Origin of the sequence: Pseudomonas lactucae (assembly GCF_016937615.1) — a bacterium.
GTDB classification, from domain to species: domain Bacteria; phylum Pseudomonadota; class Gammaproteobacteria; order Pseudomonadales; family Pseudomonadaceae; genus Aquipseudomonas; species Aquipseudomonas lactucae.
This window is the reverse complement of record NZ_JAFHKI010000046.1, coordinates 1-42528: the sequence shown is the minus strand read 5'-3', so window position 1 is coordinate 42528 and position 42528 is coordinate 1. Positions and strand designations below refer to the sequence as shown.

Below are 42528 nucleotides of genomic sequence, written 5' to 3'. Positions count from 1 at the left end.
CCCGATAGCAGTGTGTCAGCTAGCAAATTTTTGACTGATCCACCGCTATCGGGGGCAAGCCCCCTCCCACATTTTGATCTTCATTTATTTTGAGATGTTCACAAGGCCGGGCTTCAAGCCGAACACCTCGACCCCTTGAGCCGTCGATTGGCCTGTCGTCACTTTCACCCGCTCCACCGGCTTATCCATCGCCTCGCGATACTCCACCGTCATGTCCGCCTGGATCGCTTGGCTCGGCACGACGATCGCCTGTGCATTGTTGTAGGTGACGATGGTCAGCCGCGCGCTCATTCCCAAGCGCACTCGCTGCAACTGCTGGGGCGTAAGCTTGGGAATCGACAGGGTCACCGGAAACTGCGCGCTGCCCTGGCTGTCGCTGGCCACCGCCAACCCACTGACCACACTGACCGAACCGGTCAGCCGTTCGCCATCAAAACCATCCCCCATGACTTCCACCGCCTGGCCCTGATGCAACTGGTTGATGTCCAGTTCCGAGACTTTGGCGACGATTTTCAACCGTTCGATATTCGCCAGGCCAAACAGCACCTGGCCCTGGCTGACCTTGCCGCCGGCCTGGATGGGGGCGTTGTTGTCGTTGCCGCCCTGAGAGGAATGATTACCGGGCGCGGGCACCACGATGCCGGAGAATGGCGCCTTGATTTCCTGGCCTTCGAGCAACCTGCGCAGAGCCTCGTATTTCACCGTGGCGTTGGTCAGTTCCATGTCGGCGATCTGGCGGTATTCACCCTTGCCTTGGTCGAGGGCCTGTTGCAGTTCACTGCGTGCCGCCACCAAGTCCAACTGTTGCTGTTGGGCCTGTTGCTTGAGGTCGTCCAGTTCATTGCGCGGGATGATGCCGCGCTTGAACAGGTTGTCGCTTTCGGTGAGCTTGCGCTGGGTGTTGCCGGCGCTCATTTCGGCGGTGCGCAGGCTGCGGCGTGCGCGGCTGACGGCGGGGCTGCTGTCCCAGTCCTGCATCTCTTGCACGGCGCGCCGTGCCTTGAGCTGGGCGGAGAGGGCGTCGCGCAGTTGCACTTCAAGAGTGGCGGGGTCCATGCGCAGCAGCACCTGGCCGGCTTCGACCCGTTGCCCTTGCTCGACCAGGTTGGCCTGCACATTGCCGTCGAAGGGGGCGGTGAGGGTGAGGGTGGTGTCGGGCTCGATCTTGCCCACCAGGCCGATCTGGTGCACCAGCGCATCGGGTTGCACCGCCAGCCATTGCTCGGCTGTTGCTGCCGGGCCTTCAGCGGGGCTGCGCAGGGCCAGCCCGGCGCCGGCCACCAGCAGGATCAACACAGCGCCCAGCAGGCGTTTTCGATTAGTAGTCATTGAGGGCGATTTCCCAACTTTCCAGCGTCATGCCCAGGGTCAGGTCGAGCTGGGTCTGGGCGTTCAGGTAAGCGATCAGCGCGTTGAGCTGCGCGTTTTCGGCGTTGCGCAGGTCGGTCTCGAAACTCAGCACCTGGAAGTTGGTGGAGCGTCCGGCGCTGAGTTTTTCCCGTTCGATCTCGATCTTGCGCCGCGACAACTCCACTGCGCGCTGGGAGATCTCATACTGGCGCCAGCGCGTGCCGAGGTCGCGCACCACGTCATTGACGCTGCGTTCCAGCGCCTGGCGGGCATCGGTGATGCGGATCTGCTGATCCTCTACATTCACCCGCGCACGCACTTCGGCCTGGCGCGTGCCGATGTCGCCGATGGGGATTTGCACCTGCACGCCGGCGTAGCTGTCCCAGGTGCGATTGTTGCTGCTGCCGGCGTCGTTAGTGTAGTTGTCACGTATCTGGTTCGCGCCGGCGACGAGGTCGACTTGCCAGCGCCCGGAGTCTTTGGCGATCACCAGGTTGAGGTCGGCCTGTTGGCTGCCGAGCAGGGCGGCGAGGTATTCCGGTTGCTGGGTTTGCGCCAGGTTGAAGGCCTGGCGCTGGTCGATCTGCATGGGCTTGGCTTCCAGGGCTTCGGTGGCGCGAATCGGCGTGGACAAGTCCAGGGCCAGCAGGCGCAGCAGGGCCAGGCGGTTGGTGTCCAGTTGGTTCTGCGCTTCCTCCACGCCCAGTTGTTGGGTGGCGATGTCGGCTTCGGTCTGCACGATTTCGAACTCGGCCATGCGCCCGGCGCTGATCAGGGCCTTGTTCACATCGAGCAAGGTGTTGGAACGCTGGAGGGCGTCCTGCACGATGCTCAGTTGCTCCTGGGCGCGCAGCAACTCGCGGTAGGTGGCGATGATCTGGCTGATGGTCTGGGCCACGGTGGCCTTGAGGTTCAAGCGGTTGGCCTGTTCCGACAGGCGCGACAGGCGCAGCGGTGCAGTGGTGGCGTCCCAGCCGGCGCCGCGCAGCAGGGGCTGGATAATTGCCAGGTCGAGGCCGTCGCTGCGGTAACGGCCGGCGCGGTCGGCGTTGTTCAACTGTTGGGTCCAGGCCATGCTCAGGCGCGTGCCGTACTCGCCGAGCAGGCTGCTGGACGGTGCCAGGTTGGCGTTGCGTGCACTGTCCTGGGAGCCGCGTGTGCCGCGGTAATAGCTGTTGAGGGTCAGTTTGGGGTTGAACACATCTTCGGCGACACGCAGGTCGAACTTCTGCGCCACCCGTTGCAGGTACGCACTGCGGATCGCCGGGTTGTTGCGCAGGCCCAGGTACACCGCATCGCCCAGGGTCAGGCTGGTGACCTGGACGTTCAGCGATACGCTGCGCGTGGTGCTCGGCGCCGACGGCCGGATGACTATGTCGGCCGCCATGCCGGGCAGGCTGACCAGCGTCAGCAATACCAGCCATTTATTCATCGCGCAGGGCCTCCACCGGTTGCAGGCGCGAGGCCGAGACTGCGGGTAGATGCCAAAGAACAGACCCACCAACAAGGTACTGCCCACTCCCAGGGGCAGGGCGGCGACGGCCAGGTCGAACGTCCAGCCTGACAGCCAGGCATAGAGCCAGGCGGCGGTCATGCCGAGCACCGCGCCGCACAGCGCGCCGACAGCGGTAAGGGTCACGGCTTCGATCAGGAACAGGTTACGGATATCCCGCCGGCGCGCGCCCAGGGCCATGCGGATGCCGATCTCGCGCCGGCGCTCCGAGACGTTCATCAGCATCACGTTCATCACCCCTACACCGCCGCCCACCAGGGAGATCGCGCCCAGGGCCAGCAGCAAATAGGCGAAGGTGCGACTTTGCCGGGTCATGCCGTCGATCATTTGCTGGGGCAGCTGGATGTCGACATCGTGATCGGTGAGTTGGCGTTGCAAGGCACCGGCGGCGGCTTTGGCAAGGCGCTCCATGTCCTGGCCTGGCGCGGCGCGGATGATCACATTGCTGATCTGCGGCGTGGCGTAGATGCGGCGCATGCCTTCGGCGGGAATGAACAGCGATTCGTTGGCCTGCACCGGCATCAGCATCGCCCGTGGCTGACTGCGCAGGATGCCCACGATCAGGAACAGGTAGTCGTTGATGCGCACGCGGTCGCCCAATTGCACGGGATCGCCCGGCGTGCCGAGGGCCTGGGCGATCTGATCACCGATCACGCCATAGGTGTCGTTGGCGTCGAAGCTCGACAGGAAGCGCCCCTGTTGCATAACCAGGCGCATCGCCGGCGCAATGCCCGGCGTGCTGCCGACAACATTGGCATTGACGCTGCGGCCATGGAACACGATGGGCCCGCTGAACAGCGTCAGCGCGCCGATATGCGCGATGCCGGGCACCGCCTGGCGCACCGCTTGCAGGTCGAGCTGGGTGCGCATCGGCAGGTTGGCGCCGCCCTTGGGCGGGAACTGGACGACCAGGGTGTCGGTGCCCATGTCCTTGAAAATCGCCGCGGCATCCACCGCCGCGTTATGCCCGATATTGATCAGCGCCACCACCGAGGAACTGCCGATCACAATGCCGAGCAGCGCCAGGACCGAGCGCTTGCCCAAAGTGCGCAGGCTGATTAAGGCTTCATGCAGCAGTTGGCTCAGGCTTTGTTCGACCCGCGGGCTCATGGGCGCTGCGCCTCGTGCACCACGCCATTGCGCACCAGGATCTTGCGCGCCAGGCGTTCGGCGATGTGCGGGTCGTGGGTGACGATGATCAACGTGACTTGCTGCTCGCGGTTCAGCGCCAGCAGCAGGTCCATGATGTCCTGGGCGGTCGTGCTGTCGAGGTTGCCGGTAGGTTCGTCGGCCAGGATCACCGAAGGGTTGCCGACCAGGGCGCGGGCAATCGCCACGCGTTGGCGCTGGCCGCCGGAGAGGTCGGCGGGACGATGGTGGGCGCGCTCGGCCAGGCCCACCTGTTCGAGCATGCGCAAGGCCCGCTCCACCGACTCATGACGCGACACGCCGCGATAACTCAAGGGCAGGGCGACGTTATCCAGGGCGCTCAGACGCGGCAGCAGGTTGAAGCTCTGGAATACGAAACCGATCTGCTGGTTGCGAATGGCGGCCAGTTCATCGGGGCTGGCGTTGAAAATATCGTGGCCGGCGAAGTGGTATTGGCCGTCGTTGGGCAGGTCCAGCAGACCGAGGATATTGAGCAGGGTACTTTTGCCGGAACCGGAGGCGCCGAGAATACCGCAGCTGTCACCACTGGCGATGGACAGGCACACGTCATTGAGAATGGTCAGTTCTTGCCCGGCGAGCCGATAGTGCTTGCCGATGCCTTGCAGGGAGATCAAGCCTGGGTATGCGCGGGTATCGGTCATCATGACTACGCCTGCAGTCTCGACGTTGCCCTTATGCACCCGGTAAAGCCTTGTAACAAGTTCGGGAGCTGTCTGGTACGCGTCTCGGACTGGTTTTATTTCTTGTTTTTAAAATATTGTTTGAATACTAACCGCGTTATCGGCGCTCCGCCAGCCATGGATGTAGAGCGTTTTTACCCTTTGAAATGATTTTGCCGGGCAGGTGAACGTGCGCTCGAACACCTCCAGTTGACGGCTGAGACGCCCGTATGTCGAGGCTTTCGCTCATATGGCGGAGTGTCACTACTTGCTTTAACCGAGCCGCCCCGGTATAAAAAATCAAATTATTTTTTAAAACAATATTTCCGCCGTGGAACCCTTATGGTCGCAAAGAAACTCAGCGCTCCAAACGTTACCAAGACTCGCTTGCTGGATGCGACAGAGGCCCTTTTCATCAAATATGGGTACGACGCCGTGCTGTTGCGGCAGATTACCGAGCGCGCCCAAGTCAACCTGGCCGCTGTGAACTACCACTTCGGGGACAAGGATTCCCTGATGAAAACCCTGCTGATGCAGCGCCTGGAGCCGCTCAACGAGCAGCGCCTGGAACTGCTCGCGCGTTGCGAAGCCGAAGCCGACGGCCCGCTGGATTGCGACACGTTGTTGGGCGTGCTGTTCGCCCCGGCCATGGGCCTGGAACGCAGCGACCCGGCAAGTGGGGAGGGGCGTTCATTCATCCGTTTTCTCGGCCGCGTGTACAGCGACACCTCGCCGTTTATCCAGGAATACCTGAAGGTGCATTACCAGCCGGTGTTCCAGCGCTTCTTCGAAGCTTTCGCCCTGGCCTTGCCGGACCTGCCACGCAATGAGCTGGGCGTGCGCCTGCAATTTGCCCTCAAGGCGATTTCCGGGGTGATGGCCGGCACCGAACTGCGCCTGCTCATGAACTCCATGAGCCTCGGCCGCCCGGCCACGGATGCCGAGGTCATGGCCAAGCTGATTACCCTGGTGTCGGCGGCGATTCGCGTGCCGCAGCAGAGCCCCGAAGCGCAAACCGCGTTGGCCAAGGTGCTTGATACCCAGCGGGCTATTCGTGAGCAAACCGTGGCACCCACCGCCAAGGCGTCGCGCTAACTCGAATCCAAGGCAAAAAAAAGCCCGCTGGGGCGGCGGGCTTGATATGCAACATTTGTAACGGATGAGGCTTCACCTTACGGTTGAGGATGTGAATAAAGCGTGAAAAAAATGTAAGAGGGAATGTGTAATTAATCGAAATACGTGCCGAAGCCACCCATCCGTCGATACCATTCGTCGCCACTGTCATTTCTAACAGCTAGACGCTCCTCCTGTTCAGGCATGTGATTTCCCTGTTCGGCATCCCGGCCGAGTCACCCTGTCAGGAGCCCTTCTCATGGCCTCAGTTCCCGTTTTTCCTGGTTTAGATCCTGTTCCCTCGAACGCTGACGATCTTTCGCCCCCTTACCTGAACCATGCAGTGCTCAATGTTCTGGGGGCAGAAGTCGGTGGCGGTATTCGTCATATTGAAAATTTCATGTACGTCAACATTCCGCGATGGAGCCTTGTGGAGCCGTTCGATAGTTTTGAGTTTTATATGCGAGGTCAGCTTTTTTCAGCCGCCGACGTGCACCCAGGCCAGGAGGACCAACCTCACTATGAGCTGGCAATCGCTCAAGAGCGAGTACCCGAAGGCTTTTCATTTCCGTGCTACAGCCAGGTCATACGTGCAGCTTCAGGCGCGAAAGAGCGCTCGCCTGACATGACCTGGTTCATCAAGAGCAATCGCCCGGGCGGTTCGGACATGGGCCATGACTCATTTCATCCGGCGCTTAAATTCAGTTTGCCGGCGGATCTGGCCGCGCCCGGCGCGGTGCTTGTTCCTGATCGGGCCAGTGAGGGCGCGTGGTGCACGATCGAGCCGTACCCCAACATGCGCGTGCGTGACACCGTCGAGTTTTTCTGGGATGGGCAGCGGGTCACTCTGCAATTGGATGATGACCATGTCAGCGGCGCCAAACCGATTGAAGTGTTTGTACCTGGGCACATTATTTTAGACAGCGCCAGTGGCATCATCACTATTCGGTTCAGCCTGGAGGATGAGGTGCTCAACCGGTCAGGTCCGGACCGGCGTTTTTCGCAAGCGTTTCACCTGGAAAGCGATCTCGACCCCAGCCTGCTGGACCGCAGGCCTTATTTTCGGGTGGCTGGAAAGGACGCGTTTGAGGTCAATTTTGATACGCAGGGCGCCGGGCCCTTTGACGTCGAAGTCGTGGCGCCTTCCAGACTTCCAAATGATACAGCGACGCCTGTCGGCAGTTGGATCGTCGTGACGCTGAACGGCATTCGCGCGGATGGCACATCGTTGAGTCGTTCACTGCCCCCGGTTGAAGCGAGAATCGGTCGCTCCGTCTTCATTGACGTCGACGCTGCGATTATCAAGGAGCTCATCAACGGTACGCTGAGAGTGTCCTATGAATTGCAATTTCCTAAGGGTACCCCGCTGGCGACCTCACAGCGTGTGGCCGTGACGATTTTTGGCACGGTGACGCAGATGCCTGCCGTCGAGATCGTGCAGAACGAAGGCGGCCAGATCAACCCTGAGGCCCCGTTCATCACCGTCAAATTTCCCGATTACGTGCCTTATGGCCGCGACTACAACGTGACACTGCGCCTGGAAGTGGTGTTATCCAACGGTTCGGTGGTGTCGTTCGAGCAGACCCGCTTGGCCGGCAACCCTCCGCCGCAGCCGCGCACGATACTGCGCGAAGATTTCGCACGCTTTATTGGTCTGGGTCGGGTCCGGGTCTTCTACAAGGTCGATGATGGCATCATCGAGGTCACGGATGTCGGCACTTTGACAGTGCGTGATTCCGAGTCGCTGTATGTCAGCTTCGGTGAGCAGGTGCCCCAATTGCCACGCCCTGAAATAGAGGGTGTGGATGAAAATGACAATATCGATCCTGACGAGCTCCTTGAAACGGTGGCCGTGACGTTGCCTTATGCCCTGACCAAGTACGGGGATCAGATAACCTGGATCTGGACGGGGACGGGCGGCGCCGATGGCAGTGATCGCGATTCGTTCATGATCAATGGCGCGACGGAGGGTAAGCCGCTGGTGTTTGATGTGCCAAGGGCACTGGTCGCAAACAACCGCGATGGCGAAATTCGCTTGCGTTATTACCTGGAGCGCGAAAACGAAGACACGCGGTACTCCCACGAATTGGTGGTGAGCGTGGGCAAGGCCTTGGGCGATTTTGAGGTGCCTGAAGTCATTGGCGCCACGAAAAGCCCTGATCAACTGATGCCGGAAGTGGTGACCGACGGCGCGACCATTCGGGTGACGTTCCCTGAAATGCTCCCCACTGACCGAGTCAGGGCCGAGTGGCGGGGGCTGGCGGGTATCGGCACCTGGGAGGATACCCAGAACGGCAGTGCCAGCAAGGTGCTTGACTTCAACGTCCCAAAAGAAGTGGTCGGTGCAAACATTCTTCCGGCAGGACGCGACATAGAAGTGCAGTACTTTCTGATTCGTGGGCGGGAAACTGACTCGCCGGTATTGAGGCTGCGGTTGCTGACCCTCACCACCAAGCCCATGCCCTTGATCGATGGTATCGGTGATGTCCCGGTCCTTGAACTGTTTAATCTGCTCAACACTGCCCGTACCCGCACAGCCCCCTGGCTGTTCAGTCATCGGGAGCAACGGGTCTGGATGGAGTACAGTGGGATTCGGGCCGGTGGGGCGCCGTTCATCGACACGACGTACAGTGCAAATCGCCTGGGTGAAGTGGATGAAGTGGCCGGACTCTCGCCGCCGGCGCCGGTGGACAAGCTCAAAGACTTGCGGGATGACTCGATATTGACGATCACCGTCAAGACGTCGTTTGACCGCAGCCAACATGAAGCCAATGCCGTGACCATGAACGTCAAGCAATACCGCATCCAGGCATTACCCGGTACCTTGCCGCATCCGACCCTTGAGGGGGCCGATGGAACAGGCCCGGCCGTGTCGGTCAACCCGTTGAACATCGAGCATAATCGGGTTGTTAACGTGTCTTACAGTCCGATGAGCCCGCTCGACAAAATCACCCTGGAGTGGATCCATCACGATGGCGCCATTCCCTATATTCCGCCCAAAGACGGTCTGGACGGCGGAACAGTAGCGTTCCTTATCGATATGAACATCCTGGCTCGTAGCGTGAACAGTCAAGTGCAGTTGCGGTATTCGATTGTGCGAGGCGGGCACACCATCGAATCATATATTCAGACGGTGAACGTTGGAACGATCTCACTCGATCAACTGCCGGCCCCTACACTCAACGGTCTTGCCGAAGGCTTGCTCGACCTTACCCAGTTCACCGGGGACGCGCTGGCAGCTGTGAAAAAGTGGCCACTGAGTGCGGCGGGTACCTATGCGCAAAGGGTCTGGCTGATGTGTACGAGCCCGACGGCGGAGCCTTTGTATGTATTGCGTAATCATGTACTGACGGCAACCCAGCAGGCGAATGGCTTGAGCAATGTTGCGGTGGCGCGGGCATGGCTACTCGGTTTGAAATATGGCGCCGAAGTGACTGTAACCTGCAAAGTTACATATGACGGCAGTGAGTTGGAGTCGAAGGCCATTGTCTTTCCGATGGCACGCTTTTCGGTGAAACAAGGCCTTCTGGATATTACAACCTTTACGAATAATGACATGAATGGTTGGGTCAGCTTCTGGGACAATGCGCGTGTAGTATTGGACGCCGGTAATTACTACTGGCGGTCAACGGCAACACATGGCACAGGTGTGTCCCTCTCAAAAAGTTATGTTTCACTACATGGCGGTATGTGTGTCATTTCTTTTAAATGCAGGGTGAGCAGTCTTTACGATACCGCGAATCGACGGACCAGTATCAATATTAGTGCTGGTTCGTTAACCGTTGATAAAGAACCGCGGGTTGCCAACGCTTGGGAGGAAATGGAAGTGTCGCTAGGTTCTTTGCCGGCAGGATCTTTTGACGTGCGCGTTCTCTTTAAAAACATAAGCAATAATAGAACTTACGAACTCGATGATATCAGGCTCGCGCTCTCTTCATAACGGAGTTTAAAAATGTCGACCTCCCGATTTAGCTTGTGAGGTCGACATTCAGCGGTAAATTACTTACTCGCATCTTTGTGACTGTTCGTTAAACTCCTGGCCTGCTGGGCAACTGAAAATATATTTAAGGAATATGTTGTGGACTGGACTCCATACGCACTTGTAATAGTTGCCCACTATCACTGTGCTTCTAAAAAAGCCCTCTTTCACACATTTATCAGACTGTGTTGAGATCGGAGGATGCGAGCACGCAGTAATCAATAGGGTAATCCCCAAGCCCAATAGCCGTTTAGAAAGGTGGTTTTTCTTATTGGTCATACAATTAATGTTCATGTGGGACTCCTGGTTAGTGATTGCCCACGTATTAGCGCTCCCCTTTATTAGATTGTCTACTGTCAAAAGTAACAGGTCGAATTTCAGGTGGCTAAGGTCAGTTTGCGTGAAGTGTTCTACATCGCCGCCGTTTGTCGGCGCTGTCATTTCTAACAGCTAGACGTCCTTACCGTGCAGGCGTTTGATTCCGTTGTCAGGGCGTCTCTTCTGACGTGCCTATTTCAAGGAGCATTCCCTATGTCCGGCGATATAAATGTACCTGTCTGTACCCTGAATAACCTCCGGGCAGAACTGGACAAACCTTACATCAACGGGGCAATCCGTAGCGTGGTGGGGGCCGACATCGGGGCCGGTATTGACCAGATAAAAAATGGGCTCTATGTGATTTTCGAGCGCTGGGCAGCGTTGAGCGTCGGCGATATTTATGAGTTCTACATGGGCGATGTTGCGCCCATTGCCGACGGCGAAGTGCTACTGACGCAATTGGAGCAACCTCGTTTTTATCTGTTTATCCCTGCGGATCAGATCCCGCTGGGGTTTACCCGGCCTTGTTATGGAGTGGTCCGGAGAGCCGGTGGAGGTGATGTCGACAAGTCAGTCGAGCAGACCTGGTTTATCAGGGCCGAGCGTCCAGGGGGTATTGATACAGACCCCGGGGTGCCCTATCACCCGTTGCTCAAGTTCAGCCTTCCATTGGATTTGCAGGGGCCCGACGCTGAGCTGGACCCGGCACGTGCCAACCAGGGCGTTGTCTGCACCATCAAGCCGTACCCGAATATGCGCATTCGCGACACCGTTGTTCTTGAGTGGAATGAGGAGGCGTCGACCGTTGAGCTAACGCTGGACGACGATCACTTGGCGGGAAACAAACTGATTGAGGTTTTCGTGCCGCCGGACATCATCCTGCAGGCGGGAAGTGGGCTTCTGGCAATTCGCTTTCGTGTGATTGATGAAGTACGCAATGGGTCTGGTCCCCTCTACCCTTGGTCGCAAACGACTCATCTCAAGAGCAGTCTGGACCCCTCGTTGCTGGATCGCCCCTTCTTCCTGATTGGCAAAGATGAATACACGAATGTCGACCTTGATACTCAAGGCGACGGCCCCTTCTGGGTAGAGTTTGTACCGCCCAGGCAACTTCCGGATGGTTCGCTGACACCTAGCGATAGTCGTGCCATCGTAACGTTTTCATCGACACGTGAGCTGCCCCCTGTCGACATTCTTATTGACCGCTCGGTGTTCGTTTCTGTCGACCCGGCTTATGTCAAAGAACTGCTCAATAGCTCTACAAGCATCACGTATAGGCTTGAGTTCCCTTTGGGTAACGTTATTGCGCATTCCCGGCAACTGACGATCACCGTATCCGGCACGGCATTCAACCTGCCCCCTGTGCACATTGTGCAATCACAGGGCGGTGTGATCGATGATCAGGAACCGTTCATTACCGTGGAGTTCCCCGTCTTCTCACCTTACGATGCCGGTTATAACGTCATATTGGTCATCGAACATACAACGGGGCAGGTTGAACCCTTCGTGCAGTCCCGTCTTGCTGGCCCGCCGCCACCGCCGACGCGTTTTCGTACCGTGACCCAGGAGGAGTTCCGGCCTTTTGTCGGCCTGGTCGGTGTAGAGGCGTATTACCGGGTAGATGATGGCCAGCCCGGCGTTCCCGAATCGTCAGCGATACGCGAGTCCGACCATTTGCCGGTGCAATTTGGCACCGCTATTCGGGATCTGCCTATGCCGTTGATCGCAATGACCGATGCGCGCGACAATCTTGACCCTGATGTACTGGTCGGTTCGGCGACAGTCACCTTGCCCTACGTCTTCACTGAGATTAATGACAAAGTCACATGGAGCTGGATAGGCTCCTCCGGAAGCAGCGGCAGCACGGGCAGCGCAATCACCCTCAATAGCGGGACGGTGGGGCGGCCTTTGGAGTTCGATGTCGACAGGATGTATGTGGTTAACAACCTCAACGGTGAAATTCGGTTGAGCTATATCCTGGAACGTGCAGCCAGCCGGACGTTGCGTTCCGAAGTGCTACGCGTCACGGTCGGGCCTGGTCTGGGCGAGCTGTTCAGGCCAGAAGTACGGGAAGCTTCGCGGGAACCGGACGAACTCGCACCGGAAGCGGCGGTGGCGGGGGCGACTGTGGTGGTCAGTTACCTGCAAATGCGTCCGACCGATCAGATTCGAGCTCACTGGAAAGGCTTGCCGGGCATAGGCACTTATATAGATACAAAAAATGGCACCGGTCAGGGGAGTGTTGAGTTTCTCGTGCCGGCTGAAACGGTGGGCGTCAATATCCATCGTCTCGGCCGTGCTATTTCGGTGCAATACCATGTGCTGCGTGGAGGCCGGGAGACCCCGTCGCAGTTATTGTCACTCCAGTTATTGCCCATTCGGCAGCTACCGACCCCCATTCTGGAAAAGGCCGGAGAACATCAGGTATTGGAGTTGTTCAAGCTCGACGGTCTGGAACGTACGCGCATGATCACATGGCCTTTCGCTCATGCCGCGCAGTACATGTGGTTGGAATACATGGGCACCTTCAATGATGAGTCGGCCTATTTCGAGGCGCGTTATGACGGCAACAGAGTAGGGGATGAAGTCGTCAGCCAGGGTGTTTCCGTAGCGGCGCCCGTGGACAAGATATTGGATTTGCTCGATGGCTCCGAGTTGACCATTAACTTCCGGGCCAACTTCGGGCGTAACCCGGACAGAGACTCCGCTGTGGTATTTGGTGGACGTAATTACTTGATACAGGCTTTGCCGCAAAAGTTGCCGTATCCCACCGTGGTCAACGCTGTGGGCTCTGATTCGCTGGTAACCCTTAACCCGCTGAATGCACTCGCGGGTGGTGAAGTTATCGTCGCCTACACCCCGATGTCGACGCAGCATCAAATCAGATTGGTACTGAAGGGGATCGGCGACGCTGGCTCATTCACAATGCCTCTGCCGGGAGAGGCTGACGGCAGTGTGGCCTTTGCCGTACCTGCTAGTGTGATTGCCGCCAATCTCGGAAATGGTATTGGCCGATTTACTGTCCAGTATTTTGTCACTACAGCCGGTGCAGACGGCATTCCGTCCGGAGTGGTGACCGTGATGCTGACCGTCTTGCCGGCTGCCCACCGTCCACCCGTGGTCATCAAGCAGGCCGACGCTGTTACCAAAGTTTTGGACCTGAGTGAAGTGATCAATGGAGGCACGGTGCGTGCTTCTATTTGGCCATTTATTGCTCCCTTCCAACCGGTCTACTTGAAACTGGAAGGTACCCGGACTGACGGGCAGCCCCACCACTATCAAGTATGGTTCCTTGAACGCGACGTTGTGACGCAACAGTGGGTGACTAACGGCTTCTTTGAGGCCGCTGTGCCCGCAAGCTACTTCAAGGACCTCAAGCATGGCAGCAATTTGACCACAGTGTTCAGGGTCTGCCTGGCTACCATCCCGGACTTTGATCGCGAGGTCATCGATTTTCAGCGTGAAACCTACCTGATTTCCGATGTGACGGAACGTCCATTGATCGAGTCTGCATGGGACGACGACGGAAATCGGATCCTCGACAATGGCTATACCGTAGCGATTGCAGTGACACTCAAGGGCACGGCAGCCGCTGGCCTGGATGTGGATGTTTACGATGGCGCGGTGCGCAAGGATACGGTCGAGGCCGGAACGGACGGGCGCTGGCAATTGAGGGTGACCGGTCTGTCTCAGGGCGAGCGGCGTTTTACAGCGCGTGCCCTGTATGGCGATCGGCCAATCTCGCCGATCTATAAGTTGACGATCCTTAACAGTGTGAGGCCTACCCTTGCGGTATTCGATTCACGCGGCGAAGTACTCAATAATGGATCGACGCTTGAGACTCAGGTGAGCCTCAGAGGTAACGCAACGCCTCGGTTGCAAGTGCAACTCTACGAGGATGGAGCCCCATCGACAGTATTACCTGTAACTACGACGGGCGCATGGTCGTTTATCAGAAGCAACCTGGCGCAGCGCAGATACTCTTTCAAGGTCCGGGCGCTGTACGACGATCTGGAATCCACAACGCGCTCCTTTACGGTAGACCGTACCGTGCCGTTCAACTTCCACACCTCCACGGTCGTGCGTAATCAACGTTTGTACCTGTGGCGCGATCTGAATACCAACCCTGCTTACCGTCCCCATAGCAGCGTGGATACCTTCCAGTATCAAGCCAGTGGCGGCCGCCAGCCCTATACCTATACATCCAGCAATACGGCCTGCGCTGTGGTGGACGCCAATGGTGTAGTGGTGATTCGTAATAACGGCAGTGCTTACATCAGTTGTCGTGATGCTGTGGGGACAACACTGAGTTATCTCGTGCAGGTGAGTAATGTGGTGTTCTTCCGAGACTACGGCACAGGGGGCGGCTACAAGGCGTGCCTGTTTCAGGCGTATCAGCGGGGCGGTAGGTTACCCAACGTGGATGAGCTCAGAGGGATTTACGCCCAGCATGGCGGACAACGCTGGCAAGGACAGGCGCATAATTATTTCTGGTCGAGCACGAGTTCCGGATTTTTCTTCAGGTCGGGTAAACACATGATTCACGGCGGCGAAGCCAGCCTGGGGGAATTGGGTAACCGATTGACGCTGGTAGTGTTCTGATTCGGCGACGCCTCGGGGACACGCGCACGGACTGCGTGTTCCTGAGGTCGGCGCTGGCGTAGCACTCACTAAGGAAAACCGTGAGTGCCTGTTTTATCTGCCCTCAAATCCTCCAGCGCTTCACACTTTTTGCCAGCCGGCCTCGCATGGCGTCCACGTTGCTCGCCAATTGCAACGTCAACAAGCGATACCCATCCACGGCACTATGAGCCTGAGCGTCCAAGGTGGGCTCAATGGCAGGTGTGTTGCCCAGCCGCTCCAACCGCTCCGTCCCCCCCGTTTTCAACGCCCGCGCCATCCCCACCAGTTGCACCCGAATCTGCCGATGCTCGGCCTTCAACATCACCTGCATGCGCGCCATCGCCTGCGCATCGCGCGGGTCCGGCCGGGTATTGCCAAGAATCTCCAGGGTACTGATGCACAGGCGCAGGTGTCGTTGGATCGCGTCCAGCTCGGTCATGGAGATCCGCACTTCCTTGGACACCGACGGCATCAGCGAGCGCAGTTGCACCATCGCGGTATTCAGCCGGTTGAGCAGCTTGAGGTGTTCATCGTCGGTGACCGACTGGCCGCTGATGATCCGGCCGTAGATCGCCGCGCAGTCACGCAGGGCGCTGGCCAGGTTGTAGCGCCACGAATACACGGCGTAGAGCGGCAGGGCGAAGGAAAACGCCAGGGCCAGCACGATGCCGATCAGGATATCCACGGTGCGCCACAAGCCATCCGAGATCGGATTGTCACCGTGGCCAGCGACGATAAACACCGTGATCGCCGACAGCAGCGCGATGTAGCCGCCCTTGCCGATGGCGTGATAGGAAAAGAACCCGCACACCACCGACATCAACAAATAGGTCAGCAGAGGCAGGCCGAAGTAGGCCTGCTGCACCACCAGCAACAAACCGACGCTGGCGCCGATCAAGGTGCCGTAGGCGCGCTCCACGGCCTTTTTGCCGATATTGCCATGGTGCTGCAAGCCGCCGATGACGATCAGCATGGTCACCGATGCCCATTCGCCGTGGGGCAGGTTGATGCCCGTGGTCAGCAGGATCGTCGCCAGCAAACCGATGGACACGCGCACGGCGTGGATCAGCTTGGCATGGCGATAGCGGCGGTATGGGTCGAGCAGCGGGCGCAACAGGCGCCGGGCGAAGAGTGGCAGGTTCATCAGTACTAAAGTGACCTCGGTTCAGGAGATGTACACAATCCAAATGTGGGAGGCATTGTGCTTAGAAGATGTAATCGGTGGTCAAAAAGCTCGAATCGCGGTTGCGCAGAATCTCGCTGACCAGTGCCTTGTTGCTCTCCTGGAACTTGGTCGCTACCAGCGTGCGGATCGAGAACACGCGCAGCGCGTCATGCACCGACAGCGTGCCCTCGGCCGAGTTCTTGCGCCCATTGAACGGGAAGGTATCCGGCCCGCGCTGGCACTGGGCGTTGATATTGATGCGGCCGACCTGGTTGGCGAAGGTATCCACCAGGCGCCCGACTTCCACGGCGTTGGTGCCGAAAATACTCAACTGCTGGCCGAAGTCCGAGTCGAGCACGTAATCGATCACCGTCTCCAGGTCACGGTAGGGCACGATCGGCACCACCGGACCGAACTGCTCCTCATGGTACACACGCATCCGCGGGTTCACCGGGTACAGCACCGCCGGGTAGAAGAACGAGCCCCGGCTGCTGCCGCCGTCGGCATTGACCACCTTGGCGCCATGCCGCGCCGCATCGGCCACCAGCTCGTTGAGATAATCGACCTTGCCCACCTCCGGCAACGGCGTCAGTGCCACACCGTCCTCCCAAGGCATACCGGGCTTGAGCGACGCCAGCTTGGCGTTGAATTTCTCGATAAAAGGGGCGACCACATCCTCGTGCACAAACAGGATCTTCAACGCGGTGCAGCGCTGGCCATTAAATGACAGCGAGCCGGTGAGCGCTTCGCTGACGGCATTGTCCAGGTCCACCTCGGGCAATACGATGCCGGGGTTTTTCGCATCCAGGCCCAGGGCGGCGCGCAAGCGGTGCGGCTTGGGGTGCAGTTTTTTCAGGTCGCTGGCGGCCTTGTTGGTGCCGATGAACGCAAAGATATCGATCTTGCCGCTGGCCATCAGTGCGCTCACGGTTTCGCGGCCGCTGCCGTAGATCACGTTGATCACCCCGGCCGGGAAGCTGTCGCGAAACGCCTCCAGCAGTGGACGAATCAGCAGCACGCCGAGCTTGGCCGGCTTGAACACTACGGTGTTGCCCATGATCAGCGCCGGGATCAGCGTGGTGAACGTCTCGTTGAGCGGGTAGTTGTAAGGGCCCATGCACAGCGCCACGCCCAGCGGCACGCGGCGGATCTGGCCGAGGGTGTCCTGTTCCAGCTCGAAGCGGCTGCTGCGACGGTCCAGTTCCTTAAGGGCGTTGATGGTGTCGGTGATGTAGTCGCAGGTGCGGTCGAATTCTTTCTGCGAGTCCTTGAGGTTCTTGCCGATCTCCCACATCAGCAGCTTGACCACCGCGTCGCGTTGTTCGCGCATGCGCCGTAGGAACGCTTCGACGTGCTGGATGCGCTCGACCACGCGCAGGGTCGGCCAGGCGCCCTGGCCCCGGTTGTAGGCACGCACGGCGGCGTCAAGGGCGGTGAGGGCGGTGTCGGCATCCAGCAGCGGCGTGCTGCCGATCACCACGCGCTGGTCACCCAGTTGCACCGGGCTCTGCACCTGGGCCAACGGGCCGTTCCAGACCTGCAACTGCCCATCGACCAGGTAATCACGTTGTTCAATCGGGGCTTGGAGGCGAAATTGCTCGGGAATATCGGCCTCGACGGTGGGAAACAGCTGGGCGAGCAGGTTACTGGTGGTCATGTCGCTACCCCTGAAATAGTTGCAAAACATGACTAAAGAGTCACCCATCCCAGTGCTCTATGGCAAGGCTTGCGCGCTTTCTCCTACGCACGGTGGCGTGCGCCGGGTAAACTGCGCGCCTTTCTTGAAGGAGTTCACATGAGTCAGTACCAGCCGGGCATTCTTGCCGCACCGGTGCCTTTGCAGGCACGCCATCTGTTTTTTGCCGTGGATACGCTGGCAGCCGTGCCCGCTGCGCTGGACGCGCTGGTACAGATGACGGATTCGTCGGCGGTGGTCGGTTTGGGTGAACCACTGGTACACGCCCTGGGCGCGCACATTGACGGCCTGCGCGCCTTCCCGGCACTCAGCGCTCCGGGCGCCCATAACCCGTCGACCCAGCAGGCGCTGTGGGTGTGGTTGCATGGCGTGGATCGCGGTGAACTGCTGTTGCGCAGCCGCGCCGTGGAAAAGGCCCTGGCCCCGGCGTTTCGCCTGGTGCAGTCGACCGAAGGCTTCCGCTACAAGACCGGTTTTGACCTTACCGACTACGAAGACGGCACCGAAAACCCCCACGACGACGCTGCCGTCGAGGCCGCAACCACCGACAGCGGCGCCAGCTTCGCCGCGATCCAGCAGTGGCAGCACGACCTGGATGGTTTCGCCGCGCTGCCCGCCCAGGAGCGCGACCACATCATCGGTCGCCGCCATGGCGACAACGAGGAGCTGGAAGACGCCCCCGAATCCGCCCATACCAAACGCACCGCGCAGGAGAGCTTCACTCCCGAAGCCTTCGTGGTACGCCGCTCCATGCCGTGGGCCGAGAACGGTCAGGCGGGCTTGATGTTCCTCGCTTTCGGACATTCCTTCGATGCGTTCGAAGCGCAACTGCGCCGAATGAGCGGGCTGGAGGACGGGATTGTGGATGGCTTGTATCGCATCAGTACGCCGCTGACCGGGGGGTACTACTGGTGTCCGCCGGTTCGGGACGGCCGCCTGGACCTCGGCGCGCTGGGTTAAAAGTCGTGGCCCTTTTGCAGTTCGGCTGACGCCTGTCCGCGCCGCGTTCCTAAAGGCGTATGACTTGTGAGGTTGGCGCCAGGAGAACCGGCAGCAGGTGGGTATCAGGCGCGAGAGGCTTGGTCAGGCCTGGTCCGGGTTTGTGTTGTAACGCCTCGGGTGCTGGCAAAGGCGACGGGGCAGATACGGTCTCCTTGGGCTTGGGAGTGCTGAGTGGGCTCACGTTGTCAGGCACGGGATTTTGCAAGGCTGCCCATGCCGGTTTCAGCGACTGGGGAAGGGCGGTTTTTTGCGTTTCCCCATCTGAAGCATCCGGAGAGTCGGCTGGAGCGTTCTCGTGGGTGATCGCCTCAATGGCCTTGCTGGCGCCGAACGCGGCGGCACTGCTTACCACGCCCAGGGCAGCAGCTTTTGCGACGGGGACGGCAGCGGCGGCCAATGCGGCGCCGATTGCGGCAACGATAGGGAACATGGCTGGATCCTCTTAATGGGGGCGCGATTCAGGATCGCTGGCCTTGAGTGTCTTTCCCGGCATATTCAGTTCCGCGCAGCGGCGGGCCGGTGGCCCAGTGGCATTGTGGCGATATCGCGGTTTGCGCTGGCTGCCCTCCAGGAAAAGTCGTGATAGAACGTTGTAAAGCCGGGCACGGAAGGGCTACCGTGACGACCTGAATATTTCGGGATGTTTCAGATTTATGACGAGCCAGGCCCAACGCTTCGCCGACACGACCTCGCGCCGTGCCGCGCTGACCCTGGCGCTGTGCCTGCCCAGCGATGTGCTGCTTTATCTGCTGTTGCCCATGGAGTCCCAGGCATTCGGCATCACCTTGGCCCAGGCTGGAGTATTGCTGGCGGCTAATCGGCTGGTGCGGATTTTCGGCTACCGGCATGTGCTCAATTTCTACGCGCGCAACGGCGACCGCCTGACCTGCATGATCGCTGCCGGCGCTGCGACGCTGTGCGCCCTGGGCAACTCGATGCTGTCTGGGTTCGCGGCGCTGTTGGGGCTGCGGCTGGTGTGGGGGCTGTGTTTCGCCGCATTGAACCTGTCCACCCAAGTCTTGGCCACCGCCGAGCCTGGCGGTGCCGCGCGCCGCGCCGGGCGTTCTCGGGCCCTGATCGCCTGGGGCCCGATGCTCGCGTTACCCCTGGGCGGCTGGCTGACGTTGTGGGCCGGGCCGCGTCCGATCTTTCTGATTTTGGCCGGTTGCTGCCTGGCGGGCTTGTGGGTCGCGCGCGGATTGCCGTCGGTCGGCCATGATTTGCATGGCACGCCGGGGCGGCGTTTCAAGTGGCCCGACAGTGTGGCGATGTGGTCGTTTATCGAAGGCGTGGCGCTGGATGGGCTGTTCATCTTTGGCCTGTCGATCCAGGCGCAGAAGCTCCTTGGGGGCGATGCGGTGCTGATTGCCGGCGGCTTGATGGCGCTGCGTTATGTCTCGGAAATGCTGTTGAGCCCATTGGGCGGCCACGCCGCGCAACGCTTTGGCGCCACCTCGATGCTGCTGCTGTTTTCGTTCCTGAGTGCTGTGGCCCTGACGGCCTTCGGCAGCTATTGGGTGATCGTCGGTGCGGCCGCGGTACTGGTGCTGCGCGCGCTGCAGCTGCCGCTGGTGACTACCCTGGTTGCCGAACGCAACCCTGGCTCAATGCGCGTATCGGCGCTGGCGTCGAATGCGGTGTGGCGTGATATCGGCGCCGGTCTCGGCCCCTTGCTGGCGGGCGTGCTGTTGCCGGTGGCCTCGGCGCCCCTGGTGTTTGGCGTGGCGGGGGCGGCGATTGCGGTGAGTGCGCTGTTCTGCTGGCGCGGTCGATGACTTACGCGCCTTTAAGGCCTTCCAGCCAGGCGGGGTCAAAGCGGGTTTGCTGCGTGTCGATCCCCTGCGCCTGCAGCTGTTCCTTGTGCGCCTGCATTTCTCCCAGCAGTTGCGCCTGTGCGCTGGAGTTGGCGTCGAGTTCGTGCATCTGCGTCAGCCCCAGATGATAAAAGCGCAGCATCTTCATTGCGGCAGGGTCATTCGCCCGTACCTGCTCAGTGACCTTGTGCATCACATTTGTCACGCGCATCAGGTTGCGCTTGAGCTGCCAGCCATACACCGCCGCCGCCAGCCAGGATTGCGTCCAGAACGGGCCGCGTACCAGGGCGACGGTGATCAGCGCCCCGGCGAATACGCCGCCGACGTTGAAGCGAAAATTGTCGCCGCCGGGAGAACCGAACAGCAGTACCGCCAGGCTTGAAAGCAGCATGGCTAGCACCAGAAACAGCACCGCCACGATCAACGTGCTGCGCCGAGTCTGCTGGCGGTAGGTAATGGGGTCGCAGGATTTAAGCTCGAACATCCGGGTAACGTCTCCAGAAGATGGCGGGGTGGCATCATCGCACGCTTGGGCAAACAAGTTGAACGATGGTGGTTGGCGCTTTCTCTAAAACCCTGTAGGCCACCAACCCCCGTGAGGTGAACCATCATGCCCGAGTATAAACAACCGCCCCCCGGTACTCCGGACCCCAACCGCACACCCGGCGAAGAGGAGCGCGACAACGACGCGTTGCGCCCCAACGACCCGGCTGATCGCAACGAAGATGATGATGTGGACCGGGTCGAGCAGGACCTGGAAAACCTTCACGACAAAGCCCGTCCGCTTTAGCAGAGGCCATCGACATGAATCATTCGCCTAAAGGCCCGACGTCCAGCGAGCATGCCAGCGGCAAGGACGAGCTGGGTTTCGACCCGGACTCACCGGATCTTGCCGACCCGCAGGTCGACCCCATCGGCCCCGCCATCGCGCCGTTGGACAAAGACAAAAAACAGCAGACAGAAAAAAAGCCGCCCTACGATCCGTTGGGCGACTTGAAGAAGAAGTAGTGCGGGCCCCGCCATCGAGCGGGGCCTTGGTTTATTTGGGCGGCGTCCAGCTGACGTCGGTAATACCGAATTTTTCCGCCCAGGGACGGGTGGTTTTCTTGACCTGCTCGTGGCCGACGCGGCCGATACGGCTGACATGGGCAATATCGGCATCGACCGCCGCCCAATGCCAGGCTTCGGCGTTGTTCATCACATCGGCGCGTACTACAAAGGACTTGGCCTTGCCGTGCAACTGATAGTGAATGGTGTAGATTTTAGCGGTACTCATGGTGCCTCCCTGTCTTGTTATAAGTGGATAGGGATGCGTTCTAAAAGGTTCATTCAAAATGACAACCTGCCCACCGAGCGGCATAGTGACGCCTTCGCCACGCGCTCAAGGATCGCGCCATGTCCCGGTTGACCCATAGTCATCTCTATCTGCAACGCCTGGGTTACGCTTGCGCGCCAGCGCCTACGCTGCAAACCCTGCAGGCGCTGCAACTGCGCCACGTGTGCACGTTCCCCTTCGAAAGCCTGTCGACGCTGCTGCGCCTGCCGGTGCCGATCGACCTGCCCAGCGTCGAGCAAAAGGTCTTGTTCGATGGGCGCGGAGGCTATTGCTATGAGTTGAACCAGATGTTCCTGGCGCTGTTACAGGCGCTGGGTTTCGAGGCGCGTGGAATCACCGGGCGTGTGGTGATGGGGGGGCCGGCGGATGCCCATACCGCTCGCACCCATCGCCTGAGCCTGGTGACCGTGGACGGTGTGCGCTACATCACCGATGTGGGCTTTGGCGGCATGGTGCCCAGTAGTCCGCTGCGGCTGGACACGCAGGCGGCCCAGCCCACCGCCCATGAACCGTATCGTGTGACCGGCGACGGGCAGGGCAGTTATACGCTGTGGGCCCAGGTCGCCGAAGAGTGGCGCGGCTTATATGTGTTCGACCTGCAAGAACAGGCGGATATCGACTACGAAATCGGCAACTGGTACGTCTCGACACATCCGGGCTCGCCATTCCTCGGCCAGTTGAAAGCCGCGCGATTGGCACCGGGGGTGCGCCATACCCTGAACAATGCCAATTACGCGATTCATTACCTCGACCGGCCAAGCGAGAAGCGTGTATTGAAGAGTGCCGATGAACTGCTTGAGGTGCTTGGCGCGGTCTTTGGTATTCACCCACCCCTTCATCCAACGCTCGACGTCGCGTTGGACGCGTTAGTCGCGGTTGAGGCGTAGACGCTTGGTCTAGAGCCCTGGCTGAACCGTTTTATCTCAAAAAAGGTACAAATTTTTTCGAACCTTTGGCGCAAACCTGCGCTCGAACCGGTTCCTGAATAATTTGCCACCTGACAAGGAGATGTAAACGATGTCCAAACTATTCGGAAAATTCCTCAAGAGTTCCTCATTGCTGGCGCTGGTCGCCGCGCCGGCGGTGGTGTTCGCTGCACCGTCTACCGACCCGATTTCCACCTTCGGGCTTCTGGGCAGCTACAACGACTTCAAACTTGAGGGCGGTAGCGAAAGCGATAAGGATCATATGCCGCAGGCGGGCCTGTTCTATAACTTCGGCAACAAGCTCACCGCCGAATCAGGCTTCATCTACCAGGCCGGTATCGAAGCCAAATATGGCAAGAAGAACGACAATAAACTCAAGGAAGGCCAAGCCGACCTCGACCTCGGCTGGCGTGCCGCGCTGGATGCACGCAACTTTGTCGACGTGATCGTGGGCGGCGGTTACAGCTGGACCCGTTACGAGCTGGACTCCAATGACAACGACCTGGAGCTCACCAACAAATCGCCATTCGCCAAAGCCGCCCTGGGATACAACCACCAGTTCGACGACATGACCCTGCGCGTCGAAGCCGGTGCCCGGCGTACCCTCGATGGCCGCACCAGAATCAAGGTCGATGGCTTGGGCAGCGACACCGTGGACCTCAAGGACCGCACCAACCCGTATGCCGAAGTCAGCCTGCTGATGAACCAGAAGGGCGACCTGCCGGTGATGGCGGGGCTGTATTACACACGCACCGAGTACAAGCTGGATGACGACTCGGAAGTGGCCGATAATACCCGGCTCAAACGTGATGAGTATGGGGTCAAGGTAGGTATTGCGTTCTAAGGTAGCGCGCTGAAAAAAAAACGCCCCGACGTGATTCGGGGCGTTTTTTTTGCCGGAGCTGTGTCAGCTCAAGGCCGCCAACTGCGCTATGGTTTCCGGGAAGCGCGCCACCAGGCGGATCAAGGTGGTGGCCTGGGCATTGGGCTTGGCCCGCCCTTGTTCCCAGTTTTCCAGGGTGCGGGTGTTGGTGCGCAGGTACAGGGCGAACACCGAACGGGAGAGGTTGAGTTGCTGGCGCACGGCGATGACTTCGTCGGCGGACAAGGGCGCCAGTTTGTGGAGATGGACCTTGTGGGTGCGCAGGGTGACTTTGCCCTGGCGTTCGTCCGCAAGCGCCTCGAAGCCTTCGGCCAGTTCGGAAAAGATTTCACGTTTCATGCATTGCTCTACGTAGTTCGCGTATGAACAGCAACCTTACGGTGTAGCCAGTGTGGGTGATATCAGGCGCTAGCTATGTCTTGCGTCTGAAAGTTCTGACGCAGATTCATGCTGGCGGTGACAACGTTGTGGCGAGGGAGCTTGCTCCCGTTGGGCTGCAAAGCAGCCCCAGGCAGGGCGCCGCTCCGTCTCAGACTGATCTCGGTCGGCGGGTTTGGGGGTTGCTGCGCAACCCAGCGGGAGCAAGCTCCCTCACCACAGGGTTATCTTTGCCTGAAAGAGTGTTCTTCAGAATGCAAAAACGGCGCCCGAAGGCGCCGTTTTGTTTACTGCATCAGCTATTCGATCAAACACCCAATACCGCGTGCTGCACCAGGGTGAGCAACGGTTGTGGGTACACACCCAGGAAGAACGCGAGCAGGGCGATAGCCAGCAGCATCACGCCGCCGGCTTTCTGTTCCCAATGCAGCTCGGCATCCACGCGGCGCAGGTTTGGCTCGATCAGGTACAGGGTGACCATCACACGCAGGTAGTAGAACACGCCGATGGCGCTGCCCAGCACCAGGGATGCAACCAGCCACCATTCGTGGGCTTCGACACCGGTGGCGACGATGTAGAACTTGCCGATAAAGCCGGCCGTCAGCGGGATACCGGCCAGGGACAGCATCATCACGGTCAGCACGGCGGTCAGGTACGGACGGCGCCAGAACAGGCCGCGGTATTCGTACAAGGCGTCGGCGTCACGGCCTTTGTAAGGCGAGGACATCAAGGTGATCACACCAAACGCGCCGAGGCTGGTGATCACGTAGGTGACCAGGTACACGCCGATGGCTTCCACGGCCAGGCCTTTGCTCGCCACCAGGGCGATCAGCAGGTAGCCAAAGTGCGCGATGGACGAGTAACCCAGCAGACGCTTGAGGTTGTTCTGGGTCAGGGCCAGCAGGTTACCGAACAGGATCGACGCAATGGCGATCACGGTCAGTACGTTGCTCAACACGCCGGTGTTGGCGGCGGGGGAGATCTGGAACAGACGCACCATCACCGCAAACACCGCAACCTTGGACGCCGTGGCCAGGAACGCGGCCACCGGCGCCGGGGCGCCTTCGTACACGTCCGGGGTCCAAAGGTGGAACGGCACCAGGGAGAGCTTGAACGCCAGGCCGATCAGCATCATCGCCAGGCCCAGTTGGGCGATCGGCGCAGGGCTGTTGGTCGCGGCCAGGGCATGGCCGATACCGGTGAAGCTCAGGCTGCCGGCTTCGGCATAGAGCAGAGCCATACCGAACAACAGGAACGCGGAACCGGCGGCCGACAGCACCATGTACTTGATGCCGGCTTCCAGCGAGCGCTTGTTGAAGAAGGCATAGGCCACCAGACCGTAGGTCGGGATCGACAGCAGTTCCAAACCGATGAACAAGCCGGCCAGGTGCTGCGCGCTGACCAACACGATACCGCCAGCCGCAGCCAGCAGGATCAGCAGGTACAGCTCTTCGCGGTTGCCCGGGTAGCCGGTGCCGCCTTCGCCGAGGTAAGCATGGGCGAGGGTGACGCAGGCCAGGGTCGCGACCAGGATCAGCGCGATATACAGCAGCGCGAAGTCATCGATCATCATCAAAGGCGTTACCGCCAGTGGCGCGACCTTGAGGGCCGGGATGATCGACAGCAGGGCCAGGTTCAAACCGGCACAGGACAGCAGGAACGTTTGCGAGTGATTGCGGCGCCAGGCGATCGCCAGCATCACCACCACGATGGTGAGGCTGGTGATCAGCAGCGGCGCAAGCGCGATAAAGTGTTGGATCGTGAATTCCATAGCGCTCTTACCGGGCCGAAGCGAGTTGAGAGAAGGCGGTGCCGAACCACTGCTGCACGCCATGCATCGTTGCGGCAGAAGTGTCCAGGAACGGCTGCGGGTAGACGCCGATGTAGATCAGCAGTACCGCCAGGCCGAGCACCATGATCAGTTCGCGCGCATCCATCCCTTTCAGGACAGTGTCGGACTTGGCCGGGCCGAAGTAGGCGCGGTGGATCATGATCAGCGAGTAGACCGAACCGAATACCAGGCCGGATGTGGCGATGGCGCTGATCCACGGCGTCTGCACGAAGGCACCCATCAGGATCAGGAACTCGCCGATGAAGTTGCCGGTACCCGGCAAGCCCAGGGATGCAGCGGCGAAGAACAGGCTGATCGCCGGCAGATACGCGATGCGCGACCACACGCCGCCCATTTCACGCATGTCACGGGTGTGCAGGCGCTCGTACAGCTGGCCGCTGAGGATAAACAGCGCGGCGGCCGAAACACCGTGGGCCAACATCTGGATAACCGCGCCCTGCAACGCCAGCTGGCTGCCGGAGTAGATGCCGATCAGGACGAAACCCATGTGGGAAACGGACGAGAAGGCGATCAGACGCTTGATGTCGGTTTGGGCGAAGGCCAGGAACGCACCGTAGAAGATCCCGATCAGACCCAGGGTCATGGCGATCGGCGCGAACTCGGCCGAGGCATTCGGGAACAGCGGCAGGGCGAAACGCAGCAGACCATAGGCCGCCGTCTTCAACAGGATACCGGCGAGGTCGACGGAACCGGCGGTCGGCGCCTGGGCGTGAGCATCCGGCAGCCAGGAGTGGAACGGCACCACCGGCAGCTTCACCGCGAAGGCGATGAAGAAGCCCAGCATGAGGATGTACTCGGTGGTCAGGGACATCTTGGTTTTCAACAGGTCGGCGTAGTTGAACGTAATCACGCCTGTGCTGTTGAAGTTGACCAGTACCAGACCCAGGATCGCCACCAACATGATCAGGCCGGAAGCCTGGGTGAAGATGAAGAACTTGGTCGCCGCGTAGATCCGGGTTTTCTTGCCGTCCGAAGAACTGTGACCCCAGAGCGCGATGAGGAAGTACATCGGCACCAGCATCATTTCCCAGAAGAAGAAGAACATGAACAGGTCGAGGGCGAGGAACACGCCGACAACGCCGCCCAGGATCCACATCAGGTTCAGGTGGAAGAAGCCCACGTGACGCTGAATTTCTTTCCAGGAGCAGAGTACCGAGAGGATACCCAGCAGGCCGGTCAGCAGGATCATCAACAGCGACAGGCCGTCGAGGGCCAGGTGCACGTTGATGCCGAAACGCTGGATCCACACGTGCTTGAATTCAAGCGCGAAGGTCGGATCGACGCCCGGTGCCGGAGCGAATGAATAGTCACCATGGGCCCACAGCCAGAGGCCGAGCGCGAGTTCCAGGGACATGGTCAGCAACGCAATCCAGCGGGGGAGGGTGGCGCCGAAGCGTTCACCCATCCAGCAGAGCAGGCCGCCGATAAAGGGGATCAGGATTAGCCAGGGCAGAATCATGACAGGCTCGTTTCCTTTCGCAGGTTTGCAAAGTTCGCAATGTACGCAATGTGCATGGACATAGTCAGACCGCCACGACAACGATGGCGCCGATCACCAGCACGGCACCGACCGCCATGGACGCTGCATACCAACGCAGTTGGCCGGTCTCGCTGCGGCTCAGGGCGGTATGACCGGCCTTGGCGGCACGCGGGATCAGACCGATGGTCTGGTCGAGCGGGTCTTTGCGCAGTACATGGCTGATGGCGAGGTAAGGCTTGACGAACAGTTTGTCGTAGATCCAATCGAAGCCCCAGGCGGCGAACCACCAGGCCGACAGGAAACGGCCAATGCCACTGTTGGCCACGGCGGTCACGAAGCGACGCTTGCCGAGGAACAGCAGGGCCGCCAGCAGGATACCGGCGATGGCAATGGCGCCCGAGGCGATTTCCAGGCTGTGCTGGGCTTCGCCGCCGGCATGGCCGACGCTTTGTGGCAACACACCGTGCAGAGGCGGGGTGATCATCGCGCCGACGAAGGTCGACAGGATGATCAGCACCGACAATGGCAACCAGTGGGAGATGCCGTGGCCTGCGTGCGCTTCGGTCTTGGCTTCACCGTGGAAGGTGATGAAGATCAGGCGGAAGGTGTACAGCGAGGTCATGAACGCACCCACCAGGCCTGCGTACAACAGGTTCTGGTTACCGCTGGCAAAGGCTTCCCAGAGGATTTCGTCCTTGGAGTAGAAACCGGCGGTCACCAGCGGCAGGGCGGCCAGGGCGGCACCACCGACGATGAAGCTGGCGTAGGCCAACGGCAGTTTCTTCCACAGGCCGCCCATCTTGAAGATGTTCTGTTCGTGGTGGCAGGCGACGATCACCGCACCGGAAGCGAGGAACAGCAAGGCCTTGAAGAAGGCGTGGGTCATCAGGTGGAAGATCGCCGCGTCCCAGGCGCCAACGCCCAGGGCCAGGAACATGTAGCCGATCTGGCTCATCGTCGAGTACGCGAGGATACGCTTGATGTCGGTCTGTACCAGGGCGGCGAAGCCGGCCAGTACCAGGGTCACGCCGCCAACGATGCCTACCAGGTGCAGGATGTCCGGCGCCAGGGTGAACAGGCCGTGGGTACGGGCGATCAGGTAGACACCGGCGGTGACCATCGTTGCGGCGTGAATCAGTGCCGACACCGGCGTAGGGCCGGCCATCGCATCCGCCAGCCAGGTTTGCAGCGGCAGTTGCGCGGATTTACCCACGGCGCCGCCCAGCAGCATCAGGGTCGCCAGGGTGATCCAGAAGTCGCCGACCTGGAATTTCTGCGGCGCCAGCACCAGCAGTTCCTGGATGTTCAGCGTGCCCACCTGTTGGAACAGGATGAACAGGCCGATGGCCATGAACACGTCGCCGATGCGGGTGACGATAAACGCCTTGAGTGCCGCGTTACCGTTGTTGCGGTTGCTGTAGTAGAAACCGATCAACAGGTACGAGCACAGGCCCACGCCTTCCCAACCGAAGTACAGGAACAACAGGTTATCGCCCAGCACCAGAAACAGCATGCTGGCGATAAACAGGTTGGTGTACGAGAAGAAGCGCGAGTAGCCCGCTTCACCGCGCATGTACCAGGACGCGAACAGGTGGATCAGAAAGCCCACACCCACCACCACGCCGAGCATGGTGATCGACAGGCCGTCGACGTAGAGGGCGAAGTTGGGCTTGAAGCCTTCCACCGCCATCCACTGCCACAGCACCAGGGTGTAGTGACCGCCTTCCGGCGGCGCCACGTTGAATTGCCAGATGACGTAGGCGGCCACGATGGCCGACAGGCCGATCGAGCCCACGCCGACCAGGGCAGACAGGTTTTCCGACCAGCGTCCACGGGAGAACGACAGCAGCAGGAAACCGATCAGGGGAAATACGAAAGTCAGAAAGATCATGTTCATCCGCGCATCTCACTGGCAGCGTCGATATCAAGCGTGTGGAAGCGACGGTACAGCTGCAGCAGGATCGCCAGGCCAATACTGGCTTCGGCGGCTGCCAGGCTGATGACCAGGATGAACATGACTTGTCCATCCGGCTGGCCCCAACGTGCGCCCGCCACGATGAACGCCAGTGCCGCGGCGTTCATCATGATTTCCAGGCTCATCAACACGAACAGAATGTTACGGCGAACCATCAGGCCGACCAGGCCAAGGCAGAACAGGATGCCGGCGACCGCCAGACCATGCTCCAAAGGGATAGCAGGCATCGTCATTGCTCCTTGGCTTCGTTGCGGCCCAAGTGGAAGGCGGTGATGGCTGCGGCGAGCAGCAGCATCGAAGCCAGTTCGACCACCAGCAGGTACGGGCCGAACAGGCTGATGCCCACGGCTTTCGCGTCTACGGTGGTGTGGCCGATGGCCTGGCCGCTCTGGTGAGCGAACAGCACATACAGCAGTTCACCCAGCAGCAGGGCGGCGAGGACAACCGGGCCGAGCCAGATGCCGGGCTTGAGCCAGACGCGTTCCTGGGCGACCGAAGCCGGCCCCAGGTTGAGCATCATCACTACAAACACGAACAGCACCATGATGGCGCCGGCGTAGGCGATCACTTCCAGCACGCCGGCGAACGGTGCGCCGAGGCTGAAGAAGGTCATGGCCACGGCGATCAGCGAAATGATCAGGTAGAGCAGGGCGTGCACGGGGTTGGTGTTGGTGATCACGCGAAGCGTGGACACAACCGCGATACCCGATGCGAAATAGAAAGCGAATTCCATCTTTCTTCCTTAAGGCAGCAAGCTCTTCACGTTGATCGGCTCGGCTTCGTTTTGTGCGGCGCCTTTGGGCTTACCGGCAACGGCCATACCTGCAACACGATAGAAGTTGTAATCAGGGTTTTTACCGGGACCAGAGATCAGCAGATCTTCTTTCTCGTACACCAGGTCCTGACGTTTGAACTCGGCCATCTCGAAATCCGGCGTCAGCTGGATCGCGGTGGTCGGGCAAGCTTCCTCGCAGAGGCCACAGAAAATGCAGCGCGAGAAGTTGATGCGGAAGAAGTCCGGGTACCAGCGACCGTCTTCGGTTTCAGCTTTCTGCAGGGAAATGCAACCCACCGGGCACGCCACGGCGCACAGGTTGCAGGCTACGCAACGCTCTTCGCCGTCGGGGTCGCGGGTCAGTACGATGCGGCCGCGATAGCGCGGCGGCAGGTACACCGCTTCTTCGGGGTATTGCAGGGTGTCGCGTTTGCGAAAGCCATGGCCGAAAACCATCACCAGGCTTCGCAATTGGGTACCGGTACCCTTAACGATGTCGCCAATATATTTGAACATGGGTCAAATCCTCACTGAACCGCGGCCGCGGGCGTGTTCAACAACACGACGGCAGCCGTCACCAGCAAATTGATCAGGGTCAGCGGCAGGCAGAATCTCCAGCTGAAATCCATCACCTGGTCATAGCGCGGGCGCGGAATCGAGGCGCGCAGCAGGATGAACAGCATGATGAAGAACGCGGTCTTCAGGAAGAACCAGAAGAAGGCCAACTGCGGCAGGATGCCGAACGGACCGTGCCAGCCGCCGAAGAACAGCGTGACCAGCAGGGCCGAGATCAAGATGATGCCGATGTACTCACCGACGAAGAACATGCCCCATTTCATGCCGGCATATTCAATGTGGTAACCGTCGGCCAGTTCCTGTTCCGCTTCCGGCTGGTCGAACGGGTGACGGTGAGTCACGGCCACGCCAGCGATGAAGAACGTACAGAAGCCAAAGAACTGCGGAATGATGAACCACAGGTTCTGTGCCTGGTACTCGACGATATCGCGCATGTTGAACGAACCAACCTGCACCACGATGCCCATCAGCGCCAACCCCATGAACACTTCATAGGATACGGTTTGCGCCGAGGCACGCAAGCTGCCCAGCAGGGCGAACTTGTTGTTGCTCGACCAACCGGCGAACAGCACCGCATAGACCGACAGGCCGGCCATGGCGAAGAAGAACAGCAGGCCGATGTTCAGGTCCGCCACGCCCCAGGTCGGGGTGATCGGGATGATTGCGAAAGCGATCAGCAAGGCGCTCATGGCCACGACCGGTGCCAGGGTGAAGATCACCTTGTCGGCAAACGGCGGGGTCCAGTCTTCCTTGAAGAACATTTTCAGCATGTCGGCGGCGATCTGGAACATGCCGAATGGGCCAACGCGGTTCGGACCGTAACGGTCCTGCCACCAGCCCAGCAGGCGACGCTCGACAAAGCTGAGCAGGGCGCCCGCCACGACCACGGCCAACAGGATAACGATGGCCTTGACCACCGAGATGATCACGTCAATTACTTCCGGCGTGAACCAAGTCATTGCGCTGCCTCCTGCAGACCGTCAACGGTAAGGCCTGCAATCGCAGGCGGGATGCCGGCGATGCCTTTTGGCAATGCAACCAGGCCGGCGCCCAACTCATCGTTGATGCGCAGCGGCAGACGCAGGGTCTGGCCGGCCACGTTCAGGCTGAGCAGGGCACCGTCGTTGACGCCCAGGCGATCGGCTTCGGACTGGCCAAGGACACGTAAGCGGCAGGAATGCGCTCTTGAACCGGTGCGGCCTTGGAAGAGGTTTCTTCGCTGCCGAACAGGTGGAAGAACGGCACGACCTGCCATGTGCCCGGTGCCGGGTTGAACGGGCGCGGTACGGCGCAGAACCAGTTCAGCGAGTCACCGCTGGTTTCGATCAGGCGGGTGCCTGGGTCGCCTGCGCGGATATGCCCACCGACTTCGTCCTGGAACTTGTTCCAGGCCTGCGGCGAGTTCCAGCCCGGCGACCAGGCGAACGGCACCTGCTGACGCGGTTCGGCCGAACCCGAGTAACCTTCCATGGAGAAGGCGAACGCGGTGTCGTTGTCTTGCGGGGTACGCGGTTCGTGCACGCTGATGTCGGCGCGCATGGCGGTCCGACCGGAATAGCGCAGCGGCTCACGCGCCAGCTTCAGGCCCTTGATGCGGAACGCCGCGGACGGCGCGGCATCGACGATACGCGCCAGCTGCGGGGCACTGGAGGCCACGGCAGCGGTCACGTGGTCGAGCTGGGTCCAGTCGATCGGCTGGTTCAGCAGGGTTGCGCGCAGGGCATGCAGCCAGCGCCAGCCTTCGTGAACCAGGATGCTGGCGTCCATGTACTTCGGATCGAACACCTGGAAGAAGCGCTGGGCGCGGCCTTCCTGGCTGACCAGCGTGCCGTCGCCTTCGGCGAAGGTGGCGGCTGGCAGGACCAGATGGGCACGGTCGCTGGTGGCGGTCTTCTGGTGGTCGGCCACGATCAGCACCTTGGCGGCGTTGAGCGCAGCGTCAACCTTGGCCGCAGCGGTGCGGGTGTACAGGTCGTTTTCCAGCACCACGATGGCGTCGGCACGGCCGTCGGTCACTGCTTGCAGCGCAGCGTCCACGGACTCGCCACCGAGCATGGCCAGGCCAAGGCTGTTGGCTTCCGGCACCACCAGGCTGATGGAGCCGTTCTTGTCGCGCAGCTTCAAGGCCTTGGCGATGTTGGCGGCGGCTTCGATCAGTGCTTTGGAACCCAGGGAGGTGCCGGCGATGATCAGCGGGCGTTTGGCCGCCAACAGAGCGTTGGCAATGCGTTGGGCCAGTTCGACGGCTTCAGTGTCCAGGCCTTCGACGGCAGGTGCGCTGGCGTCGAGGGCGTGGGCCACGGCGAAACCGATGCGCGCCAGGTCGTCCGGGGCGGCGTGCACGCACTCTTCGGCGATGTCGTCGAGCTTGGTTTCAGCCAGGCTTGCGATAAACAGCGGGTTCAGCGCGTGCTGGCCGATGTTCTTCACGGCGGCGTCGAGCCAAGGCTGTACGCGCATGGCATCGGCCATTTCTTCGGCCTTGCCTTTGACCGACTGACGCAGGGACAGCGCAATACGCGCGGCGGTCTGGGTCAGGTCTTCACCGAGCACGAAGACGGCATCGTGGTCTTCGATGTCGCGCATGTTCGGCACGGGCAGCGGGCTGTCGTTCAGTACTTGCAGGACCAGACGGATGCGTTCCAGCTCACCGGCTTCGATGCCGCTGTAGAAGTGTTCGGCGCCCACCAGCTCGCGCAACGCGTAGTTGCTTTCGAGGCTGGCGCGTGGCGAACCGATGCCGACGATGTTGCGGCCGCGCAGCAGGTCGGCGGCTTTATCCAGCGCCTCGTCCAGGCTCAGCTTGGCGCCATCGGCCAGCAATGGCTGGCGTGGACGGTCTTCACGGTTGACGTAGCCATAGCCGAAACGGCCACGGTCGCACAGGAAGTACTGGTTGACCGAACCGTTGAAGCGGTTTTCGATACGGCGCAATTCACCGTAGCGCTCGCCCGGCGAGATGTTGCAGCCGCTGGAGCAGCCATGGCAGATGCTCGGTGCGAACTGCATGTCCCACTTGCGGTTGTAGCGCTCGGAGTGGGTCTTGTCGGTGAACACACCGGTGGGGCAGACCTCGGTGAGGTTGCCGGAGAATTCGCTTTCGAGCACGCCGTCTTCAACGCGACCGAAATACACGTTGTCGTGGGCGCCGAATACGCCCAGGTCGGTACCGCCGGCGTAGTCTTTATAGAAGCGCACGCAACGGTAGCAGGCGATGCAGCGGTTCATCTCGTGGGAAATGAACGGGCCGAGGTCCTGGTTCTGGTGAGTACGCTTGGTGAAGCGATAGCGGCGCTCGTTGTGGCCGGTCATCACCGTCATGTCTTGCAGGTGGCAGTGACCGCCTTCCTCACAGACCGGGCAGTCGTGGGGGTGGTTGGTCATCAACCATTCGACAACGCTGGCGCGGAACGCCTTGGATTCTTCATCGTCGATGGAGATCCAGGTGTTGTCGGTGGCTGGGGTCATGCAGGACATGACGATACGACCACGGGTGTCGTTTTCGTCGGTGTATTGCTTGACCGCACACTGGCGACAGGCACCGACGCTACCGAGCGCGGGGTGCCAGCAGAAATACGGGATGTCGAGGCCGAGTGACAGACACGCCTGTAACAGGTTGTCCGCCCCATCGACTTCGAGCGCTTTGCCGTCTACGTGGATAGTGGCCATGGTTCAAAGTTCTTCGTTGGCCCGTTGTCAGCGGGCGTGGCTAATGGAATCTTGTTATTCATGTGCATCTACACAGCCTTTACGGCGTCAGCACATGAGCAAGGCGAAGAGCACGGGCCCTTCGCCTGTTTAAGCGTTACGCGCCGACTACGATCGGCCTCGCCAGAGGCGGGACGGCGGCGCTGGTTGGCGCGATGCCGGCTTCGAACTCCGAGCGGAAGTATTTGATTGCGCTGCCCAATGGCTCCACGGCGCCCGGTGCGTGAGCACAGAATGTCTTGCCTGGGCCAAGGAAGCCGACCAGGCCGAGCAGGGTTTCGATGTCACCCTCGCGGCCTTCGCCGTTTTCCAGGGCCATCAGCAGCTTGACGCTCCACGGCAAACCGTCGCGGCATGGGGTGCAGAAACCGCAGGACTCGCGGGCAAAGAACTGCTCCATGTTGCGCAGCAGCGAGACCATGTTCACCGTGTTGTCGACCGCCATCGCCAGGCCGGTACCCATCCGGGTGCCCACCTTGCCGATACCGCCGGCATACATTTGTGCGTCCAGGTGCTCGGGCAACAGGAAACCGGTGCCGGCGCCGCCTGGCTGCCAGGCTTTCAGGGTGTAGCCGTCGCGCATGCCGCCGGCGTAGTCCTCGAACAGCTCGCGAGCGGTCACGCCGAACGGCAGCTCCCACAGGCCAGGGTTCTTGACCTTGCCGGAGAAGCCCATGAGCTTGGTGCCCATGTCTTCGCTGCCTTCACGGGCCAACGATTTGTACCAGTCCACGCCGTCGGCGATGATCGCCGGCACGTTACACAGGGTCTCGACGTTGTTCACGCAGGTCGGCTTGCCCCACACGCCGACGGCGGCAGGGAAGGGCGGCTTGGAACGCGGGTTGGCGCGGCGGCCTTCGAGGGAGTTGATCAGTGCGGTTTCTTCGCCGCAGATATAACGCCCGGCGCCGGTGTGCACGAACAGTTCGAAGTCGAAACCGGAACCGAGGATGTTCTTGCCCAGCAGGCCGGCAGCCTTGGCTTCTTCCACGGCACGGTTGAGGTGCTTGGCGGCGGTGGTGTATTCGCCGCGCAGGAAGATGTAGCCGCGGTAGGTCTTGAGCGCACGGGCGCTGATCAGCATGCCTTCGATCAGCAGATGGGGCAGTTGCTCCATCAGCATGCGGTCTTTCCAGGTGTTGGGCTCCATTTCATCCGCGTTGCACAGCAGGTAGCGGATGTTGATGGATTCGTCCTTGGGCATCAGGCCCCACTTCACGCCCGTGGGGAAGCCTGCACCGCCGCGGCCCTTGAGGCCGGCGTCTTTCACGGTCTGGACGATATCGTCCTGGGCCATGTCGGCGAAGGCTTTGCGCGCGGCGGCGTAGCCGTTCTTGGCCTGGTATTCGTCGAGCCATACCGGCTCGGCATCGTCACGCAGGCGCCAGGTCAGCGGATGGGTCTCAGGCGAACGCTTGATCAGGTTGGCCGGGCCGAAAGAAGTCAGGGTCATGGGTAGCCCTCGAGCAATTGGGTCACGCCAGCAGGCTGTACGTCACCGAATGTGTCGTCGTCGATCATCAACGCCGGCGCCTTGTCGCAGTTGCCCAGGCAGCACACCGGCAGCAGCGTGAAGCGGCCATCCGGGGTGGTCTGGCCGAGGCCGATGCCCAGTTTGTTCTGGATCTCGCTGACCACGGACTCGTGACCACCGATGTAGCAGACCATGCTGTCGCATACGCGAATGATGTGGCGGCCGACCGGCTGGCGGAAGATCTGGCTGTAGAACGTCGCCACGCCTTCAACGTCGCTGGCGGGGATGCCGAGGATCTCACCAATGGCGTAGAGGGCGCCGTCGGGCACCCAGCCACGTTCCTTCTGGACGATCTTCAAGGCTTCGATCGACGCGCGCGCGGGTCTTCGTAGTGATGCAGCTCGTGCTCGATGGCCGAGCGCTCGGTTTCACTCAAGGTGAAACGGTCTGTCTGGATAAGCGTGCTGTTCATGCTTAGCGGTCCACGTCGGCCATAACGAAATCGATACTACCCAGGTACGCAATCAAGTCCGCGACCATCTCGCCTTTGATCACCGAAGGGATCTGCTGCAAGTGGGCGAAGCTTGGGGTACGAATCCGGGTGCGGTAGCTCATGGTGCCGCCATCGCTCGTCAGGTAATAACTGTTGATACCCTTGGTCGCTTCGATCATCTGGAAGGATTCGTTGGCCGGCATCACCGGGCCCCACGAAACCTGCAGGAAGTGCGTGATCAGGGTTTCGATGTGTTGCAGCGTGCGCTCTTTGGGCGGCGGCGTGGTCAGCGGGTGATCTGCCTTGTACGGGCCGGCCGGCATGTTGCGCATGCACTGCTCGATGATCTTCAGGCTCTGGCGCATTTCTTCGACACGCACGATGCAGCGGTCGTAGGCATCGCCATTGGCCGCCAGCGGCACTTCGAACTCGAAGTTCTCGTAGCCGGAGTACGGACGCGCCTTGCGCAGGTCGAAATCACAACCGGTGGAACGCAGGCCGGCACCGGTGACGCCCCATTCCAGGGCTTCTTTGGTGTTGTACTGCGCGACGCCGATGGTACGACCCTTGAGGATGCTGTTGTCCAATGCAGCCTTTTGGTACTCGTCCAGACGCTTGGGCATCCAGTCGATGAATTCCTTGACCAGGCGCTCCCAGCCATTGGGCAGGTCGTGCGCCACGCCGCCGATGCGGTACCAGGCCGGGTGCAGACGGAAACCGGTGATGGCTTCGATGACCTTGTAGGCGCGCTGACGGTCGGTGAAGGTGAAGAACACCGGCGTCATGGCGCCGACGTCCTGGATATAGGTGCCCAGGAACAGCAGGTGGCTGGTGATCCGGAAGAACTCGGCCATCATGATGCGGATGGTGTCGACGCGGTCTGGCACTTTAATGCCGGCCAGCTTCTCGACCGAGAGCACGTACGGCAGGTTGTTCATCACGCCGCCGAGGTAGTCGATACGGTCGGTGTACGGGATGAAGCTGTGCCAGGATTGACGCTCGGCCATCTTCTCGGCACCACGGTGGTGGTAGCCGATGTCCGGTACGCAGTCGACGATTTCTTCGCCGTCCAATTGCAGGATGATACGGAAGGCGCCGTGAGCCGAAGGGTGGTTCGGGCCCAGGTTGAGGAACATGTAGTCCTCGTTGGTGCCGGAACGCTTCATGCCCCAGTCTTCCGGACGGAAGCGCGCGGCTTCCTCTTCCAGCTGTTGCTTGGCCAGGTTGAGGCTGAACGGGTCGAATTCGGTGGCGCGGGCAGGGAAGTCCTTGCGCAGCGGATGACCTTCCCAGGTCGGCGGCATCATGATTCGCGTCAGGTGCGGGTGGCCCGGGAAGTCGATCCCGAACATGTCCCAGACTTCGCGCTCGTACCAGCTGGCGTTCGGCCAGATACCGGTCACGGTCGGGACGCTCAGGTCGCTTTCGCTCAATGCGACCTTGATCATCACGTCGCTGTTACGTTCCAGCGACATCAGGTGGTAGAACACGGTGAAGTCGGCGCCGCTCGGCAAGCCCTGGCGCTTGGTGCGCAGACGCTCGTCCACGCCATGCAGGTCATAAAGCATGACGTACGGCTTGGGCAGGTTGCGCAGGAAGGTCAGGACTTCGACGAGCCTGGCACGCGCCACCCACAGCACCGGCATGCCGGTGCGTGTGGCCTGAGCGGTGAAGGCGTCAGGGCCAAAACGGTTATTGAGTTCGACAACCACATCCTGGTCGTCTGCCTTGTAAGGCGGGATGTACAGAGCACTGCCTGTAGTCATGGTTTTTTATCGCTTTCGGTCAACGTAAAGAATGAGGCCAGGTTTTCGTTCTATAAAAGAAGCGGGGCTGGATCAGACTTCGTCGGGGCTGCGCAGGTTGGTGACTGCGATTCGCTGTTCGCGGCGCTGTTCCTTTTGGGACGGCATCTCGGCGCGGTAAACGCCTTGATCGCCGACGACCCAGGACAGTGGGCGACGCTCCTTGCCAATCGATTCCTGCAGCAGCATCAAGCCTTGCAGGAATGCTTCAGGGCGGGGCGGGCAGCCAGGCACGTAGACGTCCACGGGCAGGAACTTATCCACCCCTTGAACGACGGAGTAGATGTCGTACATGCCACCGGAGTTGGCGCACGAACCCATGGAGATAACCCATTTCGGCTCGAGCATTTGCTCATAGAGACGCTGGATGATCGGCGCCATCTTGATGAAGCAGGTACCGGCGATAACCATGAAATCCGCCTGACGCGGCGATGCCCGGATAACCTCGGCGCCAAAGCGCGCGATGTCGTGGGGCGCCGTGAAGGCGGTGGTCATTTCCACGTAGCAGCACGAAAGGCCGAAGTTGTACGGCCACAGGGAGTTTTTACGCCCCCAGTTGACCGCACCACTCAGCACGTCTTCCAGCTTGCCCATGTAGATGTTTTTGTGGACTTGATCTTCTAACGGGTCGGAAACGGTTTCCCGTTCGCCGATGGGGTACTGCTCGTTAGGAGCATTCGGGTCGATCCTGGTGAGATTGTATTGCATCGCCAAAGCCTCATTGTTTCAGCTTCGCTTGCCGCTTACGACGAGCTTCCGGAGCCCAGTCAAGGGCGCCCACTCGAAATAGGTAGACAAGGCCTGCCAACAGAATTGCTATGAAAACGAGGGCTTCGACGAATCCGGTCCAGCCGCTTTCGCGGACGGACACAGACCAGGCAAAGAGAAAAAGGGCTTCGATATCGAAGATCACGAACAGCATCGCGACCAGATAGAATTTGGCTGAGAGCCGCAGACGGGCGCCACCTGTAGGTAGCATGCCGGATTCGAACGGTTCGTTTTTGCTGCGGCCCCAGGCTTTTGACCCAAGGAGGCTGGAAACGCCGAGCATGAAGGCACAGAGGCCGACAACACCGAGGAGGAAAATGGCAAAGCCCCAGTTGTGGGCCATGAGTCCTGTCGCTTCGGTCATGCTGGAAATCCTTAACAGAGAGCAAAGGTCTCTGAGCTCGAAAAAGTAATGATGCAGTGACGATATGTCGCAGCGCAGTCAATCGCGTTGATTTTATGGCTAAACACCGGGCAAGTAAAATTGCGATAGCGAAATTATTCGTTGGAATAAGGACATAGTGCACCTCGATGGGGCTGCAACCCTTGCATGGTGGGCATTAGCGGGCATTTGATCAAATGTGTTTTGTTTAACCGGTAACGAAGCTTTTAAGCGCCAAATGATAATGACTATTGTTTGTGCGGAGGTTTAAGCGAATGTTTCTCGTGTGGCGCGGGAAGTTGCCGTTACTTGCTTGATGGTCGCTAGTTGCCGGAGCGGATCTTTTAACTGATTTGTCTGCAGTGAATACCGCTCTGGATCAAGGTTTGCGCAAAATTTTCAGGCAGATCATATTTCCCACATTGGGCCCTCGCTGAATCAGTCGGACAGGTACAGGCAAAAAAACGCCCCGAACCAGTCGGGGCGTGATTGTTGTGCAGCACGGCGGTTAGCTTTTTAACGGGTCCGCCGTGGCCGTGTACTCAGTGCTTAGTGGAACTGTTCTTCTTCGGTCGAGCCGGTCAGCGCGGTCACGGACGAGGTGCCGCCCTGGATCACGGTGGTCATGTCGTCGAAGTAGCCGGTGCCTACTTCCTGCTGGTGCGCCACGAAGGTGTAGCCCTTGGCCGCGTCAGCGAACTCCTGCTCCTGCAGCTTCACGTAGGCGGTCATGTCGTTGCGGGCGTAGTCGTGCGCCAGGTTGAACATGCTGTGCCACATGTTGTGAATGCCGGCCAGGGTGATGAACTGGTGCTTGTAGCCCATGGCGGACAGTTCGCGTTGGAACTTGGCGATGGTCGCGTCGTCCAGGTTCTTCTTCCAGTTGAAGGAAGGCGAGCAGTTGTAGGACAGCAGTTGGTCCGGGTATTCCTTCTTGATCGCTTCGGCGAAGCGACGGGCCTCGTCCAGGTCCGGCTTGGCGGTTTCGCACCAAATCAGGTCGGCGTACGGTGCGTAGGCCAGGCCGCGAGCGATAGCCTGGTCCAGGCCGGCGCGTACCTTGTAGAAACCTTCCTGGGTGCGCTCGCCTGTCACGAACGGCTGGTCGTACGGATCGCAGTCCGACGTCAGCAGGTCAGCGGCGTTGGCATCGGTACGCGCCAGGATGATGGTTGGCGTACCGGCAACGTCAGCGGCCAGACGGGCGGCGGTGAGCTTCTGTACGGCTTCCTGGGTTGGAACCAGTACTTTGCCGCCCATGTGGCCGCATTTCTTCACGGAAGCCAGCTGGTCTTCAAAGTGAACGCCGGCGGCGCCCGCTTCGATCATGCTTTTCATCAGTTCGTAGGCGTTCAGTACGCCACCGAAACCGGCCTCGGCGTCAGCCACGATCGGTGCAAAGTAGTCGATGTAGCCTTCGTCACCTGGGTTCTTGCCGGCTTTCCACTGGATCTGGTCGGCGCGACGGAACGAGTTGTTGATGCGCTTGACCACGGTCGGAACCGAATCCACCGGGTACAGCGATTGGTCGGGGTACATGGATTCGGCGGAGTTGTTGTCCGCCGCCACTTGCCAGCCGGACAGGTAGATCGCCTGGATACCGGCTTTCACCTGTTGGACTGCCTGGCCACCGGTCAGGGCGCCCATGCAGTTGACGAAATCTTTGTCGGGACGGAAGGAAGGCTTGGCACCTTGGGTGACCAGGTTCCACAGCTTCTCGGCGCCGAGTTTTGCAAAGGTGTGCTCGGGTTGAACCGAGCCACGCAGGCGGACGACGTCAGCAGCGGAATAAGCGCGGGTCACGCCTTTCCAGCGTGGGTTTTCAGCCCAGTCTTTTTCGAGGGCTGCAATTTGCTGTTCGCGTGTCAGTGCCATGGGAAAAACCTCGTCGCATAGGTCTAGGTGGAGAAATCCTTTTGCCAGCCGCGCAATCGTTGCGGTGCATGGCGGCTCGCTGACCAGAAGCAGAGGCGGTCAAGTCAGGTTCGACGGGGGAGGCGACGGGATGAACGAAGGGCTCAAGGGAGAGGCGAGCAGGTAAAGGCGGGCCAAGAACAGTCTTCGGGCGTCGTGGGCCCTTGGGCATTCTGCAGCGTGTTGCCGGGTTACCTGGTTAGCTTCCGTCCCTCGGGACAACTTCGTTCCAGTCGCAACCAAAGTCAAACACACCTTGTGGGCGGTACAGACACGAATCGGCTCGGGTGGGTAGCTTGGAGCGACGATCCGAAGGCCCTTGCCAGGGCCCCTGATTAGCGGGAGCGAGGCCATCATGCCCATGCTTTTTTGGATCGTCAAATGGTTTGTAGTGCTTTTTTTGTGGCACTACATCTTTAGTCTAATACGACTCATCAGTCAGTTTTTGGTGCTTCAGTTCAGGGTGTCGACTTTGACCCGCACAGTCAGGTCATCGCGGCCCTGAGTAGAGTAGCTGCGGGTTGTAGAGGATTTGTCGGCCTGGGTCTGACGATTGATGCCGGCCAGGGGGATCCATTCGCCAAGACGTCCGCTGACGGTTGTGTCGGTGCTTTGCACATTCACTACATCGGGACGTTCCTGGCTCATGCGGTCACGGTTGGTACTGATCGCCAGGTGTACGGTCTCGCCGGTGACGCTGGCGGTGACGTAAAAACCTTGGGTCACGTTGCGATACTGGGTCTGGTTTTGTGGGCGGCCGTAGGCATCGGGCTGAGTGGTGGTCAATGGCACGCTCTGGCCGACCTGAATCAGCGCAGGTACGCCTTCGCTGGCCTGGATCTGCTGGATGCCGCCGTCACGGCTCTCGGTGCTGTAGGTGATCACGTGGCTGTTGGTTTGTTGGTTGTTCTCGTTGGTGTCGACAGTGATCAGCAGGCGCCTGGCCGGCGTGTCGAGTTGGGCGAGCAAGGCGCGCAGATCTTCGATCTTGCCGGGCTCTGCTTTAACAATAAGCTGGTTGCCATAAGCGCTGACGGTGCCGTCCTTGCCGATGAAGTTCTGCGCCACCGGCAGCAGGTCGGCGCTGGTGCGGTTGCTCAGGTTGACGACTTCGGTGTCGGCCATTGCCGAGCAACTGGCAGTGAGGAGGAGGGCGGTGAGCAGGGTGCGTAGGGACATGTCCGTTATCTCTGCGAGTCATTTGGGTTTGATAGTGCCAGTTTGTCGGCCTGGCAGGTCGCAAATTGAATCGTAGACGGCAAAATGCCCTGGCATAGCAGGGCATTGTTGGTGTTGCTGAAATAGCTATCGGGCAAGCCCCTCCCACATTTTGACCGAGTACATCCTTGGGAATGCAGTCAAGTGTGGGAGGGGCTTGCCCCCGATGGCGGCGACTCGGTC

Annotated in this window: 32 protein-coding genes and 3 pseudogenes; 9 read left to right on the top strand and 26 right to left on the bottom strand. The window is 60.2% G+C overall.

Annotation, left to right across the window (positions count from 1 at the left end):
• Positions 1–84: 84 nt before the first annotated feature.
• From JWR98_RS09235 to JWR98_RS09220, 4 genes and pseudogenes are all read right to left on the bottom strand, one after another.
• Positions 85–1329: an efflux RND transporter periplasmic adaptor subunit gene (locus JWR98_RS09235; RefSeq protein WP_078733722.1), complete on the bottom strand. Its 1245-nt coding sequence runs from the start codon at positions 1327–1329 to the stop codon at positions 85–87.
• The gene (locus JWR98_RS09230; RefSeq protein ID WP_205489817.1) at positions 1319–2782 is read right to left on the bottom strand and encodes a TolC family protein; all 1464 of its coding nucleotides are present in this window, start codon (positions 2780–2782) and stop codon (positions 1319–1321) included. The genes JWR98_RS09235 and JWR98_RS09230 overlap by 11 nt, the downstream gene beginning before the upstream one ends.
• Positions 2775–3973: pseudogene (locus JWR98_RS09225) on the bottom strand (ABC transporter permease). Before JWR98_RS09225 ends, JWR98_RS09230 begins: the two are co-directional and overlap by 8 nt.
• The gene (locus JWR98_RS09220; RefSeq protein ID WP_078733719.1) at positions 3970–4677 is read right to left on the bottom strand and encodes an ABC transporter ATP-binding protein; all 708 of its coding nucleotides are present in this window, start codon (positions 4675–4677) and stop codon (positions 3970–3972) included. The pseudogene JWR98_RS09225 and the gene JWR98_RS09220 overlap by 4 nt, the downstream one beginning before the upstream one ends.
• Before the next feature lie 357 nt (positions 4678–5034).
• Between JWR98_RS09220 and JWR98_RS09215 the strand changes: the two genes are divergently transcribed.
• The gene (locus JWR98_RS09215; protein WP_078733718.1) at positions 5035–5787 is read left to right on the top strand and encodes a TetR/AcrR family transcriptional regulator; all 753 of its coding nucleotides are present in this window, start codon (positions 5035–5037) and stop codon (positions 5785–5787) included.
• Between the two features lie 277 nt (positions 5788–6064).
• Positions 6065–9745: a hypothetical protein gene (locus JWR98_RS09210; RefSeq protein ID WP_205489815.1), complete on the top strand. Its 3681-nt coding sequence runs from the start codon at positions 6065–6067 to the stop codon at positions 9743–9745.
• A gap of 63 nt (positions 9746–9808) precedes the next feature.
• Here JWR98_RS09210 and JWR98_RS30145 read toward each other — a convergent pair whose 3' ends face one another.
• Positions 9809–10063 (bottom strand): chitin-binding domain-containing protein, encoded by a 255-nt coding sequence (locus JWR98_RS30145; protein ID WP_425273173.1) that lies wholly within the window; start codon positions 10061–10063, stop codon positions 9809–9811.
• A gap of 252 nt (positions 10064–10315) precedes the next feature.
• On the opposite strand from JWR98_RS30145, the gene JWR98_RS29735 reads away from it, so the two are divergent.
• Positions 10316–14704, top strand: a complete 4389-nt coding sequence (locus JWR98_RS29735) for an Ig-like domain-containing protein (RefSeq protein WP_263974319.1) — start codon at positions 10316–10318, stop codon at positions 14702–14704.
• A 103-nt stretch (positions 14705–14807) separates the two neighbouring features.
• Here JWR98_RS29735 and JWR98_RS09200 read toward each other — a convergent pair whose 3' ends face one another.
• Positions 14808–15869, bottom strand: coding sequence for an FUSC family protein (locus JWR98_RS09200; RefSeq protein ID WP_078733713.1), 1062 nt, complete (start codon positions 15867–15869; stop codon positions 14808–14810).
• A gap of 61 nt (positions 15870–15930) precedes the next feature.
• Complete coding sequence (locus JWR98_RS09195) at positions 15931–17547, bottom strand: NADP-dependent glyceraldehyde-3-phosphate dehydrogenase (RefSeq protein WP_078733712.1); 1617 nt, start codon at positions 17545–17547, stop codon at positions 15931–15933.
• A gap of 138 nt (positions 17548–17685) precedes the next feature.
• Between JWR98_RS09195 and JWR98_RS09190 the strand changes: the two genes are divergently transcribed.
• Positions 17686–18546: a Dyp-type peroxidase gene (locus JWR98_RS09190; RefSeq protein ID WP_078825214.1), complete on the top strand. Its 861-nt coding sequence runs from the start codon at positions 17686–17688 to the stop codon at positions 18544–18546.
• A gap of 49 nt (positions 18547–18595) precedes the next feature.
• On the opposite strand, the gene JWR98_RS09185 is transcribed toward JWR98_RS09190, so the two are convergent.
• Positions 18596–19018: a hypothetical protein gene (locus JWR98_RS09185; protein ID WP_205489813.1), complete on the bottom strand. Its 423-nt coding sequence runs from the start codon at positions 19016–19018 to the stop codon at positions 18596–18598.
• Positions 19019–19241: 223 nt separating this feature from the next.
• Here JWR98_RS09185 and JWR98_RS09180 point away from each other — a divergent pair, with 223 nt between their 5' ends.
• A complete protein-coding gene (locus tag JWR98_RS09180) occupies positions 19242–20363 on the top strand; it encodes an MFS transporter (RefSeq protein ID WP_078733707.1) in 1122 nt (373 codons plus the stop codon).
• A 1-nt stretch (position 20364) separates the two neighbouring features.
• Here JWR98_RS09180 and JWR98_RS09175 read toward each other — a convergent pair whose 3' ends face one another.
• Positions 20365–20886, bottom strand: coding sequence for a DUF3087 family protein (locus JWR98_RS09175; RefSeq protein ID WP_078733706.1), 522 nt, complete (start codon positions 20884–20886; stop codon positions 20365–20367).
• A 126-nt stretch (positions 20887–21012) separates the two neighbouring features.
• On the opposite strand from JWR98_RS09175, the gene JWR98_RS09170 reads away from it, so the two are divergent.
• Together JWR98_RS09170 and JWR98_RS09165 are read left to right on the top strand one after the other, a co-directional pair.
• Entirely contained in the window at positions 21013–21192 is a 180-nt protein-coding gene (locus JWR98_RS09170; RefSeq protein WP_078733705.1) for a hypothetical protein, read from the top strand.
• Positions 21193–21206: 14 nt separating this feature from the next.
• Positions 21207–21410, top strand: coding sequence for a DUF6021 family protein (locus JWR98_RS09165; protein ID WP_078733704.1), 204 nt, complete (start codon positions 21207–21209; stop codon positions 21408–21410).
• A 31-nt stretch (positions 21411–21441) separates the two neighbouring features.
• Here the strand turns inward: JWR98_RS09165 and JWR98_RS09160 are convergent, their stop codons facing one another.
• Positions 21442–21678: a DUF6555 family protein gene (locus tag JWR98_RS09160; RefSeq protein ID WP_003174734.1), complete on the bottom strand. Its 237-nt coding sequence runs from the start codon at positions 21676–21678 to the stop codon at positions 21442–21444.
• A 119-nt stretch (positions 21679–21797) separates the two neighbouring features.
• On the opposite strand from JWR98_RS09160, the gene JWR98_RS09155 reads away from it, so the two are divergent.
• Both JWR98_RS09155 and JWR98_RS09150 read left to right on the top strand, forming a co-directional pair.
• A complete protein-coding gene (locus tag JWR98_RS09155; RefSeq protein WP_205489811.1) occupies positions 21798–22625 on the top strand; it encodes an arylamine N-acetyltransferase family protein in 828 nt (275 codons plus the stop codon).
• A 130-nt stretch (positions 22626–22755) separates the two neighbouring features.
• Positions 22756–23508 (top strand): outer membrane beta-barrel protein, encoded by a 753-nt coding sequence (locus JWR98_RS09150; RefSeq protein ID WP_078733703.1) that lies wholly within the window; start codon positions 22756–22758, stop codon positions 23506–23508.
• Between the two features lie 63 nt (positions 23509–23571).
• Here the strand turns inward: JWR98_RS09150 and JWR98_RS09145 are convergent, their stop codons facing one another.
• The 16 genes and pseudogenes from JWR98_RS09145 to JWR98_RS09070 all read right to left on the bottom strand — a co-directional run bounded on the left by JWR98_RS09145 (position 23572) and on the right by JWR98_RS09070 (position 42306).
• Positions 23572–23886, bottom strand: coding sequence for a helix-turn-helix domain-containing protein (locus tag JWR98_RS09145; protein ID WP_205489809.1), 315 nt, complete (start codon positions 23884–23886; stop codon positions 23572–23574).
• Between the two features lie 346 nt (positions 23887–24232).
• Complete coding sequence (nuoN, locus tag JWR98_RS09140; RefSeq protein ID WP_024076181.1) at positions 24233–25696, bottom strand: NADH-quinone oxidoreductase subunit NuoN; 1464 nt, start codon at positions 25694–25696, stop codon at positions 24233–24235.
• A gap of 7 nt (positions 25697–25703) precedes the next feature.
• Positions 25704–27236, bottom strand: a complete 1533-nt coding sequence (nuoM, locus tag JWR98_RS09135) for an NADH-quinone oxidoreductase subunit M (RefSeq protein ID WP_017527174.1) — start codon at positions 27234–27236, stop codon at positions 25704–25706.
• A 64-nt stretch (positions 27237–27300) separates the two neighbouring features.
• The gene (gene nuoL / locus JWR98_RS09130) at positions 27301–29154 is read right to left on the bottom strand and encodes an NADH-quinone oxidoreductase subunit L (RefSeq protein ID WP_205489807.1); all 1854 of its coding nucleotides are present in this window, start codon (positions 29152–29154) and stop codon (positions 27301–27303) included.
• Positions 29151–29459, bottom strand: coding sequence for an NADH-quinone oxidoreductase subunit NuoK (nuoK, locus tag JWR98_RS09125; protein WP_003174727.1), 309 nt, complete (start codon positions 29457–29459; stop codon positions 29151–29153). The genes nuoL and nuoK overlap by 4 nt, the downstream gene beginning before the upstream one ends.
• A 2-nt stretch (positions 29460–29461) precedes the next feature.
• A complete protein-coding gene (nuoJ, locus tag JWR98_RS09120; RefSeq protein WP_003174726.1) occupies positions 29462–29965 on the bottom strand; it encodes an NADH-quinone oxidoreductase subunit J in 504 nt (167 codons plus the stop codon).
• Between the two features lie 9 nt (positions 29966–29974).
• On the bottom strand, positions 29975–30523 hold the full coding sequence (gene nuoI / locus JWR98_RS09115; protein WP_003174725.1) for an NADH-quinone oxidoreductase subunit NuoI: 549 nt from the start codon (positions 30521–30523) through the stop codon (positions 29975–29977).
• A gap of 11 nt (positions 30524–30534) precedes the next feature.
• On the bottom strand, positions 30535–31542 hold the full coding sequence (nuoH, locus tag JWR98_RS09110) for an NADH-quinone oxidoreductase subunit NuoH (protein WP_003174724.1): 1008 nt from the start codon (positions 31540–31542) through the stop codon (positions 30535–30537).
• Positions 31539–34252: pseudogene (nuoG, locus tag JWR98_RS09105) on the bottom strand (NADH-quinone oxidoreductase subunit NuoG). The gene nuoH and the pseudogene nuoG overlap by 4 nt, the downstream one beginning before the upstream one ends.
• 136 nt (positions 34253–34388) lie before the next feature.
• Positions 34389–35744 carry an NADH-quinone oxidoreductase subunit NuoF gene (gene nuoF, locus JWR98_RS09100; RefSeq protein ID WP_003174722.1) on the bottom strand — a complete coding sequence of 452 codons (1356 nt, stop codon included), beginning with the start codon at positions 35742–35744 and terminating at the stop codon, positions 34389–34391.
• Positions 35741–36237: pseudogene (gene nuoE / locus JWR98_RS09095) on the bottom strand (NADH-quinone oxidoreductase subunit NuoE). The gene nuoF and the pseudogene nuoE overlap by 4 nt, the downstream one beginning before the upstream one ends.
• 2 nt (positions 36238–36239) lie before the next feature.
• Complete coding sequence (nuoC, locus tag JWR98_RS09090; protein ID WP_027606326.1) at positions 36240–38024, bottom strand: NADH-quinone oxidoreductase subunit C/D; 1785 nt, start codon at positions 38022–38024, stop codon at positions 36240–36242.
• Positions 38025–38096: 72 nt separating this feature from the next.
• Positions 38097–38771, bottom strand: a complete 675-nt coding sequence (locus JWR98_RS09085; RefSeq protein WP_078733699.1) for a NuoB/complex I 20 kDa subunit family protein — start codon at positions 38769–38771, stop codon at positions 38097–38099.
• A gap of 10 nt (positions 38772–38781) precedes the next feature.
• Positions 38782–39195 carry an NADH-quinone oxidoreductase subunit A gene (locus JWR98_RS09080; RefSeq protein WP_003219575.1) on the bottom strand — a complete coding sequence of 138 codons (414 nt, stop codon included), beginning with the start codon at positions 39193–39195 and terminating at the stop codon, positions 38782–38784.
• A 567-nt stretch (positions 39196–39762) separates the two neighbouring features.
• Positions 39763–41088, bottom strand: coding sequence for an isocitrate lyase (gene aceA / locus JWR98_RS09075; protein ID WP_003174717.1), 1326 nt, complete (start codon positions 41086–41088; stop codon positions 39763–39765).
• Between the two features lie 492 nt (positions 41089–41580).
• Positions 41581–42306, bottom strand: a complete 726-nt coding sequence (locus tag JWR98_RS09070) for a secretin N-terminal domain-containing protein (RefSeq protein ID WP_078733698.1) — start codon at positions 42304–42306, stop codon at positions 41581–41583.
• Positions 42307–42528 lie beyond the last annotated feature (222 nt).

Bases quoted from the DNA above. Each gene is read 5' to 3' on its own strand.
- JWR98_RS09235 (WP_078733722.1), bottom strand. From the start codon at position 1,329: ATGACTACTAATCGAAAACGCCTGCTGGGCGCTGTGTTGATCCTGCTG.
- JWR98_RS09230 (WP_205489817.1), bottom strand. From the start codon at position 2,782: ATGAATAAATGGCTGGTATTGCTGACGCTGGTCAGCCTGCCCGGCATG.
- JWR98_RS09220 (WP_078733719.1), bottom strand. From the start codon at position 4,677: ATGATGACCGATACCCGCGCATACCCAGGCTTGATCTCCCTGCAAGGC.
- JWR98_RS09215 (WP_078733718.1), top strand. From the start codon at position 5,035: ATGGTCGCAAAGAAACTCAGCGCTCCAAACGTTACCAAGACTCGCTTG.
- JWR98_RS09210 (WP_205489815.1), top strand. From the start codon at position 6,065: ATGGCCTCAGTTCCCGTTTTTCCTGGTTTAGATCCTGTTCCCTCGAAC.
- JWR98_RS30145 (WP_425273173.1), bottom strand. From the start codon at position 10,063: ATGACCAATAAGAAAAACCACCTTTCTAAACGGCTATTGGGCTTGGGG.
- JWR98_RS29735 (WP_263974319.1), top strand. From the start codon at position 10,316: ATGTCCGGCGATATAAATGTACCTGTCTGTACCCTGAATAACCTCCGG.
- JWR98_RS09200 (WP_078733713.1), bottom strand. From the start codon at position 15,869: ATGAACCTGCCACTCTTCGCCCGGCGCCTGTTGCGCCCGCTGCTCGAC.
- JWR98_RS09195 (WP_078733712.1), bottom strand. From the start codon at position 17,547: ATGACCACCAGTAACCTGCTCGCCCAGCTGTTTCCCACCGTCGAGGCC.
- JWR98_RS09190 (WP_078825214.1), top strand. From the start codon at position 17,686: ATGAGTCAGTACCAGCCGGGCATTCTTGCCGCACCGGTGCCTTTGCAG.
- JWR98_RS09185 (WP_205489813.1), bottom strand. From the start codon at position 19,018: ATGTTCCCTATCGTTGCCGCAATCGGCGCCGCATTGGCCGCCGCTGCC.
- JWR98_RS09180 (WP_078733707.1), top strand. From the start codon at position 19,242: ATGACGAGCCAGGCCCAACGCTTCGCCGACACGACCTCGCGCCGTGCC.
- JWR98_RS09175 (WP_078733706.1), bottom strand. From the start codon at position 20,886: ATGTTCGAGCTTAAATCCTGCGACCCCATTACCTACCGCCAGCAGACT.
- JWR98_RS09170 (WP_078733705.1), top strand. From the start codon at position 21,013: ATGCCCGAGTATAAACAACCGCCCCCCGGTACTCCGGACCCCAACCGC.
- JWR98_RS09165 (WP_078733704.1), top strand. From the start codon at position 21,207: ATGAATCATTCGCCTAAAGGCCCGACGTCCAGCGAGCATGCCAGCGGC.
- JWR98_RS09160 (WP_003174734.1), bottom strand. From the start codon at position 21,678: ATGAGTACCGCTAAAATCTACACCATTCACTATCAGTTGCACGGCAAG.
- JWR98_RS09155 (WP_205489811.1), top strand. From the start codon at position 21,798: ATGTCCCGGTTGACCCATAGTCATCTCTATCTGCAACGCCTGGGTTAC.
- JWR98_RS09150 (WP_078733703.1), top strand. From the start codon at position 22,756: ATGTCCAAACTATTCGGAAAATTCCTCAAGAGTTCCTCATTGCTGGCG.
- JWR98_RS09145 (WP_205489809.1), bottom strand. From the start codon at position 23,886: ATGAAACGTGAAATCTTTTCCGAACTGGCCGAAGGCTTCGAGGCGCTT.
- nuoN (WP_024076181.1), bottom strand. From the start codon at position 25,696: ATGGAATTCACGATCCAACACTTTATCGCGCTTGCGCCGCTGCTGATC.
- nuoM (WP_017527174.1), bottom strand. From the start codon at position 27,236: ATGATTCTGCCCTGGCTAATCCTGATCCCCTTTATCGGCGGCCTGCTC.
- nuoL (WP_205489807.1), bottom strand. From the start codon at position 29,154: ATGAACATGATCTTTCTGACTTTCGTATTTCCCCTGATCGGTTTCCTG.
- nuoK (WP_003174727.1), bottom strand. From the start codon at position 29,459: ATGCCTGCTATCCCTTTGGAGCATGGTCTGGCGGTCGCCGGCATCCTG.
- nuoJ (WP_003174726.1), bottom strand. From the start codon at position 29,965: ATGGAATTCGCTTTCTATTTCGCATCGGGTATCGCGGTTGTGTCCACG.
- nuoI (WP_003174725.1), bottom strand. From the start codon at position 30,523: ATGTTCAAATATATTGGCGACATCGTTAAGGGTACCGGTACCCAATTG.
- nuoH (WP_003174724.1), bottom strand. From the start codon at position 31,542: ATGACTTGGTTCACGCCGGAAGTAATTGACGTGATCATCTCGGTGGTC.
- nuoF (WP_003174722.1), bottom strand. From the start codon at position 35,744: ATGACCCTGACTTCTTTCGGCCCGGCCAACCTGATCAAGCGTTCGCCT.
- nuoC (WP_027606326.1), bottom strand. From the start codon at position 38,024: ATGACTACAGGCAGTGCTCTGTACATCCCGCCTTACAAGGCAGACGAC.
- JWR98_RS09085 (WP_078733699.1), bottom strand. From the start codon at position 38,771: ATGCAATACAATCTCACCAGGATCGACCCGAATGCTCCTAACGAGCAG.
- JWR98_RS09080 (WP_003219575.1), bottom strand. From the start codon at position 39,195: ATGACCGAAGCGACAGGACTCATGGCCCACAACTGGGGCTTTGCCATT.
- aceA (WP_003174717.1), bottom strand. From the start codon at position 41,088: ATGGCACTGACACGCGAACAGCAAATTGCAGCCCTCGAAAAAGACTGG.
- JWR98_RS09070 (WP_078733698.1), bottom strand. From the start codon at position 42,306: ATGTCCCTACGCACCCTGCTCACCGCCCTCCTCCTCACTGCCAGTTGC.